The following is a 56,036-nucleotide window of genomic DNA, read 5'->3' as shown; positions in this document are numbered from 1 at the left end:
TGGTGGCTCACCGGGGCAAGCTTATCTATAACCGAGCGGCCGGCCTGGCCGACCGTGAAGCGCAATTGCCGATGCGCGAAGATGCCTTGTTTCTGCTGTCTTCGGTCTCCAAGCCAATCACTTCGGTGGCGGCGCTGGTACTGGTCGCCAAAGGTAAAATCAGACTGGACGATGACATCAGCCAGTGGTTGCCCTACTTCAAACCAACCCTGGGTGACGGCCAACCCGCGACCATCACCGTGCGCCAGTTACTGAGTCATACCGCCGGTTTGACGTATGGTTTTCTGGAAAGCGATCAAGGCGGCCCTTATCGCTATGCCGGGGTGTCCGACGGTCTGGATCGTAGCGACATTTCGCTGGAAGAAAACCTGCGCCGTCTGAGCCAAGCCCCCTTGCTGTACAAGCCCGGCAGCGGTTGGGGCTATTCGATCGCCACCGATGTGCTGGGCGCACTGATCGCCGCGGTCAACGGCACGTCCCTCGCCGAAGCGATTGACGAGTTGATTGCCCAGCCACTGACGTGGCGCGATACCAGCTTCAGTGTTTCCGAGGTCGGTCGTCTCAGTCTTGCGTACCTGAACGGTCTGCCACAGCCACGGCGCATGAATGAGCTGGAAGTGATTCCGGTGTTCGAAGGGACTGCCGGCATCCGGCTGCAACCGGCCCGGGCACTGGACCCACAGGCCTATAACTCCGGCGGTTCCGGCCTGGTCGGCACCGCGGGTGAGTTTCTTCAGTTGCTCGAAACCTTGCGCAAGGGCGGCGAGCCATTACTGCCCAAGGCACTGGTCGATGAAATGGGCAGCAACCAGACCGGCGAACGGGAGCTGGACAACTGGCCCGGCCGAGGCTTCGGTCTGGGTTTCACGGTACTCAAGGACCCGGCAGCGGCACAAACCGCCGAGTCGGCCGGCAGCTGGCGACTGGGCGGCGCCTATGGGCATTCGTGGTTCGTCGACCCGGCAGAGCAACTGACCGTGGTCGCCTTCACCAACACGGCCTTCGAAGGCATGTTCGGGCAATTCACCGTGGATCTTTGCAACGCTGTCTACGGGCTGGAGTCTGAGTCATGAAAATGCTCCATCCGATTTACTTCCTGGCGCTGGGGCTGTTCGGCGTTTACACCATCGAATTCGGTGTGGTCGGGATTCTTCCGGTGATCATCGAACGCTTTTCGATCAGTGCATCGCAGGCGGGCCAGCTGGTGGGGCTGTTTGCGCTGATCATTGCGGTATTCGGCCCGATCATGGTGTTGCTGTTGTCGCGCTTCAACCGCAAGAAGGTGCTCACGATTGCCCTGTTCGTTTTCGCCGGGACCAGCGTGCTGTCGGCCTATGCGCCCAACTTTGAATCGCTGATGGTGCTGCGCGTCATCCCGGCGTTGTTCCACCCCGTGTATTTTTCCCTGGCATTCGTCGCGGCTACTTCGCTTTACCCGCCAGGGGAATCGACCCGCGCCGCCGCCAAGGCTTTTGTCGGCACCAGCATGGGCATGGTGTTGGGCGTGCCGCTGACGACACTCATCGCGGCACAGTTCTCCTACGAAGCCTCGTTTCTATTCTGCGCCGTGGTCAACTGCATTGCGGGCCTGGGGATCATTGCCAGGCTGCCGGACGCTCCGGGCAAACTGGCCATTTCCTATAAAGAGCAGTTGGCCATCCTGCGTAAATTCCCGCTGTGGCTGAACATCACTGCTTCGACCCTGATCTTCGCCGCGATGTTTTCCGTGTACAGCTACTCGGCCGAGTACCTGGCCAAAGAAGCTGGCATGAGCGCGCAACTGATCAGTATTCTGCTGGTGGTCTTCGGCATCGGTGGCGTCGCCGGCAATCTGTATGCCGGTAAACTGATCGGTCAGAACATGGTCAGGACGACGATTTTGCATCCGATCCTGCTGGCCGCTTCTTATGGGTTGCTGTACCTGTTCGCTGGCCCGTCGCTGATGACCATGCTGGTGATCGTGGTGATCTGGGGCGCAACCCATACCAGCGGGTTGATCGTCACGCAAATCTGGCTGACGTCCGAAGCGCCGCAAGCGCCGGAGTTCGCCACCGGCATCTACATCTCGTTCATCAACCTGGGCGTGACCATTGGTTCTACCACCGGTGGCTGGTTCCTGGCGCGGATGGGATTGCAGGGCACCCTCTACACTGGTTTGCTGTTTGCGGCGCTGGCCGTGTTGGTCATCGTGGTAAAAGTTCTGTTTTTCAGTGCGGTACCGCGCAAGGGGGGCATGCAAATCGTCGCAGACTGAGTTGTACGATGCGCGATAGCCGGGATTATTCCGGGCATTAAAAAGCCGGCTTGTGGCCGGCTTCTCGGGGACTGGCTTGGTTTATTTTTGGTAAACCGCGCCAGCCTTCAAAACGTACACCCGGATCTTGCGTCCGGCTGTGGGACTTGGCGAGAAAGTGATCTGCCTTGTCGGTGCGATCTGAGCCTTGGAAAGGGTCGATGCGCAAATGTGGGGCGCAGCATACTGATTTTTTTGAGGAATTCCCAGCTTGGCGTGTGGGGTAGAGCTTTGCGCTGAGGCTACAGGGCTTCGTATTTACAGGAACGGTACGGACGGTCTGCGTTTGTTGAGCGTGGACCACCAGAACACCCACCCCAATACCCTGATGTTCTGCTTGTCGATCTGCTCGGCGTTGAAGATCTCATCCGGATACTCGGCACGATTGTGGCTGCGCAACCGCAGCGCATTTCCCGGCATTCGGTGCAGGTATTTGATCCGCAACATCCCGTCATGTTCGATCGCATAGATCTCGCCATCGATAATCTGCGTAAGCCCGCGATCAATGGCGAGGGTAGAACCGTCTTCAATCTTCTCCGCCATGCTGTTACCGATCATATGGGTGCAGATGGCATTGGCATGTTTGATTTCCAGGGAGTCGAGGTGGCTGTGGGGCAGGCGGATGGATTGACCCTTGTCCTCGACGACGTGGGTTTTATTGGAGCCTGGGGCGGTGGTGGTTTCTTTGAAGAAGGGCAGTTCGACGTCGATGGGCTCGATCACCGTGTAGATGCCACGGATGGCCTGGGCGTCGAAGGTGTTGCCGGACTCGTCGAGCACACGCAGGCGCGAGGACTCTTTCGGGCCTTCGCCGGTTTTCAGCCAGTCACTGTTTACAGACAGAAGTCGGGAGACTTCTTCCATGCGATAAGCGGGCACACCACGGGTGTACCAGTTATGGATGTTTTGCGCTTCCGTGTCGAAGAAAGCGGCAAATCCTGTCGTTGTAATGTTGGCTGCTTCGAGGAGCGCTCTGAACCGTGGGCCGCTAGTGTTCTTTTTCATAAACACGAGTCTACGGGCGCAGGATGGGGGTTTGAATAAACGACCCGTTCAAATTTCGAGGGAAATTTAAGACCGGATGTAAGACGCTTTTCGTAAAAAATAAACAGGCAAACACCCAGGCCGAAATGCTCAAAACTCATTGTTAAAAGCGTTCCAGGCAGGCACAAAAAACCCCGGATCAACCGGGGTTTTCCTTGAAGCGTGAGGCTAGAAACTAACCGTTGCTTCTCAGCCTTTGTAGGCGGCAACCGACTTGGTGATCGCGGCGCGGGCAGCGTCTGCGCTGTCCCAGCCTTCGATTTTCACCCATTTGCCTTTTTCGAGGTCTTTGTAGTTCGCGAAGAAGTGCTCGATCTGCTGGATCAGCAGGGCTGGCAGGTCGGTGTATTCCTTCACGTCCACGTACAGCTGGGACAGCTTGTCGTGTGGGACTGCGATGACTTTGGCATCGCCGCCGCCGTCGTCGGTCATGTTCAGGATGCCGACTGGACGCGCGCGGATCACCGAACCTGGAGCAACCGGGTAAGGGGTCACGACCAGCACGTCGAGGGGATCACCGTCGTCAGCCAGGGTGTTCGGGATGTAACCGTAGTTGGCCGGGTAGAACATTGGGGTGGCCATGAAACGGTCAACGAACAGGCAATCGCTGTCTTTGTCGATTTCGTATTTGATCGGCGCGTGGTTGGCCGGGATCTCGATCGCGACGTAGATGTCGTTCGGCAGGTCTTTGCCAGCCGGAATCTTGCTGTAGCTCATTGGGCGGTGCCCCCGTTAGTTGACCAAAAACACTTGGCCGGATTGACCAAAAAGTGGCGGCGATTATAGGCATATTCCGCCACCGTTGCTATGTGCCAGAGGTCGTGTAGACCTTAGTCGTGAGCTTGATAGACCGGATCATTGGCCTGAAGTTGCCTAAGCCTTGCCAAGGGATCCTGCCGGTAAAACAGCCTCAACTGCTCGTAGACCTGTGGATAAGCCTCGTGCAGCAAATCCGGGGCGCTGAAGAAGTATTCGCTGGTGACCGCGAAGAACTCGGCGGGGTTTTCCGCCGCGTACGGGTCGATGGCGGTTTCAGCGTCCGGGTTGCGCTCCAGTTGCCGGTCGAGGTCGTCGTAGGCTTCCTGCATGACCTTGGCCCAGTCGCTGACGCGCATGTCGGCGTGCAGCGGTGGCAGGCCATTGGCGTTGCCGTTGAGCATGTCGAGCTTGTGTGCGAGTTCGTGGATCACCAGGTTGTAGCCTTCCCAGCCACCGCTGGCCATCACGCCGGGCCAGGCGAGGATGATCGGGCCTTGCTGCCAGGCTTCGCCGCTGTGTTCGCCGTCCCATTCGTGTTCGACACCACTGGCATCGCGATGGCGCTGGGGGCTGAGGAAATCGTCGGGGTAGAGGATGACTTCGTGAAAGCCCTGATACCAGTTCAGATCACCCAAATGCATGAGCGGTAATTGGGCCTGGGCGGCGAGCAGCAGGCGCTGCTCCTGGTGGAGTTCGACGCCGGGCAGGGCGCTCAGGTGTTTGTCTTGCAGGAACAGCACGCTGGCTTCGCGCAGCCACTGGTCTTCGGCCGCGCTGATGCCGTCGAGGAAGCTCAGGTGATGGCGCACCCGTTGCCACATGTCGTCGGCAATCGGATGCCTGGCCAGGGTGCGCCGGCGTCGCCAGGCGCTAAGGGACCACATTGTCAGTCAGCGGGGTTCGGCTTTGGACGCGGCATTAGCGAGACGGCTGCGGATCACGCCAATGATCATCGGTAGCAGCGACACCAGGATGATACCCACCACCAGCAGCGACAGGTTTTTCTTGATGAACGGTACGTTGCCGAAGAAGTAACCGAGGGTTACCAGGCCACCCACCCAGAGGATGGTGCCGAAAACGCTGAAGGCAAAGAAACGCGGGTAAGGCATTTTGCCAACGCCGGCGACGAACGGGGCAAAGGTACGGATGATTGGCATGAAACGCGCCAGGGTCACGGTTTTGCCGCCATGTTTGTCGTAGAAATCGTGGGTTTGTTGCAGGTAATCGCGGCGGAAGATTTTCGAGTTCGGGTTACTGAACAGCCGTTCGCCGACGGTGCGGCCGATCACGTAGTTGGTGCTGTCGCCGAGGATCGCCGCCAGCATCAGCAGGCCGCCCAGCAGTACCGGATCCATGCCGCCACCGGCCGCCACGGCGCCCGCGATGAACAACAGGGAATCGCCCGGCAGGAACGGCATCACCACCAGCCCGGTTTCGCAGAAGATCACCATGAACAGGATGGCGTAGATCCATGCTCCGTAGTTGTTCACCAGCATCTCGAGGTAAACATCGAGATGCAGAATAACGTCGATCGGGTTGAAATCCATGGAAAGCACCTGTGGTGATGGCCCGACTCAGCAGGCCTGTGCGGATAGCTTCGCGTAAGACTACAGCGGGGTGTGATTTTTCTTACGAGTCGTGAGGTGTGGGCATTATACGGGGTGAAAAGTGAAAAACGCGTCGAGTTTGTAGCGAGGAATGTCGATGTGTTACAGGGTTTTTCGGAAAAGATCGCAGCCTTCAGTAGCGCCTACAGGTTCGAGGTCGCCCCGGTCAATGTAGAGCTGCCGAAGGCTGCGATCTTTTTGGTGACCTTAAAGTCCGTCACTGATAGGCAACACGTAGTTCTTGAACTCAGTGTCTTCCCTGAACCCGATGGATTCGTAGGTTTTCTGCGCGACTTCGTTGTTGCTGCTGGTGGAAACGCGCATGCGCACGGCATTGGTTTCCTTGGCCATTTTCTTCGCGGTGCGGATCAGGTTGTCGGCCACTAACTGGCGGCGGGCGTCTTCGGCGACGTAGATGTCGTTGAGGATCCATACGCGTTTGAGCGAAAGAGACGAGAAGCTCGGGTACAACTGACAGAAACCCAACAGTTTGTTGTTGTCGTCATCGGCCAGGGCTAGGTAGATCACCGACTCTTTGCGCCGCAGGCGCTTTTCGAGGAACGCTCGGGACGAGTCCGGATACGGCAGGGAACCGTAAAACTCGCGATATTTGACGAACAACGGGGTCAGCAGGTCCAGGTGTTCGAGGGTCGCTTGAATAATCCGCATGGTAGGTCTCGTCTTCAAGTGGCTGTCTTACATGGTGACGGCGATAGGAAACCCTTGGCGGCCGTGCATCGATCCTGCCTTAAACCAGAATAGAAACGCAATGCGGAAACGGTTCAGGCATCCGACGGGCTGAGTAGGAAATTACCTTTCAAGTCTGCTCCTGTGTCCGACTCCAGCGTCTGAACCTGGGCTTCGTCCTTCAGACTGACCCCCGATAACTGCCGCCGACAGGCTTCGCGCATCAAATACAGCAAACGGTGTGCCGCCATGCCGTAACTCAAGCCTTCGAGCCGGACGTTCGAGATGCAGTTGCGGTAGGCATCCGTCAGTCCGACCTTGGGATTATAGGTGAAGTACAGCCCCAGGCTGTCTGGCGAGCTTAATCCAGGACGTTCGCCGATCAGTATGACCACCATTTTCGCACCCAGCAGCTCGCCAATCTCGTCAGCCACCGCAACCCGGCCTTGTTCCACCAGAATAACCGGCGACAGGGACCAGCCTTCGATAGCCGTCTGTTCTTCCATGCGTGCCAGAAACGGCAAGGTGTGGCGATGAACGGCCAGTGCCGAGAGACCATCGGCCACCACCACGGCCAGATCCACCCCGCCTGGATGGGCTCGCGAGTAATCACGCAGAGTCTGCGCTGACTCATCACTCAACTTGCGCCCCAAATCGGGGCGCTGCAGATAGCTGTTCCGATCCGTGGCGGCACTGTGCAGCAGCAAACTCTCACGCCCACGCTCGGTCAGTTGCGAACTGAGCGCCGAGTGATCGAAAGGCAGGTGCACCGCATCCCGGGCCTGGGCATGGGCGTACTGGAAATCCAGTTGCGCGCTGGTCGGCATACTGGTACCGGTGCGACCCAGCGCAATGCGCGCCGGGGTCAGGCGACGCAGTTCCAGCAACGGATTTTGCGGATCGACGGGGGGCTTATCCATATAAACACTCATCCCAGTTGCGCCAATGCCTGGCGGAACGCCAGTGGCAGGCTGTTGCCGAAGTGAATTTTGCCGTCCGCCTGGGTGAAGATGCCCATGTTCGCCAGCCACTGTTCAAACTCCGGCGCCGGTTTCAGGCCCAGGGTTTGCCGGGCGTAGAGGGCGTCGTGGAACGAGGTGGTCTGATAGTTGAGCATGATGTCGTCGGAGCCGGGGATGCCCATGATGAAGTTGATCCCGGCCACGCCCAGCAAGGTCAGCAGAGTGTCCATGTCGTCCTGGTCGGCTTCGGCATGGTTGGTGTAACAGATATCGCAGCCCATGGGTACGCCCAGCAGCTTGCCGCAGAAGTGGTCTTCGAGGCCGGCGCGGATGATCTGTTTACCGTTATAGAGGTATTCCGGGCCGATGAAGCCTACGACGGTGTTCACCAGAAACGGTTTGAAATGCCGTGCCACGGCGTAGGCGCGGGTTTCACAGGTCTGTTGATCGATGCCGTGGTGGGCGTTGGCCGACAAGGCACTGCCTTGGCCGGTCTCGAAATACATCAGGTTTTGGCCCAATGTGCCGCGATTCAGGCTCAAGCCCGCGTCGTAGCCTTCCTGTAAAACGTTGAGGTTGATACCGAAACTGGCGTTGGCCGCTTCGGTGCCGGCAATTGACTGGAACACCAGGTCCAGCGGAACCCCGCGATTGACCGCCTCGATGGAGGTGGTGACGTGGGTCAGCACGCAGGCCTGTGTCGGAATGTCGTAGCGCTGGATGATCGCGTCGAGCATTTCCAGAATGGCGCAGATCGAAGCGATGCTGTCGGTGGCCGGGTTGATGCCGATCATCGCGTCACCGTTGCCGTACAGCAGGCCGTCGAGAATGCTGGCGGCGATGCCGGCCGGTTCGTCGGTGGGGTGATTGGGTTGCAGGCGTGTCGAGAGCCGGCCACGCAGGCCCAGAGTGCCGCGGAACTTGGTGACCACGCGGATTTTCTGCGCCACCAGCACCAGATCCTGCACGCGCATGATCTTCGACACGGCGGCGACCATTTCCGGGGTCAGGCCGGGGGCGAGGGCGCGCAGGCTTTGTTCATCGGCGGCTTCGCTGAGCAGCCAGTCGCGGAAACCGCCGACGGTGAGGTGGCTGACCGCTTTAAAAGCCTGTTTGTCGTGAGTGTCGATGATCAGTCGGGTGACCTCATCGGCCTCGTAAGGAATCAGCACTTCCTCCAGGAAGTGGGCCAGCGGGGTGTCGGCCAGGGCCATCTGCGCGGCCACCCGCTCGCCATCGTTGAGGGCGGCAACGCCGGCCAGAAAGTCCCCGGAGCGCGCCGGGCTGGCTTTGGCCATGACGTCCTTGAGGCTGTTGAAGCGGTAGGTCTGGGCGCCGACGGTATGGGCAAATACGGCCATGGGGCGGTGTCCTCCTGATTCAATGAATCTCTCAAATGCATCGCCGAACCCCTGTGGGACGGCGGTGCACTTCAATATGGCAGGCGCCGGGAATCAGCCCGGCGCCGGTGCAACTTAGACGCCTTCGAGCATCGCATCCGCCGGTGCATCGGCACGTTGCTTGGCGGTCAGTTGGAAGTACAGGTAGCCGGCCACCATGAAACCGAGGAACACACAGCCGATCAGCGCGTTGAACCAGGCCATCGCCACCAGGCACACCACCGCCAGAAACAGCGCAATGCCTGGCACGATCGGATAGCCCGGCGCACGGAAGGTGCGTTCCAGGTTTGGCTCGGTCTTACGCAGTTTGAACAGGCTCAGCATACTGATGATGTACATCACGATGGCGCCGAATACCGACATGGTGATCATCGCAGCCGTCAGCGTCATGCCTTGCAGGTTGACCAGGCCATCACTGTAGATCGCCGCGATGCCGATCACGCCGCCCGCCAGGATCGCCCGGTGCGGGGTCTGGAAGCGCGACAGTTTGGCCAGGGAGGCCGGCAGGTAACCGGCGCGAGCCAGGGCGAAGAACTGCCGCGAATAGCCCAGAATGATTCCGTGGAAGCTCGCCACCAGGCCGAACAGACCGATCCACACCAACATGTGCATCCAGCTCGAGTTGTTGCCGACCACGGCTTTCATCGCCTGAGGCAGCGGGTCGTTGATGTTCGACAGTTGGCGCCAGTCGCCGACACCGCCCGCCATGACCATCACGCCGATGGCGAGGAACACCAGGGTCAGAATGCCGCTGACGTAAGCCTTGGGAATCGTGCGTTTCGGGTCCTTGGCTTCTTCGGCGGCCATGGCTGCGCCTTCAATGGCGAGGAAAAACCAGATCGCGAACGGGATGGCCGCAAAGATGCCGGGAATCGAGGCCATGCTGAATTCATTGGCGCCCGACCAGCCGTTGAGCACGAAGTTACTGAAGCTGAAGCCCGGTGCGACCACACCCATGAACACCAGCAATTCGGCGACGGCGAGCACGGTGACCACCAGTTCGAAGGTGGCCGCGATGCTGACGCCGAGGATATTCAGGGTCATGAACACGAAATAGGCGCCAACAGCGGCGATCTTCGGGTCCAGTTCCGGGTATTGCACATTGAGGTAGGCGCCGATGGCCATGGCAATTGCCGGTGGCGCAAAGACGAATTCGATCAGGGTGGCGATGCCGGCGATCAGTCCGCCTCGCTCGCCGAAGGCTCGGCGGCTGTAGGCAAACGGCCCGCCAGCGTGGGGAATGGCGGTGGTCAATTCGGTGAAACTGAAGATGAAGCAGGTGTACATCGTGGCCACCATCAATGCGGTGACGAGAAAGCCCAGGGTACCTGCGGTGCCCCAGCCATAACTCCAGCCGAAATACTCGCCGGAAATCACCAGGCCGACGGCAATGCCCCATAGATGCAGGGTGCCGAGTGTGGGTTTGAGCTGTGTAGTAGAAGTCATAAGTCCTCTCTGTCTTTTTTATTGTTTGATCTGTTGGACTTTCGGGTATGGCGTTTTCAGGTGTAGAGCGGGCACGCAAAGCCCATGCCAGACCGGCAGGGCGCTGTGGGTGGTGTCAATGGAGGCGCCTTCGCTGGCAAGCCATGTTCCTGCAGGTAATGCGCGATCCTGTAGGAGCTGGCGAAGCCTGCGATCTTTTGAACCAGGCGATGGGAGCTACCGACAAGCGAAGATCAAAAGATCGCAGCCTGCGGCAGCTCCTACGCCAGATTCAGATCCGTCGCGTCAGAAGAAGCCCAACGGGTTGATGTCGTAGCTCACCAGCAGGTTTTTGGTCTGCTGATAGTGATCGAGCATCATTTTGTGGGTCTCACGGCCGACGCCGGACTTTTTGTAGCCACCGAACGCGGCGTGTGCCGGGTACAGGTGGTAGCAGTTGGTCCACACGCGACCGGCCTTGATGGCGCGGCCCATGCGGTAGGCGCGGTTGATGTCGCGGGTCCAGAGGCCGGCACCCAGGCCGAACTCGGTGTCGTTGGCGATGGCCAGGGCCTCGGCTTCGTCCTTGAAGGTGGTGATGCTCACCACCGGGCCGAAGATTTCTTCCTGGAACACGCGCATTTTGTTGGTGCCCTTGAGCAGGGTCGGCTGGATGTAATACCCGGTCGCCAGGCTGCCCTCGAGTTTTTCTACCTTGCCGCCGGTCAGCAGTTCGGCACCTTCGCCCTTGGCGATCTCCAGGTACGAAAGGATTTTGTCGAATTGCTGCTCGGACGCCTGGGCGCCGACCATGGTGTCGGTGTCCAGCGGGTCGCCACGCTTGATCTGCAGGACTTTTTTCATGACAACTTCCATGAACTCGTCGTAGATCGACTCCTGTACCAGGGCGCGGGACGGGCAGGTGCAAACTTCGCCCTGGTTGAAGAATGCCAGCACCAGACCTTCGGCGGCTTTCTCGATGAAGGACGGTTCGGCCTGCATGACGTCTTCGAAGAAGATGTTCGGCGACTTGCCTCCCAGCTCCACGGTGGACGGAATGATGTTTTCGGCGGCGCATTTCATGATGTGCGAGCCGACTGGAGTCGAACCGGTGAAGGCGATCTTGGCGATGCGTTTGCTGGTGGCCAGGGCTTCACCGGCTTCTTTGCCGAAGCCTTGCACCACGTTGAGCACGCCAGGTGGCAGCAGGTCGCCGATCAGCTCCATCAGCACAGTAATGCCCAGCGGGGTTTGCTCGGCAGGTTTGAGAACGATGCAGTTACCGGCAGCCAGGGCCGGAGCGAGTTTCCAGGCGGCCATCAGAATCGGGAAGTTCCACGGGATGATCTGCCCGACCACGCCCAGCGGTTCATGGATGTGATAGGCCACGGTATTGCCGTCGATCTCGGCGGCGCTGCCTTCCTGGGCGCGGATGCAACCGGCGAAGTAGCGGAAGTGGTCGGCGGCCAGCGGGATGTCGGCGTTGAGGGTTTCACGCACGGCCTTGCCGTTGTCCCAGGACTCGGTGATCGCCAGCAGTTCCAGGTTCTGTTCGATGCGATCGGCGATTTTCAGCAGCACCAGCGAGCGTGCCTGGGCGGACGTGGCGCCCCAGGCATCGGCGGCGGCATGGGCGGCGTCCAGGGCTTTTTCGATGTCTTCGGCAGTGGAGCGCGGGAATTCGGCAATAGGCTGGCCGTTGACCGGCGAAGTATTGGTGAAGTACTGACCTTTGACAGGCGCGACGAACTCGCCGCCGATGTAGTTACCGTATTTGCTCTTGAACGAAACGATAGCGCCTTCAGTACCGGGGTGAGCGTAACGCATGATGGGTTTCTCCTTGGCTTTTGTGCTTATAAGGGAGGACGCGCCAGAGCGCGGTAACAAGCGTAGAGCAAAGGTTGGGCCACCGCCTTGCAGGTCAGTTAAATCAAGGGCTTGTGTATTTTTTGTCGGACGGCTGGGCGGTGCTTGTGACGCTTGCGGTACAACCCGTGTGACACTTTGTACCGCTTGTGGCACAGCCTGTGACCGATGGGTCTTGCCAGCATTGCAATGCGTCGATGGCTGGAGGATGCTGGGCCTCAAATTGACACACAGGTGATCCTCTGTGGCGAGGGAGCTTGCGTGGCGAGGGGGCTTGCCCCCGTTGGGCAGCGAAGCAGCCCCCAAACCATTCACCTCGATTTACCAGATACACCGCATGCTCAGGATTTACGACTGCTGCGCAGCCGAACGGGGGCAAGCCCCCTCGCCACAGGAAGTGGTTATAGGTAGGCACTCACCTATCGGGGAGAATAATAAGAAATGCACGACAACCATTTGAGTCGCCATGCCCAGCAAGTGTTGACCGTGACTCAGGGTAAGTCCCACCTGCACGGTCCCGGCAGCGATCCGTCCATTGCCCGCTCCTGGCTGCGGTGCCTTGAGGACTATCACCTCGACCCGGCCCTGACCATGGCGCCGACGGTGCTGGAACATGGCCGCATCCTGGAAAGCCGCGAACGTTTGCAGCAAGTGCTGCAGATCGCCGGCAACGAAATGACCAGCCTCCACCAGCAACTCTCCGGCGCCGGCCACGCGGTGCTGCTGACCGACGCCCGTGGGGTGATCCTCAACTGCGTCACCGCGCCCGCCGAACGGAAGATTTTCGAACGCGCCGGCCTTTGGCTTGGCGCCGACTGGAGCGAAGCCTGCGAAGGTACCAACGGCATCGGCACCTGTCTGGTGGAGCGCCAGTCCCTGACCATTCACCAGGACGAACACTTTCGCGGCCGCCACACTGGCCTGACCTGCTCGGCAAGCCCGGTGTTCGACCCGCACGGCGAGTTGCTTGCGGTGCTCGACGTGTCGTCGGCGCGTCACGAGGTTTCGCGGCAGAGCCAGTTTCACACCATGGCCCTGGTCAATCTGTCGGCGAAGATGATCGAGAGCTGTTATTTCCTGCGTTACTTCGACAATCAATGGCTGCTGCGTTTTCACTTGCAAGCCGAATCCGTCGGACTGTTCAGCGAAGGGCTGCTGGCGTTCGACGGCGAAGGGCGGATCTGTGCGGTCAATCAGAGTGCGCTGAATTTGCTGGGGCATATTCGCGGCGGGCTGTTGGGCCAGCCGGTGGAGGCGTTCTTCGATTGCTCTCTGGACGAGTTGCTCGGCCGCGCGAGCGCCAATGCCAGCGCCAGTTGGCCGTTGCGCACCCGCGACGGGCGGCGGCTGTTTGCTGTATTGCGCGGGCAGCCGCGCAGCATTCCGGCACCCGTGGTGCAAAGCCCGGCAGTGGTCGAGCGTCCACGGCTGTCAGGTATTTGCCTGGGTGACGCCGCGCTGCAGGAAGACTTCCGCAAGGCCTTGCGGGTGTTCGAGCGGGATGTGCCGTTGCTGATCAACGGTGAAACCGGCTGTGGCAAGGAGGCTTTCGCCAAGGCCGTGCATCAGGCCAGTCAGCGGGCAGAAAAATCGTTCGTCGCCCTCAATTGCGCGGCGATCCCCGAAAGCCTGATCGAAAGCGAGCTGTTCGGCTATCGCGGCGGCAGTTTCACCGGTGCCCGCAAGGAAGGCATGCGCGGCAAGTTGCAGCAGGCCGATGGCGGGACATTATTCCTGGATGAAATCGGCGACATGCCGCTGAGCATGCAAACCCGGCTATTAAGGGTGCTGGAAGACCGTCAGGTGGTGCCGATTGGCGGCGAGCCGGAATCGGTCAATGTGCGGATCATCAGCGCCACTCACCGTAACCTGCTCGAAAGGGTGCAGGACGGCAGTTTCCGCGAGGATTTGTATTACCGGCTCAATGGGCTGGAAGTCGCATTGCCGGCGTTGCGCGAGCGCACGGATAAATCACAGTTGCTCGACTTTCTGCTGGCCGAAGAGGCGGGCGGGGAGACAGTGCTGATTGATGCTGCGGCGCGGCAGGCCTTGCTGGATTTTGCCTGGCCGGGGAACGTGCGGCAGTTGCGCAATGTGCTGCGGACTCTGGCGGCGTTGTGTGACGGCGGTCGGATCGGACTGGAAGATTTGCCGGCGATGATTCGTCAGGCCCGGCCGGTGACGGTGGCGACGATTGAAGAGCCGTCCGAATATCCGCTGGACGATGCCGAGCGGTTGGCGTTGCTCAACGTACTGGAACAGCAGCGCTGGCACATGACCCACACAGCCGAGCAGTTGGGCGTGAGCCGCAATACCCTCTACCGGAAGCTGCGCAAACACGGCATCGCCCGATAAGCGTTTTTGTGGCGAGGGAGCTTGTCGGATCGCCGCACCGTCCCGCTCGGCTGCGCAGCAGTCGTAAAGTTGGCAACCGTGATCCAGCTAGCACACCGCGTTGGCTGGTTTTGGGGCTGCTTCGCAACCCAGCGGGAGCAAGCTCCCTCGCCACAAAAAAACGCGCTCGATCAGCCAGGCGGTTGTGCCACGTTCAGCTAAAGAGTGCGATTTTCCCCTCCCTACGCTAACCTGCGGCCATGTTTTACGAGGTCGACTATGCACATTCATATTCTTGGTATTTGCGGCACTTTCATGGGTTCGATGGCGGTTCTGGCCAAAGAGCTGGGCCATCGCGTGACCGGCTCCGATGCCAACGTCTACCCGCCGATGAGCACTCAGCTGCAAGCCCAGGGCATTGAGTTGACCCAAGGTTACGACCCGGCGCAGCTCGATCCGGCCCCGGACCTGGTGGTGATCGGCAATGCCATGTCCCGCGGCAACCCGGCGGTCGAGTACGTGCTGAACAAAGGCCTGCCGTACGTCTCCGGCCCGCAGTGGCTGGCGGATCACGTACTGCAAGGCCGCTGGGTGCTGGCGGTTGCCGGCACGCATGGCAAAACCACCACCAGCAGCATGCTTGCCTGGGTCCTGGAACACGCCGGCATGAGCCCGGGTTTCCTGATCGGTGGCGTGCCGCAGAATTTCTCGGTGTCGGCGCGTCTGGGCGATACGCCGTTCTTCGTGATTGAAGCCGACGAATACGACAGCGCATTCTTCGACAAGCGCTCCAAGTTCGTTCACTACCGCCCGCGCACGGCGATCCTGAACAATCTGGAGTTCGATCACGCGGACATCTTCCCTGATCTGGCGGCCATCGAGCGACAGTTCCACCATTTGGTGCGGACCATTCCGAGCGAAGGCCTGGTGATCCATCCGACCACAGAGCCGGCCTTGCAGCGCGTGATCGAGATGGGCTGCTGGACCCCAGTGCAAACCACCGGCGCCGGCGGTCAATGGCAGGTCAAACTGCTCAGTGAAGATGGCTCGAAGTTCGAAGTGATGTTCGAAGGCGTCGCTCAAGGCGTGGTCGAGTGGGACATGACCGGTCAGCACAATGTCGCCAACGCCTTGGCCACCCTGGCCGCTGCGCGTCACGTCGGCGTCGTGCCGTCGATGGGCGTCGCGGCACTGAGCGCGTTCAAAAGCGTGAAGCGCCGGATGGAAAAAGTTGCGGAAGTCCGTGGCATCACCATCTACGACGACTTCGCCCACCACCCGACCGCCATCGCCACCACCCTCGACGGTTTGCGCAAGCGCATCGGTGATGCGCCGCTGATCGCGATCATCGAGCCGCGCTCCAACTCCATGAAGCTCGGTGCTCACCGCGATGGCTTGCCGGAAAGCGTGGTCGATGCCGATCAGGTGATCTGGTATTCGCCGGCCAACCTCGGTTGGGACCTGGGTGCCACGGCGGCATTGTGCACCGTGCCGTCGATTGTCAGCGATTCGCTGGAAGGCATCATCGAGCGCGTGAAGAGCCAGGCCCAGCCCGGCACTCACGTGGTGATCATGAGCAACGGCGGCTTCGGCGGCCTGCACGGCAAACTGGCCGAGGCGCTGCAATGAACAACGGGCCGGAACGCATCACGCTGGCGATGACCGGCGCTTCGGGCGCCCAGTACGGCTTGCGCCTGCTCGACTGCCTGGTGCGTGAAGACCGCGAGGTGCACTTCCTGATTTCCAAGGCCGCGCAGCTGGTGATGGCCACCGAGACCGATGTCTCGCTGCCGTCCAAGCCGCAGATGATGCAAGCCTTCCTTACTGAATACACCGGTGCCGCCGTCGGGCAGATTCGGGTGTACGGCAAGGAAGACTGGATGTCGCCGGTGGCATCGGGTTCCGGCTCGCCAGCGGCGATGGTGGTGGTGCCGTGTTCCACCGGAACCTTGTCGGCTATCGCGACCGGTGCCTGCAACAACTTGATCGAGCGGGCGGCCGACGTGACGTTGAAGGAGCGCCGCCAGCTGATTCTGGTACCGCGCGAGGCGCCGTATTCGAGCATCCATCTGGAGCACATGCTCAAGCTGTCGAACATGGGCGTGACGATTCTGCCGGCATCGCCAGGCTTCTATCATCAGCCGCAAACCATTGATGACTTGATCGACTTCGTCGTGGCGCGAATTCTCAATCTGCTGAACATTCCGCAAGACATGCTGCCGCGCTGGGGTGAACACCATTTGAGCAGTGATGAATAAGCTGCTGATCATTCTGCTGGCGGTGCAACTGACGGGCTGCGCCACGGCGCGCACCCTCGATGCCGCCAAGCCCGGGGCGCCGGTGGTGTATTCGGGGACGCGTCTGGATTTGTATGCAATGAACGGCGGGTGCTGCGCCATGGACAGATTTGGCGCAGAGGCGCCGAGTTATCCCGGCGTCGATCTGCCAGCCAGTGCGTTGCTCGACACACTGCTGTTGCCGTTGTCGTTGTTGACGGTTTTAGGCGTTGGGTTTCAGGCGACCGGCGGATTGTGAGGGTAGCTGCGCTCCCTGTGGCGAGGGGGCTTGTCCCCGTTGGGTCGCGTAGCGGCCCTCCGTTTCTTCAGTTGCACCAAATCGCCTGGATTTACGACTGCTTCGCAGCCGAACGGGGGCAAGCCCCCTCGCCACAGGTCCGATATCGATCTGAAATCACTTGCCTAACTTGCGCAACTCATCCGACTCGACAATCCGTACGCCATCCTGCTCTTCCAGCGCCAGGCGCCACATGGCGCGGGCCAGTTGGCAGGCTTCGATGCCGTGGTATTTGCCCGGAATCAATTTCGACAACGGACCGGCAACCCGTTCGGCCAGTCGCGGCTCGGCGCGATCGCCCAGCAACAGCGAAGGCCGGCAGATGGTCAGCTGCGGCCAATTCTGCGCGCGCAATGCGTGTTCCATCTCGCCTTTAACCCGGTTATAGAAAATCGGCGATCTGCGGTCGGCCCCCAAGGCACTGATCACGATCAGGTGCCGTGCGCCCATTTCCCGGGCACGTTTGGCGAAGGCCACGACCATGTCCAGGTCCACCGCGCGAAACGCTTCCTCGGAGCCGGCTTGCTTGATCGTGGTGCCGAGGCAGCAGTAGGCGACGTCGACGCGACCGTTCAATTGCGGCAGAAACACCGTCGGGTCACCAACCGGGTTTTCCAGGTGAGGGTGTTCGGCCAGTGGCCGGCGTGAGGGGGCTAATACGCGTGCAATCGTTGGCTCGTTGAGCAGACGGTCAAGCAAATGTTCACCGGTTAACCCGGTAGCTCCGGCAAGCAATACATGCTGAGGCGTCAAGTACATAAAAATTCCCCCTTGATACTGTTCAGCTTAGTTGCTCTTTTCATCCTTGCTGATAGAGACACTTTGCAATGCCTTTCGTGCCTGCTGCTTGCGTAACAATTGCCAATGGGCGAGCACGGCTTTCGGTGCCCATATCTGCGGTTCGGAAGCTTCGAAGCTGTCCGCCAGCTCACGCTCGGCCACGGTGGCGCTGGCCCGTTTGAAGGCTTGCTCCAGATCGTCGGTCTGGTTCAGCGCCTGGGCGAACAGTGCGTCGCCGAAATAGGTGAAGTTGGCTTCTTCCGAACACCCGAAGGACACCCGGTCGGCGCGCGAGGCGGTCATGATCAGGGTGTGTTCATCCTTGAGGGCAGGGATGAAGCCGCCGGAATAGCAAGACGAAATCACGATGATTTTGTCGCGCTTCTTCAGGGGCGCGAGGACGGCGGCGAGTTCGTCGGCCGGCAGGTCGGCCAGTTCCATGCGTGGCTGGTCGAGTACCAGCTCGTGTTCACTGGAGCCATGGCTGGTCAGGTAAATGAACAGCAAGTCCTCCGGGCCACTGCGTTCGGCCAGGGTCTGGGCGGCGCGGCGCAGGTTTTCCCGGGTGGCCATCGGCCGGTCGCCGAGGTGGTCGCGATGGTTGACCAGGCGAATCTGGCCGAAAGCGCCGAAACGGCTGGCGAGCATGTTGGCGACGTAGTCGGATTCGCGCAGGAACACGCTCTGCTTGCCGTCACCGCCCAGGGTCAAGGTGTACAGTTCGACCGCCGGAGTCGAGGCCGGCACGTTGGCCAGTGCTTCGTCGAGCAAGCGGCCCTGGGCCAGCAAGCCGAGTTCCAGGGTGTCGGGCAGCAGCTTGCCGTCGGCGTCGCGCACGCGCTGGCTGTTGATCCAGGTGCCGCTCAGCACCGTGCCATCGGTCAGCACCAACGTGCCTTTGCCCTGATAGTTGTCGCCGTCGAACTGGCCGATATAGAAACTGCCATCGGCCAGGTTCAGGCGGCCCTGGCCGGTGAAGCGCCAGTCGCTGAACTGACCGATGTAGTGACTGCCGTCGGCGCCGATCAACTCGCCCTTGCCGTTCAGCACGCCTTCCTTGAACTGACCGATCCAGACATCGCCATCGGCGTTTTCGTAGCGGCCCTTGCCATGCAATTGATTGTTCTTGAACCCACCGACGTAGATATCGCCATCGGCGCTGTTGAAAGTACCGTTGCCTTCCAGTTGGCCATCGACGAAATGCCCGGTGAACTGATTGCCGCTGCCATCGCTGCGCTGGCCTTCGCCGTTGGGTTTGCCGTGGGCGAACTGACCCTGGTACTGGCTGCCGTCTTCGAGTTCCAGACGACCGAGCCCTGAATATTGGTCGGCCTTGAATTCGCCGCGATAGGTCATGGCGTTTTCTTTGAGGGTGCCTTCTCCGTCCCGTCGACCGGCCTTGAAACCGCCGGTGTAGCTGCTGCCGGTGGTGGTCAGCGTGCCCTGGCCGTCGAACAGCCCCTGCTGGAACTGCCCACGATAGACCTCGCCGTTGCTGCCGTGCCATTCGCCCTGGCCATGCCATTGGCCTTTGTCGAAGTGACCGGCGTACCAGCTGCCGTTCGGGTAATCGATGCGACCCTCGCCTTGCAGCAAGCCGTTGACCAGATCACCACGATAGCGTCCGCCGTCCGGCAGGCGGGCGTCGGGGGGCAACAGCGATTCGCCATCGCCGCAAGCGGTGAGCATCAGGGTCAGGGCAAGGAGTGCAAGTGAGCGCATAGCGGGATCCGGGCAATTAGGCGACGGAGTATGCCGCAGCTATGTGTCGCATTTATAGAGACACGGCACAGACACCGCGCGAAACAGCATGAGCTGCTTCGCAATCAGGCATGTGTCAGACGAAGCAGAGGGACAATGGCTCGGCGATATAGGCCGGTTTGTCCGATCCTTCGATTTCAAGCGTAGCGGTGGCCTTGAGCAGCCATTGGCCGGGTTTCTTCTCGGTGACGTCGTTCATGTCGACCTTGAGTCGAACCCTGGAATTAACCTTCACAGGCTGGATGAAACGCACGCTGTCCAGGCCATAGTTGACCACCATCTTCGCGCCTTCGGGCAGGATGAGGATGTCTTCCATCAGTTTGGGGATCAGCGACAACGACAGGAAACCATGGGCGATGGTGCTGCCAAAAGGCGTTTGCGCGGCTTTGACCGGGTCGACATGGATGAACTGATAATCGCCTGTGGCTTCTGCGAACAGGTTGATGCGTTCCTGGTCGATGGTGAGCCATTGGGAACATCCGAGTTCCTTGCCGACATAATCTTTGAGCTCTGCAACTGGAACATAGGGCATTGAGACTCTCCTTGGTTCATCGGATTTATAGTTTTTCGAGTGGGGGACTTGACCTCCCTGCGAACCACTTTAGATCAACATGACAAATTGCTCCGGTCAACTGACCATGCTTTTGGCGAATGCCGATTCATAGCGTGGGCATGCTTATAATGTCCGGCCCCTGCTTGGTGGGGGAGAGCGCGGGAGAGGATGGATGTTGTTACGTGGCCTGACCTGGCTGGTGCTGTTTCAATTGCTCGGCACAGCCCTCAATCATCTGTTTTTGCCGGTGCTGCCGGGGCCGATCATTGGCCTGCTGTTGCTGCTGGGGTATCTGGTCAGCCGTGGTCAAGTCGGCGAGCCGCTGAACCTTGCGGCCAGCAGCCTGCTGCGCTACTTGCCGTTGCTGCTGGTGCCGCCGGCTGTGGGGGTGATGGTTTATGCCACTGACATTGCAGCGGATTTCTGGGCGATCACCGGTGCGCTGGTGTTGTCGCTGGTGCTGTCGATGGCCTTCGCCGGGGTGCTGATGCAGCGCATGGTCAAGCGTCACGCCCATTCCGAGGACAGCCAATGATGTTCGATTGGCACGGCGCCTGGGCGTCGGTGATTCATCATCCGCTGTTCGGCATCGGCATTACGCTGGGCGCGTATCAATTGGTGCTGGCGGCGTTCGAGAAAACCCGCTGGATTTTTCTGCAACCTGTGCTGGTCTCCATGCTGCTGGTCATCGGCGTGCTGGTTAGTTGCGGCCTGAGTTACGTTGAGTACCGCAAGAGCACCGAGATCCTCAGTATCTTGCTCGGGCCAGCCACTGTTGCGCTGGCGGTGCCGCTGTACCTCAACCTGCGGCGGATTCGACAGTTGTTCTGGCCGATATTTACTACGCTGGTGATAGGTGGCGTCGTCGCCACGGGCATGGGTGTGCTGCTGGGTTGGTGGTTCGGTGCCGAACACATGATCTTGATGACCATGGCCCCCAAGTCGGTCACCTCGCCGATTGCCATGCTGGTGGCGGAGCAGATTGGTGGCGTCGCGGCGCTGGCGGCGGTGTTCGTGTTGATTACCGGGGTGATCGGAGCGATCTTCGGGCCGAGTCTTTTGACCCGTCTCGGTGTCCACAGTCCGGAGGCTCGCGGTATGGCACTGGGCATGACCGCCCATGCGGTCGGCACCTCCGTGGCCTTGCAGGAAAGTGAAGAGTGCGGCGCCTTCGCGGCGCTGGCGATGAGTCTGATGGGCGTGGCCACGGCGGTATTCCTGCCGTTGGCGGTGTCGATGGTGGTGTAAGGAAATGTCTATGAGTTTGCCGCTTTTTCCGCTGAACACGGTGCTGTTTCCGGACTGCATCCTCGACTTGCAGATTTTCGAGGCGCGCTACCTGGACATGATCGGTCGTTGCATGAAACAGGGCAGTGGCTTCGGCGTGGTGTGCATTCTCGAGGGTGAAGAAGTCGGCATCGCTCCTGAAGGCTACGCTCGCGTGGGGTGCGAGGCGCTGATCACCGATTTCCATCAGCAGGACAACGGCCTGTTGGGCATTCGGGTAAAGGGCGGGCGGCGTTTCCACGTGGTGCGCACCGAGGTGCAGCGCGACCAGTTGATCGTCGCCGAAGTCGAGTGGCTCAAAGATGAGCCTGAACAACCGTTACAGGATGAAGACGCCGACCTGGTCGCGCTGCTCAAGGCCTTGGCGGAACACCCGATGGTCGAAGCGCTGAGCATGGGCACTGAAGCGACGGGGCAACAGTCGCTGGCCAATCAGTTGGCGTACCTGTTGCCGTTTTCCGAGGTGGACAAGATCGACTTGCTGCAACTCGATGATCCGCAGCAACGGCTGGATGCGATTCAGGCGTTGCTGGATGAGTTGCAGGGTGAGTTGTTTGCCTGACGTCCGCTTTTGATCTTCTAATACGCATACCGCAACAAAGCATGCGGCAAATGCCTCAACACAAAGAATCCGAACAACGCCACCAGCGACGGCAACACCAGCCACCAGACCTTGGGTGGCATGGTGTTGAGCGGCGTCTGGCGTTGCGTCAGCCACAGGCTCACCGCACACACGCATGCCGCCAGCATCGCTCCGGCCAGCACATCGGTAGGCCAATGCGCCCCCAGGTACACCCGCGACAGGGCAATCGCCAGCGCCGGCAAACAACCCAGCAGCAACCAGGTCAGGCGCATCCGCGGCGGCTGCCCGCGACCGGCCAGCACCGCGAGGGTTAGAAACAGCGCAAACGAGCCCGAGGCGTGGCCGCTGGGCATGCTGTAGCTGGTCAGTGGATCGCTCAGCACTTCCGGGCGAATGCGGGCGAAAAAGTGTTTGGTTGCAGTGTTGCCCAGCGCGGTGAAAAGCAATGTGCTGCCGGCAAAGATCGCGTGCCGCCATTGTCGCGTCAGCAACAGCAAGGCAATCAGCAGGGCGCTGAACATAAACATGTTGCGGAACTCGCCAATCAGCGTGAACACCACGGCTACTTCATCGAGCATCGGGCTGCGGTGTTCCTGCACCAGGGTCATCAACCCTTGGTCGAGGGCGGTCAGGTGCGGATAGCCGATGAACAGTCCCGCCAGAATTAGAAAACTCATGCCGGTGATCAGCATCGTCGCCTTGCGATGGCGGCGCATGCTGCTGGTAATGCTCAAGCCCACCATGACGGCGATGCTGCCGGCAACGATCCCGGCTTCGGGCCAGAACCCTTCGGGCAATGGCAAGCGAATCGCCGCGCCGGTGGCCCAGCCGGGCAGCAGATAGGCAACGCTCCAGCCCGCGGCGGCCAACAGGCTGACGGCGGCGAAGCGGGGGAAGGGCATGTCGAACATTCCGGCGACCATCGGCAGCATTGGTCGCAACGGGCCGATAAAGCGTCCGACCAACAGGCTGGCAATGCCATAACGCTGAAAATACGCTTCGGCCCCGGCGATCCATTCCGGATGATGGCGCAACCCCGGCAGGCGCCGGATGTTCTGGTGGAAATGTCGCCCCAGGAAATACGAAACGATGTCGCCCAGCACGCCGCCGAGGAAACCCAGCAGCAATGTTTCACCCAGCGACAGTGCGCCACTGCCGGCCAGTACTGCCACGGCAAACAACAACACCGTACCGGGTACGATCAGCCCGGCAATCGCCAGGCACTCCACACACGCCACTAGGAACACTGCCAAGGCCAGCCACTGCGGATTGACCGTCAGCCAACCGGTCACGCTATCGAGCCATGGGCCCATAAAAACAACTCCATCGAATGTTCACTTGGCCCCAAAGGGACGAATCTCCCAAATGCTGAAAGACCGCTTCCACTGGGATTCCCGTTTGCCCGGGCATGTTTCAAGTCAGCAAAAAATAATCGCGCCCTTCGACCTGACCCCGACGCATCGGATTGCGAGTGCAGTACGGCGCGTAAGCCGCATCGACGAAGCGGTACATTAAATGTTCGTCGCGCCCCTGGGGGATGCCCAGGCGGGTGGTCTGGATGATGTGGCCGGGCGCAGGCCCGATGTCTTCCACCAGCAGCACTTCATGGTCAAAGCGCTTGGCGTCCCAGACCGGCACCTTCAGCCCCAGCGCCTTGCACAGCAAGGTCTGCCCGGCGCACAGCTTTTGCGAGGGGCGAGGGCGGCCCTTGGCGTCGGGATTGTTCAACAGCATCTGCGCCAGGCTGGCTGGCCCGCTCAGTTCGTCGACCCATGGATAGGCGGATTTGATCAGCACCGCATTGCCCGGACCTTGGGCACTGAAGTTCAGGGAATCGCCGCCGCGGGCGTAATACATATAGATGTGGCCGCCATCCAGAAACAAAGCCTTACGCTTTTCTGTGTAGCCCAGGGAGGCGTGGCTACCCTTTTCTTCGCAGTAATAGGCTTCGGTCTCGATAATCCGGGCGCTGAGCCACAGGTCGTCGACCCGGTGGCGGATGATTTTGCCCAGTAGATCCCGGGCCAGCGTTTGGGCGTCGCGGTCGAAAAATGCATCCGGCAGCGCCTTTGGTGGGCGCGTTTCGGATGCACGAACAGTCAGGTTAGTCATGATGAACAGCGTTTATCAGGGCTGATTGAGTCGTGATGATAACAATATGCAACTTAATCACGGCTGAACGTCGGCAATTTGCCTTCCATTTCGACCATCCGCCCGTCACCGCTGTTAGTCCCGAGACGCGACAGCTATAATCTGCCGCTTTCCTCTTTACCAAGACCACAGCAGACCATGACTGAGTCCGTTCTTGACTACATGACCCGTTTGGGTCGCGCCGCCCGCGAAGCTTCCCGCGTGATCGGCCGTGCCAGCACCGCGCAGAAAAACCGCGCCTTGCAGGCGGCTGCCAATGCGCTGGACGCCTCCCGCACCGAGCTGACCGCAGCCAATGAACTGGATTTGGCCGCCGGCCGTGCCAATGGTCTTGAGCCGGCCCTGCTGGAACGCCTGGCGCTGACCCCGGCGCGCATCGACGGCATGATCGTCGGTTTGCGTCAGGTCGCGGCTCTGCCGGACCCGGTCGGCGCAATCCGTGACATGAGTTATCGGCCGTCGGGCATTCAGGTCGGCAAGATGCGCGTGCCGTTGGGCGTGATCGGGATCATCTACGAATCCCGGCCGAACGTGACCATCGATGCTGCCAGCCTGTGCCTGAAGTCCGGTAACGCGACCATCCTGCGTGGCGGCTCCGAAGCGATTCACTCCAACCGCGCCATTGCCGCCTGCATCCAGCGCGGCCTGGCCGAGGCCGATCTGCCGGCCGCGGTGGTGCAAGTGGTCGAAACCACCGACCGTGCCGCCGTCGGCGCGCTGATCACCATGCCCGAATACGTCGACGTCATCGTGCCCCGTGGCGGCCGTGGCCTGATCGAACGGGTCAGCCGCGATGCCCGCGTGCCCGTCATCAAGCACCTGGACGGCATCTGTCACGTCTACGTCAGTGCCCACGCCGATCTGCCGAAAGCCCGGCGCATCGCATTCAACGCCAAGACTTACCGTTACGGCATCTGCGGCGCGATGGAAACCCTGTTGGTCGATCAAGCCGTCGCCAAAGAGTTTCTGCCGGCGATGGCTGCCCAGTTCCGCGAAAAAGGCGTCGAACTGCGTGGTTGTGAGCGCACCCGGGCGATCATCGAGGCCGTCGCGGCCACCGAAGAAGACTGGACCACCGAATACCTGGCGCCGATCCTCTCGATTCGCGTGGTCGACGGGCTGGATCAGGCCATCGAGCACATCAACCAGTACGGCTCCCATCACACCGACTCGATCGTCAGCGAAAACCTGGCCGACACCCGGCGTTTCGTGGCTGAAGTCGATTCGTCCTCGGTGATGATCAACACCCCGACCTGCTTCGCCGATGGCTTCGAATACGGATTGGGTGCCGAGATTGGCATTTCTACTGATAAGCTGCACGCCCGCGGCCCGGTGGGCCTCGAAGGTCTGACCTGCGAGAAGTACATCGTGGTCGGTGATGGTCAGTTGCGCGGCCAGGAGTCGCTCTGACTTGGGCGACCTCGACCCGTCAGCCCCTGTGACCGCCAGCGAGCCCCGGCCTCGACGCATTGGCGTACTGGGCGGGACCTTCGACCCGGTGCACATCGGCCATTTGCGCGGTGCGCTGGAAGTCGCCGAATCGCTGGCGCTCGATGAGTTGCGTCTGACACCCAGTGCCAGGCCGCCCCATCGGGACAAGCCGCAGGTATCGGCGAAGGACCGTCTGGCGATGGTCAAGTGCGCGGTGGCCGGTGTGGCACCGTTGGTGGTGGATGCCCGCGAATTGCAGCGGGACAAGCCGTCCTACACCATCGACACCCTGGAACTGATGCGCGCCGAACTTGCCGCGTCAGACCAGGTTTTTCTACTTTTGGGCTGGGACGCATTTTGCGGCCTGCCCACTTGGCACCGCTGGGAAGAGTTGCTCCAGCATTGCCACATCCTGGTGCTGCAACGCCCGGATGCCGACAGCGAACCGCCGGATGCCTTGCGCAACCTGCTGGCAGCACGTTCGGTGAGCGACCCGCTGGCCCTCAAAGGGCCGAGCGGACAGATTGCATTCGTCTGGCAGACACCGCTCGCGGTATCCGCCACCCAGATCCGTCAACTGCTGGCCAGCGGTAAGTCGGTACGTTTCCTGGTGCCCGACGCGGTCCTGGCCTACATCGATGCGCACGGACTTTACCGTGCGTCGAACTGAAAAAGGGCGCGCTTCAAGGCACGTGAATGCGTGTATCGAAGCGCCCGAACATACGAGCAAAACGAGTTTTATATGACTGACAAAGACGTAAACAAAGTAAAGCGCAAGGGCACATTCAAGAGCGCACCGCTGCCAGTAGAAGCGCCAACTGGCGCACCACTGGCCGGCGAAGAGCTGGTCAAGGTTGCCGTAGCGGCCCTGGAAGACGTCAAGGCCCAGGACATTCAGGTGATCGACGTTCGTGAAAAGCAGAGCATCACTGACTACATGATCATCGCCACCGGTACGTCCAACCGCCAGATCGGCGCGATGCTGGACAAGGTCCGCGAAGCCGTCAAAGCCCAAGGCGTCAAGCCGCTGGGTGAAGAAGGCAAGGGCGACAGCGACTGGGTACTGCTGGATATGGACGACGTCATCGTGCACATGATGACTGCCTCGGCGCGCCAGTTCTATGACCTGGAACGCCTGTGGGCCGGTGCCGAGCAAAGCCGTTCTGCCAGCGCTGCACACCACAGCCCTGAGAACACCCATGAGCATTTCACCAAGCTCAACAAAGACCAGCAATAAGGGAACGCTGTGCGACTGCGACTGATCGCCGTCGGTTCACGCATGCCCAAGTGGGTGGAAGAAGGCTGGCATGAATATGCCAAGCGTCTTCCTTCCGAGCTGGCGCTGGAACTGGTGGAAATTCCGCTCAACACCCGCGGCAAGAACGCCGACGTGGCGCGCTTTATCCGTCAGGAAGGCGAAGCCATGCTGGCCAAGGTCGGGCCGAACGAGCGCGTTGTCACCCTCGAAGTCCACGGCAAGCCCTGGAGCACCGAGCAACTGGCGGCCGAACTCGATCGCTGGCGGCTGGACTCGCGCACGGTGAATTTCATGGTCGGCGGCCCCGAGGGGCTGGCGCCGGAAGTCTGTGCCCGGGCGGATCAACGTTGGTCGTTGTCGCCGTTGACGTTGCCGCACCCGCTGGTGCGGATTCTGATCGGCGAACAGCTGTATCGTGCCTGGACAGTGCTGTCCGGCCACCCTTACCACAAGTAGTTCTGCCCTCATGTCCCAGCCGATCCGCATCAAGGACCACGAAAAAGACGCCCGTCTGGTGCGTGGCCGCGTCGTGTTCGGGGCTATTGCGGTAGTGACGCTGATCGGCGTGCTGATCGCGCGGCTGTATTTCCTGCAGGTGATCCAGTACGAGTACCACTCGACCCTGTCGGAAAACAACCGCGTCCATGTGCAGCCGATTCCGCCGACTCGCGGGCTGATCTACGACCGCAATGGCGTGGTGGTGGCCGACAACCGGCCCAGCTTCAGCCTGAGCATGACCCGCGAACGCTCCGGCGACTGGCAGCAAGTGCTCGACGTAATCGTCGAAGTGCTGGAGCTGACGCCCGAGGACCGGGTGATCTTCGAGAAGCGTATGCGTCAGGGGCGTCGGCCGTTCGAGCCGGTGCCGATCCTGTTCGAGCTGACCGAAGAGCAGATCGCCCGCATCGCGGTGAACCAGTTCCGTCTGCCGGGCGTGGAAGTGGTCGCGCAACTGGTTCGTCACTATCCACAGGGCGCGCACTTTGCGCACTCGGTGGGTTACATGGGGCGGATCAACGAGAAAGAGCTCAAGACTCTGGACCCGGTGAGTTACAGCGGCACCCATCAAATTGGCAAAACCGGCATCGAGCGCTTCTACGAGCCCGAATTGCACGGTCAGGTCGGTTACGAAGAAGTCGAGACCAACGCCCGTGGCCGCGTGCTGCGGGTACTCAAACGTACCGAACCGATTTCCGGCAAGGACATCGTCCTGAGCCTGGACATCAAATTGCAGGAAGCCGCCGAAGCTGCACTCGGCGGTCGCCGTGGCGCGGTCGTGGCGCTGGATCCGGCGACCGGCGAAGTGCTGGCGATGGTCAGCCAGCCGAGTTTCGACCCGAACCTGTTCGTCACCGGCATCAGTTTCAAGGCCTACTCCGAGCTGCGTGACTCCATCGACCGGCCACTGTTCAACCGCGTGCTGCGCGGTCTGTACCCGCCTGGTTCGACCATCAAGCCAGCGGTGGCGATTGCCGGCCTGGATGCGGGCGTGGTCACGGCGTCGACCCGGGTGTTCGACCCGGGCTACTACATGCTGCCCAACTACGATCACAAGTACCGCAACTGGAACCGTACCGGTGACGGCTTCGTCGATCTCGACACGGCGATCATGCGCTCCAACGACACCTACTTCTATGACCTGGCGCACAAGCTGGGGATTGATCGGTTGTCGTCCTACCTGAGCAAATTCGGCATTGGCCAGAAGGTCTCCCTGGACATGTTCGAAGAGTCGCCGGGGCTGATGCCGACACGGGAATGGAAGCGCGTGACCCGTCGTCAGGCCTGGTTCCCGGGCGAGACGCTGATTCTGGGGATCGGGCAGGGCTACATGCAGTCCACTCCGTTGCAACTGGCGCAGGCCACGGCACTGGTGGCCAACAAGGGTGTCTGGAATCGTCCGCACCTGGCCAAGACCATCGAGGGCGAGAAGCCGAAGGATGAAAATCCGATGCCGGACATTATCCTGCGCGACCCGTCGGACTGGACCAAGGTCAATCACGGTATGCAGCAGGTAATGCACGGTGCCCGGGGTACGGCGCGCAAGGCATCGATCGGCGCGCAATACCGGATCGCCGGCAAAAGTGGTACGGCCCAGGTGGTCGCGATCAAGCAGGGCGAGAAGTACGACCGCTCCAAGGTGCAGGAGCGCCACCGCGACCACGCCTTGTTCGTCGGCTTCGCGCCGGCCGACAACCCGAAAATCGTGGTGTCGGTGATGGTCGAGAACGGCGAGTCCGGCTCCGGCGTCGCCGCGCCGGTGGTGCGCCAAGTGATGGACGCCTGGCTCCTCGACCAGGACGGCCGACTGAAAGCCGAATACGCCAGCCCTATCAGTGCGGAGGCTACGGCCCGTGAAGAATAATTTCGATCGCATGCTCTCAAGCGAGGATGTGATGCGTCGCCGTGCGACGCTGTTGCAACGCCTGCACATCGACGGCCCGCTGCTGATCCTGCTGCTGACCCTCGCCGCCGGCAGCCTGTTCGTGCTGTATTCGGCCAGCGGCAAGAGCTGGGATCTGTTGGCCAAGCAAGCCACTTCCTTCGGTATCGGCCTGATATCGATGATCGTCATCGCCCAATTCGAACCGCGCTTCATGGCCCGCTGGGTGCCGCTCGGCTATGTGGTCGGCGTGATCTTGCTGGTGGTGGTGGACGTCATGGGCCACAACGCCATGGGGGCCACCCGCTGGATCAATATCCCCGGGGTGATCCGCTTCCAGCCCTCGGAATTCATGAAGATCCTGATGCCGGCGACCATCGCCTGGTACCTGGCCAAGCGTTCCTTGCCGCCACAGCTCAAGCACGTGGGGATCAGTCTGGTGCTGATCGGTGTCCCGTTCATTCTGATCGTGCGTCAGCCCGATCTCGGTACTTCGTTGCTGATCCTCGCCGGTGGCGCATTCGTGCTGTTCATGGGCGGCCTGCGCTGGCGCTGGATCCTCAGCGTGATCGCCGCCGCCGTGCCGGTGGCCGTGGCGATGTGGTTCTTCATCATGCACGACTATCAAAAGCAGCGAATCCTGACCTTCCTCGACCCCGAAAGCGATCCGCTGGGCACGGGCTGGAACATCATTCAGTCGAAAGCGGCCATCGGTTCCGGTGGCGTGTTCGGCAAGGGCTGGTTGCTCGGTACCCAGTCGCACCTGGACTTCCTGCCAGAAAGCCACACCGACTTCATTATTGCGGTCCTTGGCGAAGAGTTCGGCCTGGTCGGTATCTGCGCGCTGTTGCTGATTTACCTGCTGTTGATCGGTCGCGGGCTGGTGATTACCGCCCAGGCCCAGACATTGTTTGGCAAATTGCTTGCGGGCAGCCTGACCATGACGTTTTTTGTTTACGTTTTCGTCAACATCGGTATGGTCAGTGGCCTGTTGCCGGTGGTGGGGGTGCCGTTGCCGTTCATTAGCTACGGAGGAACTTCGCTGGTGACGCTACTGTCAGCGTTTGGGGTTTTGATGTCGATCCATACCCATCGCAAGTGGATCGCGCAGGTTTGAATAAGGTGAAGATTTCAATGCAAGTAATGCGTGGCTGGGCGACTCGATACGCACCGTGGGTCGGCCTGGTGAGCATCCTTGGTTCCGTGCAGGAAGCATTGGCCGGCGATTACGAAGGTTCACCCCAGGTGGCCGAGTTCGTTGGTGAAATGACCCGTGACTACGGCTTTGCCGGTGAACAGCTGATGGGCGTGTTCCGCGAAGCCGAGCGCAAGCAGACGATTCTGGACGCGATCTCCAAACCCGCCGAACGTGTCAAGCAGTGGAAAGAATATCGCCCGATGTTCATCACCGACGCGCGCATCGCCCGTGGCGTGGACTTCTGGCGTCAGCACGAGGCGGTGCTGGCTCGCGCCGAGCAGGAATACGGTGTGCCGGCGCAGGTGATCGTCTCGATCATCGGTGTTGAGACCTTTTTTGGTCGCAATACCGGTAATTATCGGGTGATCGACGCCTTGTCGACCCTGGGTTTCGACTATCCTCCCCGTGCTGATTTCTTCCGCAAGGAATTGCGTGAGTTCCTGCTGCTGGCCCGAGAAGAACAGGTCGACCCGTTGACCCTCAAAGGCTCCTACGCCGGGGCCATGGGCTTGCCGCAATTCATGCCGAGCAGTTTTCGCGCCTATGCGGTGGATTTCGACGGTGACGGCCACATTAATATCTGGACCAACCCGGACGATGCCATCGGCAGCGTCGCCAGTTATTTCAAGCAACACGGCTGGGTCGCCGGCGAACCTGTGGTCAGCCGCGCCGATGTGCGCGGCGATCAGGTGGACGACGGGCTGACCGATGGCATCGAACCGACGAAAACCGTCGGGGAGTTGCGGGCGCTGGGCTGGTCGAGTCATGATGCGCTGCGCGATGATATGCCGGTCACGGCTTTCCGCCTGGAAGGTGACAATGGCCCCGAATACTGGATGGGCCTGACGAATTTTTACGCGATCACGCGTTATAACCGCAGCGTGATGTACGCCATGGCCGTACATCAACTGTCTGAACAGCTGGTCCAAGCACGGGGCGTCAAGTAATGCGGGCATTGCCTATGAATAAACCCCTGAAGCTCATGGCATTCGCCGCGTTGGCGGTGCTGGTCGCCAGTTGTTCGACCAGCCGCTCGCCGACTCAGAAGTCTTCCACCGCCGTTCGTTCGGCCCCCGGCCTGGATATCAACCGGGCGCACAAGGATGGCGCACCCTGGTGGGATGTCGACGTATCGCGCATCCCGGATGCCACGCCGACCCTGCACAGCGGTCCTTATAAAGCCAACCCGTACACCGTGCTGGGCAAGACCTACTTCCCGCTGCAGGAATCCAAGACCTACGTCGCGTCGGGCACGGCGTCCTGGTACGGCACCAAGTTCCACGGCCAGAACACCGCCAACGGCGAGGTGTATGACCTGTATGGCATGAGCGCCGCCCACAAGACCTTGCCACTGCCAAGTTACGTTCGGGTGACCAACCTGGACAACAACAAGACGGTGATTCTGCGGGTCAATGACCGTGGGCCGTTCTATTCAGACCGGATCATCGACTTGTCCTACGCGGCCGCCAAGAAGCTTGGCTACGCTGAAATCGGCACGGCGCGGGTCAAGGTCGAAGGCATCGATCCGCAAGAATGGTGGGCGCAGAAAGGTCGTCCGGCACCGTTGATGCTCAACGAGCCGCAAGTGGCGCAAAATGCCGCGCCGACCGTGACGGCTTCCACTGGCACCGTCGAGCAATGGACGCCACCGCCGCAGCAACACGCCGCGGCCGTTGTGCCTGTGCAGATCGATGCAAAAAAAAACGCTTCTGTACCAGCCTCTGGCCAGTATCTGCAGGTGGGCGCGTTCGCCAACCCGGACGCTGCAGAACTCCTGAGATCGAAGCTCAGCGGGATGGTGAGCGCTCCGGTGTTCATCAGCTCGATCGTGCGTAACCAGCAGACACTGCATCGGGTGCGCATGGGGCCGATCGGCTCTGCGGGTGAAATCCAGCAGGTGCAGAACAGCGTGCGGCTGGCCAATCTCGGTTCACCGAGCCTGGTCAGCGCCGAGTAACACGTAGTACTTGATTGACGGTTCGCTTGCGGTTTTGGGGGGCGAACCGGGTTGTTGGCTCGTTGAAGAACAAAAGCCCGGCAAGGGTTACAGAGTGAGCAACTGAACACGTGACAGCTTTTTGAAAAGTTGTCTGATTAGTTTTGCCTTAGGGCAGTTTCCATTAGCGATTTCGAGAGACGGATGAACATCACCACCTTTGCCAAACGCCTGTGCCTGCTAGTCCCGCTGCTCCTCTCACCCGCGGCTTTCGCGGTCGAGATGATGCCGTCGCCACCGCAATTGGCCGCCAAAGCCTACGTACTCATGGACGCCAGCAGCGGCAACGTGCTGGTAGAGAACAACGGTGACCAGCGTCTGCCGCCGGCCAGCCTGACCAAGCTGATGACCGCGTACATCGCGACCCTGGAAATCCGTCGTGGCCAGATCGGCGAAAACGATCCGGTGACCGTCAGCGAGAACGCTTGGCGTACCGGTGGTTCGCGGATGTTCATCAAGGTCGGCTCGCAAGTTACCGTCAGCGACCTGCTGCACGGCATCATCATTCAGTCGGGCAACGACGCCAGTGTTGCGCTCTCCGAGCACATCGCCGGCAGCGAAGACGCATTCGCCGACCTAATGAACAAAACCGTTGCTGATCTGGGCATGACCAACACCCACTTCATGAACCCGACCGGTCTGCCGAACCCTGAGCACTACTCGTCTGCTCACGACATGGCCGTGCTGGCTCGCGCGATCATCCACGAAGACCCGGCTCACTACGCGATCTACTCGCAGAAAGAGTTCTTCTGGAACGGCATCAAGCAGCCTAACCGCAACCTGCTGCTGTGGCGCGACAAGACTGTCGACGGTCTGAAAACCGGTCACACCGACGAAGCCGGCTACTGCATGGTGTCTTCGGCCGTACGTGATGGCATGCGCCTGATCGCCGTGGTGTTCGGCACCAACAGCGAAGTGGCTCGTGCTGCCGAAACCCAGAAGCTGCTGACTTACGGTTTCCGCTTCTTCGAAACCCAGACCTTCTATCAGAAAGGCGCCGAGCTGGCTCAGGCACCTGTCTGGAAAGGCACCACCAATCAAGTCAAGGCCGGCCTGGCTGAAGACCTGACCATGACCTTGCCCAAAGGCCAGCTGAAGAAGCTTGCTGCCAGCATGACCATGAACCCGCAACTGGTTGCGCCAATCGCCAAGGGCGACGTGATCGGTAAAGTCGAAGTGAAACTGGACGACAAAGTGGTGCACAGCGCCGACCTGATCGCTCTGGACGCGGTCGACGAGGGTGGTATCTTCCGCCGCATGTGGGATAGCATCCGTCTATTCTTCTACGGCTTGTTCAACTGATAGTGTGCACCTGCATGGCCCCGCGCTGATCCGGCGTGGGGCCTTGCTGTCGCCACGGCTTACGCTTACGAGGCCGTTACGCCATGACCGATACCGAAGTAAAGGCGCCTAAGATCGAATTCCCCAACATTGATTACCCGGTTAAGGTGATCAGCGATACGGGTGTAGGCAACAAAGACAAGATCATCGAGATCGTCAAGAAACACGCGACGATCAACCATGACCGCGTTGATGAGCGCCAAAGCACCAACGGCAAGTACACCACGATTCAGTTGCACATCGTCGCCACCGACCAGGACCAGCTGTACAACATCAACAGCGAACTGCGGGCTACCGGCTTCGTGCACATGGTGCTGTGATGCCTGGCACGCTGGGCTTTCGCGAACTCGGCCAGATGGCTTACGAGCCGGTCTGGCATGCCATGCAACGCTTCACCAACGAACGCGGCAGCGATGCCGCCGACGAGATCTGGCTGGTCGAGCACCCTCCGGTGTTCACCCAGGGCCAGGCCGGCAAGGCTGAGCACCTGTTGCTGCCGGGCGATATTCCGGTGGTGCAGGTCGATCGCGGTGGTCAGGTGACCTACCACGGTCCAGGCCAATTGGTAGCCTACCTGTTGCTGGATGTGCGCAAGCTGGGGTTCGGCGTGCGTGACCTGGTCAGCCGCATGGAGCAGTGCCTGATCGAGTTGCTGGCCAGTTACGGCGTGACCGCATCCGCCAAGCCGGATGCACCGGGTGTCTATGTCGATGGCGCGAAAATCGCGTCCTTGGGTCTGCGGATCCGCCACGGTTGTTCCTTTCATGGCCTAGCCCTGAACGTGGATATGAACCTGGAACCGTTTCGACGGATTAATCCCTGCGGCTATGCCGGGCTGGCGATGACCCAGCTGCGCGATCACGCAGGACCGATTGAATTTGCCGAGGTAAGTGCCCGGCTGCGCGCGCAGCTCGTCAAACACCTCGACTATGCTGAGCAGACGACCCTAACGGGCGGAATCGATTGATATGACTACTGATGCAGTGCAAACCATGATCCCGACGCTCGATGTCACCGAGCGTCCGGCCCCGCGTGCCAAGGTTGAAGCCGGCGTCAAGCTGCGCGGCGCCGAGAAGGTTGCACGCATCCCGGTGAAGATCATCCCGACCACCGAACTACCGAAGAAACCCGACTGGATTCGCGTGCGCATCCCGGTTTCCCCGGAGGTCGATCGCATCAAGGCCCTGCTGCGCAAGCACAAGCTGCACAGCGTTTGTGAAGAAGCATCCTGCCCTAACCTGGGCGAGTGCTTCTCCGGCGGCACCGCGACCTTCATGATCATGGGCGACATCTGCACCCGTCGTTGCCCGTTCTGCGACGTCGGCCACGGCCGTCCAAAGCCTCTGGACGTGAACGAGCCGGAAAGCCTGGCAATCGCCATCGCCGACCTGAAACTGAAATACGTGGTCATCACCTCGGTAGACCGCGACGACCTGCGTGACGGCGGTGCCCAGCACTTTGCCGACTGCATCCGCGAAATCCGCAAACTGTCGCCGAACGTACAGCTCGAAACCCTGGTTCCGGACTACCGTGGCCGTATGGACATCGCGCTGGAAATCACCGCCGCCGAGCCGCCGGATGTGTTCAACCACAACCTGGAAACCGTGCCGCGCCTGTACAAGGCTGCGCGTCCGGGGTCGGATTACCAGTGGTCGCTGACCCTGCTGCAACGCTTCAAGCAGATGATGCCGCACATTCCGACCAAGTCCGGCCTGATGCTGGGTCTGGGCGAAACCGACGAAGAAGTCATCGAAGTCATGAAACGCATGCGCGAACACGACATCGACATGCTGACCCTGGGCCAGTACCTGCAACCGTCCCGCAGCCACTTGCCGGTCCAGCGCTTCGTGCACCCGGACACCTTCGCCTGGTTTGCCGAGGAAGGTTACAAGATGGGCTTCAAGAACGTCGCTTCCGGCCCGCTGGTACGCTCCTCGTACCACGCCGACGAGCAGGCGAAGCTGGTCAAGGCCGAATTGATGTCGTCCTGATTCCGCGCTGAAAAAAGAGCACGCCCGCAAGGTTAGTCCTTGCGGGCGTTTTCATTGGCGGTGCCCACATCCTCTTCAGGCTTTTCCTGCAAGCCGTGGTGCGACTGACCCTCTTTTGTTTATTCCCGTTCCTGACTACTGTGTGCTGAAGCATTCACACAGGGAGAATCATGGATGACTGCTCGACCGACCCACACCCTTTGTCCTCACGTCCCTGTTCCGGCCTTGCCGCCTGCAGGGCTGATCGGCGTCATTGCGCCTGCCGGCCCCGCTGCCCTGGACACCGATAAAGCGATTGCCTGGATGCGCGCTCGCGGCTATTCGCTGCGAGTGTTCCCCGGCGTTTACGAGAAAGACGGCTACCTGGCCGGCAGCGACGATGTGCGGCTCAATGACTTGCACGCGGCATTTACCGACAGCGAGGTCGACGCCATCATCTGTTTGCGTGGCGGTTACGGTACGCCGCGTTTGCTCGATCGCATCGATTTCGAGTTACTGCGCAACAATGCCAAACCGTTCATCGGCTATAGCGATATTACTGCACTGCACCTGGCAATCAGCCGTTATGCGGGTTTCGTGACGTTTCACGGCCCGATGCTCAATGCTGACCTGCTGGGTGACAAGCAGAAACCCACCGAGTCCTCGTTTTTCAACATGTTGCGCGGGCAAGTGACGGCGGACAGCGTGCTGGCGCACCCGGTGGCCTATCCGTTGACGACCGTCTCGCCAGGCATCGCTCACGGGCGTTTGCTGGGGGGCAATCTGTCGATGATCGCCGCGACCATGGGCACGCCTTACGAGATCGACGCCGAGGGTGCCATCCTGTTCATCGAAGACATCAACGAGCCGCTTTATCGCATTGATCGGCTGCTGACCCATTTGCGTCTGGCCGGCACGCTGCACAAGTTGCGCGGGGTTCTGGTGGGGGATGTGGCGGGTGTGGACACAATCGCGCTGGAGGGCTTGCTCAAGCAGACCTTCGCGTCGTTGCGCATACCTGTGTTGGCCGGATGGCGTAGCGGGCATTGCGACCCGAACCTGACGTTACCGATGGGGGCGCTGGTCAGGCTGGATGCGGGGAGCAAGACGTTGGTGTTGGAGCAGGATGTGGTGATCAAGTAACAACACATCGCAAAAAAAGATCGCAGCCTTCGGCAGTTCCTGCAGGTGTACACAAAACCCTGTAGGAGCTGTCGAAGGCTGCGATCTTTTGCTTTTAGCGGTTACGCAAACCTTCGAGCAACTTGTGCGTAGGGTACCCATCCGCCGGCCAGCCAAACGACTGCTGCGCGCTGCGGATTGCTTTACGGGTATTGGCGCCGATGATGCCGTCGGGGGTGCCGGCGTCATAGTTCCGGGCGCTCAGCAGGGTTTGCAGCTCGATTCGCTCGGTACGGCTCAGCGGCAAGTCATCTTTTGGCCATAGACCGTTGATCAGGCCACCGCCATTGAAACGCTCAGACAACAGGCTCACGCCCAAGGCGTAGGACGAAGAGTTGTTGTACTTGAGGATTGCGCGGAAGTTATCGAAGATCAGGAATGCCGGGCCGCGATAGCCTGCCGGCAGGAGCAGGGCGGCCGACAGGTGTTCGGAACCGGCCGGAACCTGGACACCATTGGGCAGGGTGATCCCCAGTTGCTGCCACTCGGCGACGCTTTTGCGAATCGCGCCATCGGCCAGGACGTAATTGAAGCTGCTCGGCAGTTGGACTTCGAAGCCCCACGGCTGGCCTTTCTGCCAGCCAGAGCTTTGCAGGTAATGCGCAGTCGAGGCCAGTGCATCAGCGGCGCTGTTCCAGATGTCACGCCGGCCATCGCCGTCGAAGTCTACGGCGTGGGTGTTGTAGGTGGTCGGGATGAACTGGGTCTGGCCCATGGCGCCTGCCCAGGAGCCGAGCATTTTCTCCGGTTCAATATCGCCCTGTTGCAGGATTTGCAGGGCAGCGATCAGCTGCGCATGAGCAAAGCCTGGGCGTCGACCTTCATAGGCCAGGGTTGCCAGGGAGTTGATCACTGACTTGTTGCCCTGGAACTGACCGAAGTTACTCTCCATGCCCCACACCGCGACCAGTGCCTGACGGTCGACGCCATAGCGCTGTTCGATGCTTTGCAGGATATCGGCGTACTGGCTGACCAGTGCCTGACCTTTGCGCACCCGCAGCGGCGACAGCGCGCCATCGAGGTATTCCCACACCGGACGAGTAAACTCCGGCTGGCTGCGGTCGGCACGGATCACGCTGGCGTCCAGGCTGACATTGGCAAAGGCACGGTCGAACAGGTCGGCGCGAATGCCGGCGGCGAGGGCGTCTTTGCGAAAACCCGCCTGCCATTCGGCAAAGGTCTGGGTGGGTTGGATGTCGAGATTCTCACCGGTCGGAACCACCGGCGGAATGACCGCAGGGGCCGTGGCAACGGCTTGGGTCTGAAGCGGCTGGGCGTCGGCGGCGGTGGGTTTTTCCGCGCAGGCGACAAGCAGAACGAGGCTGGAGGCAGCTATCAATTGGCGAAGGTGCCAACGACGGGAAAGACAAAGGGGCATGCACAGGTCCAGAGGATACGAATCAGGTGCAGACCTTAACATGTTGAGCGATGGCTTGCCTTTCAGGCTGCCAGAAAGTAAGAAGCCTCCCAGCTATTAGACTGGAAGGCTTCGCGGCGGTAGCTGCCTTTGCCCTTGCCGGCTCGTTCCTGACGGCTGCGGAACAGTGGCTGGGCGATGATGGATTTGGCCTTGTTGGGGCCATGCCTGGATGGCTTTTTACTCATGATGATTTCTCGCAAGTGAGTGGATTTTGCGGGACAAATCATCGGCCGAAGTTGGGGTTCTGTCTAGTCCCGCATTGCGTAGGACCTTTCGCCGATCGCCCTGTAGCAGCTGGCGAAGCCTGCGTTCGGCTGCGCAGCAGTCGTAAACCCTGAGTCCGGAATCATCCTGACACACTGCGTCGTCTGACTTGGCGACTGCTTCGCAGCCGAACGCAGGCTTCGCCAGCTGCTACAGAGAGCGTGCTTACTCGGCAGGCAACGACAATCTCTGCCCGGCCATCAACAAGGTCAACCGGCTCAAACTCATCCACGGTGAACCCGCCGCCTGGCCTTTGATCTGCGCGTCGATGCGCTGTGCTTCGAGCAGCAACTGCGCCCAGCGTTGCGCCGAGTAGCGTTGCAGTGCCTTGCTCATCAGCGGTTTGCGCTTGTCCCAGACCGGCGGTCGGGCCTGGCTGAAGGCTTTGTCCAGCGGCACGCCCTGGCTGTATTGCAGCGACAGGTTGGCCAGCAGGCGCAGTTCACGGGCCAGCGCCCAGAGAATCACCGGCGGTTCGACGCCTTCGCCGCGCAGCCCTTCGAGCATGCGCAGGGCATGAGCGGCTTCGCCGTTGAGGATCGCGTCGGTCAGGCCGAAGACATCGAAGCGCGCACTGTCGGCCACCGCCGCTTGCACGGTTTCGACGGTGATCTGGCCACCTTCGGCCATCAGCTTGAGCTTTTCGATTTCCTGGGCGGCAGCCAGCAAGTTGCCTTCGACCCGAGCAGCGATCAGTTCGACGGCGTCCTGGCTGGCGGAAAGCCCGGCCTGGGACAGTCGTTGACGAATCCAGCTGGGCAACTGGTTGGTGTCCACGGGCCAGATCTGCACGAACTGGGTCTGCGGACCTTCGACCAGCGCCTTGCCCCACTTGGTTTTCTGCGCACTGCCATCAAGCTTGGGCAGGCTGATCAGCAGCAGCGTGTCTTCGGCCGGGCGCGAGCAGTATTCGATGAGCGCGGCGGCGCCTTTGTCACCAGGTTTGCCGGAGGGCAGGCGCAGTTCCAGAAGACGTTTTTCTGCAAACAGCGACATGCTTGCACCAGCCTGCAGCAGCGTACCCCAGTCGAAACTGGCGTCGGCGGCGAAGACCTGGCGTTCATCGAAACCTTGTTGGCGAGCAGCGGCGCGAATGGCGTCGGCGGCTTCCTGGCACAGCAGTGGGTCATCGCCACTGATGATGTAGACCGGCGCAAGAGCGCCTTGCAGGTGTTTGCCGAGTTGGGCGGGGGCGAGTTTCATAAGAAGAGGCGAACGGGGCGCCTGAGCGCCCCGTAAGTCTTACTGCTGCGGCAGTTCGACAGGCGACTGACGCGGAGTCTCCGCTTCAGCCTTCTGTGCCGCTTCCAGCGCGGCGGCTTCAGCCTTGGCCCGGGCGTCGGCGGTCTGTTGCAGCTGTTCCAACTGAGTCGGAGTCAGCTGTTGCAGACGCAGCATCATGCGTTGAATCAGTTCACGACGAATCTCGCGGCGGGCATCGTTGGCTTCCTGGTCGGAACCTACCAGGTTGTTGCCGTCGTGGATGAACACCTTCTGCACTTCAAGCTTGTCACTCAGCAGAGGCAGGTCACCCTGACCACGGATGTCGTAATTGAGCACGCTGTTCACCTGGTACTCGCCAGTACGGCCGGCACCGGCATAGCTGAGGATGCGTTGATTTTCCTGCTCATCGGTCAGCACCAGTTTGTAAGGTGCGCCGCTGTAGACCCTGACGCCGCTGCTTTCCAGCATCTGGCGCATTTGCGTCACGGTTTCGCCATAGGCGTTACGGGCGCTCAGATCGAGTTCCTTGATCGCCAGTTCGGTGGTGCCGGTGCCACGCAGGTGGAAACCGCAGGCGCTCAGCAGGACTGCAAGGCCCATCACCAGCAAATTGCGTTTGATCATCTTGTTGCTCCCCTTGAAACCATGTGGGCCGGTCAACCGGCCCGAAAGGTTTTACTCGGCGCCAGGCTCACCTGGCGCCCGATCCAATTTTTAGCTGGCGACGATATTGACCAGTTTCCCGGGCACTACGATCACTTTGCGAATAGTCAGGCCATCGACGAAGCGCAGGACGTTTTCGTTGGCCCGTGCGGCGGCTTCAACTTCTTCGCGGCTGGCGCTGGCTGGCATTTCGATGTGGCCGCGCAGCTTGCCATTCACTTGAATGACCAGTTGCAGGCTGTCCTGTACCAGGGCGCTTTCGTCCAGCACCGGCCAACCGGCGTCGATCACCGGGTCAGCGTGGCCCAGGCGATGCCACAGCTCGTGGCTGATGTGCGGGGTGATCGGGGCCAGTAGCAGAGTCACGGTTTCCAGACCTTCGTGAATCAGCGCGCGATCCTGCTCGGTGCCTTGCGGGGCTTTTTCCAGCACGTTCATCAGCGTCATCACCTGGGCGATGGCGGTGTTGAATTTGTGGTTCTGGCCGACGTCGTGGCTGGCCTGCTTGATGGCCTGGTGGATCGAACGGCGAATGGCTTTCTGCTCGTCGTTCAGGCTGGCGACATCCAGTTTGCCCGGCAGGCCCTGAGTGACGTGCGCTTGAGCCAGGCGCCAGACGCGCTTGAGGAAGCGGTGCGAACCTTCTACTCCGGAGTCGGACCATTCCGCGCTCATGTCAGGTGGCGAGGCGAACATCATGAACAGGCGGCAGGTGTCTGCGCCGAACTGGTCAATCATCGACTGTGGGTCGACGCCGTTGTTCTTCGACTTGGCCATCTTCTCGGTGCCGCCGATTTCCACCGGCAGACCGTCGGCGATCAGCTTGGCGCTAATGACCTTGGCCTTGCTGTCGCGTTCGAGTTCGACGTCCGCCGGGTTGAACCAGGTGTAGGCACCATTGGCTTCGCGACGGTAGTAAGTCTCGGCGATGACCATGCCCTGGGTCAGCAGGTTCTTGAACGGCTCGTTGGAGCTCACCAGGCCTTCATCGCGCATCAGCTTGTGGAAGAAGCGCGCATAGAGCAGGTGAAGAATCGCGTGTTCGATACCGCCGATGTACTGATCCACCGGCAACCAGTGGTCGGCCGCCGATTTTTCTACCAGGCCACCTTCAAAGTGCGGCGAGGCGTAACGAGCGTAGTACCACGAGGACTCGACGAAGGTGTCCATGGTGTCGGTTTCACGCTTGGCCGGTGCGCCGCATTTCGGGCAAGCGCATTCGTAGAACTCGGGCATGCGCGCCAGCGGCGAACCAGCGCCGTCCGGTACCACGTCTTCCGGCAGCACCACGGGCAGTTGATCTTCCGGGACCGGCACATCACCGCAAGTATCGCAGTGGATGATCGGGATCGGGCAGCCCCAGTAGCGTTGACGGCTGATGCCCCAGTCGCGCAGACGGAACTGGGTGCGCGAGGCGCCGAGGTTTTTCTTGATCAGTGCGACTTCGATGGCGTCGAAAGCGCCTGCGAAGTCGAGGCCGTCGAACTCACCGGAGTTGATCAGCGTGCCGTACTCGCCGTAAGCGTCCTGCCACGGGGCCGGGTTGGTGTCACCGGAGCTGGTGCGTACCACGGATTTGATCGGCAGGTTGTACTTGGTGGCGAACTCGAAATCACGCTCGTCGTGCGCCGGAACCGCCATGACCGCGCCATCGCCGTAGTGCATCAGCACGTAGTTGGCGACCCATACCGGGAGTTTCTCACCGGTCAGCGGGTGCTCGACGAACAGCGAGGTCGGCAGGCCTTTTTTCTCTTGAGTGGCGACGTCGGCTTCAGCAACGCTGCCGCCCTTGCATTCAGCGATGAACGCTTGCAGTTCAGGATTGTTCTGCGCCGCCAGGGCAGCCAGAGGGTGTTCGGCGGCCACGGCAACGTAGGTTGCGCCCATCAGGGTATCCGGACGGGTGGTGAAGACTTTCAACGCGCCGGCTTCACCGATGGAAGCGACGTCGTACGGGAACTGCACTTCCATGCCGCGGGATTTGCCGATCCAGTTGCGCTGCATGGTCTTGACCTGTTCAGGCCAGCCAGTCAGTTCGTCGAGGCTCTCCAGCAGCTCATCCGCGTAAGCGGTGATCTTGAAGTAGTACATCGGGATTTCGCGCTTTTCAATCAGCGCGCCGGAACGCCAGCCGCGACCGTCGATCACTTGCTCGTTGGCCAGAACGGTCTGGTCGACCGGGTCCCAGTTCACGGTGCCGCTTTTTTTGTAGATCACGCCTTTTTCGAACAGGCGAGTGAACAGCCATTGTTCCCAGCGGTAGTAATCAGGCTTGCAGGTGGTCACTTCGCGCGACCAGTCCACCGCCAGGCCCAGGCTGCGCAGCTGGCTTTTCATGTAGGCGATGTTTTCGTAGGTCCACTTGGCGGGCGCTACGTTGTTCTTCATCGCGGCGTTTTCCGCCGGCATGCCGAAGGCGTCCCAACCCATGGGTTGCAGGACGTTCTTGCCTTGCATGCGCTGGTAGCGGGAGATCACGTCGCCGATGGTGTAGTTGCGCACGTGCCCCATGTGTAGCTTGCCGCTGGGGTAAGGGAACATCGACAGGCAGTAGAAAGTCTCCTTGCCTGGCTGTTCACTGACTTCAAAGGACTTTTGCTCGTCCCAGAACGACTGGGCGGCGGCTTCGATTTCACGGGGCTGATATTGTTCGTGCATGGCTACTTTTGAACTGAATAGGGGTGGCCTAATCCTCTTCAATGCAACGCTGGACGGTGATGACGCCAAATCGGCGTTTCGCTGCCCAGCCGAGCTGGAAGTGGAGTTACAGGAAGCGCCGTAGCATACATGACGGCACTCTACCGAGGGAAACCCTGATTACACGCAAGGGCGCGGCCAATTCCCGCCCCAAGGGCCGTTGGTCGCGGCGCTCAGCCGGTTTTTTCAGCGAAGCTAAGCTCTAAAAGGGGAGTGAGTCTTATCTTCAATGAGGTGATGGATGGTTGATTCACAGCAAAAAGCTACAAAACCGGAGTTGTACGAAAGACTGATCGACCGTCTCGCAATGGCCTTGGACGCGGCCAAAACCGCTGGACGGCTTCGCGACGAGCGTCCCCTGGAGCTGGAACTGCGTGGTTTGACCCCCGCAGAGTTTGAACTGGTCAAGGCCTATCTGGACCGCAGTGAACGTGAAACGCACGGATGCTTGTCAGCAGCAATGAAGCAACTCGAGGCACCACGTACGGCCAAGATCCTCTGGCTCAAGGATAAGACACCCGGCGGAGGCGCGGTAAAGGTCCGGTCTCTGCAGTTCAAGTAAGGACACTTGAAACCATCGCATATGGTTTTTTGAAATAAAGTCCTTCCGCATTTGTTGTCGCATTGCGTTAACCCACTTAGGCTTCGGGCATCTATGGAGATGCCCGATGCCTTTTCGTTATTTCATTAAACAACTTCTATTGCCGCCCGGCGTTCTTTTGCTGTTGCTGGTACTCGCCTGGTGGTGGCGCCGCTCAAGGCCGAGGCTGGCGGGGGCGTGCTTCGTTATGGGTGTGGGCGGCTTCTGGTTGATGAGCCTGCCAGTCATGGTGGAGTGGACTGCCAGGGTTCTGGAGCGCGAGCCGCCGCTCGTACGCGAGGAATGGGCCACCCTGGGCCAGCGCGCCGACGCGATCGTGGTGCTGGGTTCCGGGCGTGAGCGTGGCGACCTGGCCTGGGGCGTCGACCAGCCCACCGGCGTAGGTCTTGGGCGCGAGCGTTATGCCGCACGTCTGGCCAAGGCTTCCGGCTTGCCGATTCTGACCAGTGGCGGCCTGCATTACGGGACACCGCCGACTGAAGCGCAGCTGATGGCAGATTCGTTGCTCGATGATTTTGGCGTGACCGTACGCTGGCAGGAAGGGCGCAGCCGCACAACCTGGGAAAACGCGCAGTTCAGCGCCCAGGTATTGTTGCCGCAGGGGATCAAACGGGTGGTGGTCGTGACTCAGGCGTGGCATATGCCGCGGGCGGTCTGGAGCTTTGAGCAGGCCGGATTTGAGGTGGTGCCGGCGCCGGTGGGGTTTTTAGGCGTGGACAATGCGCGGCCGCTGGGTGGCTGGATGCCGGAATTCAAATCGATCTGGCAATCGGGGCAGTTGATGAATGAGCTCGTGGGGCAGATCGGGTATTGGATGTTCTATCGAGGCGAGCCTGTTGAGGAGTGATCATTCCCACGCCAGTGCATGGGAATGATCACCAGGCCTGAGTTAAACGGTCTTCGCCATCCGGTTGGCCATCAACGCCCAGCCAAACAACAGCACGCAAATGATGATCAACGGCCACGAACGCCATTGCAGATACGGCGTCAGGTTATGCATTGGCACCACTTCGCCGTACAGAATACCGCGTTCGAACTGCGGGATCCGGGCAGTGATCTGACCAAACGGGTTGATCAGGCCGGTCACACCGTTATTGGTGGCGCGGATCATCCAGCGGCCGGCCTCAAGGGCGCGCATCTGCGCCATCTGCAAGTGTTGCAATGGGCCGATCGAGGTGCCGAACCAGGTGTCGTTGCTGATGGTCAGCAGCAAATCGCTGCGGGCAGCGAGGCCGGCGGCGAATTCCGGGTAGACCACTTCGTAGCAGATGTACGGCGCAATCTGATAGCCCTTGGCCTGTAGCAGCGGTTGATCGGCCGGTCCACGGGCAAAGTCGGACATCGGCAGGTCGAAGAACGCGATCAGGCCGCGCAAGACTTCCTGCAACGGAACGTATTCGCCGAATGGCACCAGTTTCTGCTTCAGGTACGTGCCATCACCTTCACCGACCACGGTAATGCCGTTGAAGTAACGTTTCTCGTGACGGACTTCCTGGCGAATCGGCACGCCGGTAATCAGCGCGGATTTACGCTCTGCTGCGAAGCTGCCCATCATGTTCAGGTAGCCCTCGGCGGACTCCTTGAGCACCGGGACCGCCGTTTCCGGCCAGATCAGCAGGTCGACGGGTTTGGAGCTGAAGCTCATGTCGCGGTACAGCGCCAGCTGCGCGTTGATCTGCGACGGGTCCCATTTCATGCTTTGTTCGATGTTGCCCTGAATCGCCGCGACGCTCAGCGGCGCACCCGAAGGGCTGGTCCAGGCGTGTTCCTTGAGCGCCATGCCGATCACCCAAGGGCCGGCCAGCAGTAATACGCCAGCGACAATAAAGCCCTTGCGAGCGGTGCGAATCAGGCGCGGTGCGTTGTAGATCAGCGCAGCGGTCAGGGCCAGCGCGAAGGAAATCAGCCACATCCCGCCGACCGGCGCGAGCCCGGCCAATGGGCCGTCGAGCTGGCTGTAACCGGAATAGAGCCATGGGAAACCGGTGAGGAACCAGCCGCGAAAGGCTTCCTGGCCCACCCACAACGCTGCAAACGCCAGGGCATCGGCCAGCGGTGCTTCGTTACGGCGCAGCCAGCGCGCCCAAATCCAGGCGGGCAGGGCGAAGAACCAGGCAATCGCTGCGGTGAAGAGCAGCATCAAGAACCCGGCCAGCAGTACAGATGCGCCGCCGAAGTTGTGAATGCTGTAGTAGATCCAGCTGGTTCCGCCGGCAAACAGGCCGAAACCGAAACACCAGCCACGGCCCAAGGCCTGACGGGGGCTCAGTTCGCGCAAACCGGCGTAAAAGAAACCGACCGCCAGCAATGCCAGCGGCCAGATATCGAATGGCGCCAAGGCCAGGGTGGTGAGTGCACCGGCCGCCACGGCCAGCAGGTTACCGGGCCAGCCGGGGCGGGTCATCCAGCGCATTTCTTTCCTTAATTTTTACCGGGCGATTGGTGTCAAGCGCAGCAAATGAATCCGACGGCTGTCGGCGTTCAGGATGCGGAAGCGATAGGCGCCGATTTCGGTGATTTCGTTGCGTTTTGGCAAGTGCCCGAACGCGCTCATCACCAGACCGCCGACGGTGTCGAATTCGTCGTCGGAGAATTCACTGTCGAAGAACTCATTGAAGTTCTCGATCGGCGTCAGGGCCTTGATCAGGAAGTCACCGCTGGGCAGCGGCTTGATGTAGCTGTCTTCTTCGACGTCATGCTCGTCTTCGATGTCGCCGACGATCTGTTCGAGCACGTCTTCGATGGTCACCAGACCGGCCACGCCGCCGTATTCGTCAATGACGATGGCCATGTGGTTATGGTTGGCGCGGAATTCGCGCAGCAGCACATTCAGGCGCTTGGACTCGGGCACGAAGGTGGCCGGGCGCAGCAGGTCCTTGATGTTGAAGCTGTCGCCGTTCTCCTTGAGGATCAACGGCAGCAAGTCCTTGGCCAGCAACACGCCCATCACGTCATCATGGCTTTCGCCGATCACCGGGTAGCGGGAGTGGGCCGAATCGACCACGGCAGGCAGGAACTCGCGAGGTGTCTGGGTCGCCTTGATGCTGATCATCTGCGAGCGCGGGACCATGATGTCCCGTACTTGCAGGTCTGCAACCTGGATGGCGCCTTCGACGATGGCCAGCGCTTCGCTGTCCAGCAACTTGTTTTGGTGTGCATCGCGCAGCAGCTCCAGCAGCTCCTGGCGGTTTTTCGGCTCGTGGGCAAAAGCCTGGGTGAGCTTACCCAGCCAAGACTTCTGCCCGTTGCTCGATCGATCTTCGCTCATAGCGATTACTCTGAATCCTTTGTTGTAACGATAGGGGATGTGTCTGTTTCGTCGTCCGCGTAAGGGTCCGGATGACCCAGTTCTGCTAGCAACGTTCGTTCCAGTGCTTCCATTTCTTCGGCTTCGTCGTCATCTATATGGTCGTAACCAAGCAGATGCAAGCAGCCGTGAATGACCAGATGCGCCCAATGGGCGTTGAGTGCCTTGCCTTGTTCGGCGGCTTCGCGCTCGACCACGGCCACGCAGATCACCAGATCTCCCAGTAACGGGATATCCAGCAACTCGTCCGGCACGTCGGCCGGGAATGACAGCACGTTGGTGGCGTAATCCTTCTGCCGCCAGGTGTGATTGAGTTCGCGGCCTTCTTCTTCGTCGACCAGACGAATGGTCAGCTCGGAGTCGGCGGTGCGCTGGCGCAGGGCCAGTTCGCACCATTGACGAAACTCGGCTTCACTCGGGGCAGGTGCGTCGCTCGCCAGTTGCAGATCAAGCTCAAGCATCGCGTGGGGTGTCCTTTGGCGCGGCATCGGCAGCGCGATTTTCGAAGCGCTCGTACGCCTCGACAATGCGTTGCACCAGCGGATGGCGCACCACGTCCTTGGGCTGGAAGTGGGTGAAGCTGATGCCCGGAACGTCCTTGAGCACTTCGATCACATGATGCAACCCGGACTTGGTGCCGCGTGGCAGGTCGACCTGGGTGATGTCACCGGTGATGACCGCCGTAGAGCCAAAGCCGATCCGGGTCAGGAACATCTTCATCTGTTCGACGGTGGTGTTCTGGCTTTCGTCGAGGATGATGAAGCTATTGTTCAGCGTGCGGCCGCGCATGTAGGCCAGTGGCGCGACTTCAATGACCTGACGCTCGATTAGCTTGGCGACATATTCGAAGCCGAGCATTTCGTAGAGCGCGTCGTAGAGCGGGCGCAGGTACGGGTCGATTTTTTGCGACAGGTCGCCGGGCAGGAAGCCGAGTTTTTCACCCGCTTCAACCGCCGGACGCACCAACAGAATGCGACGAATCTGCTCGCGTTCCAGTGCGTCTACCGCACAGGCAACAGCCAGATAGGTCTTGCCGGTACCGGCAGGGCCGATGCCGAAATTGATGTCGTTACCGAGGATTTCCTTCACGTAGCGCAGTTGATTCAAGCCGCGAGGGCGAATCATGCCTTTTTTGGTGCGCAAGGCGACGGACGGTTCGGCGGGGGAGTGGTTGTCCAGTTCCTCGACGGCCGATTCCTGCAGGAACAGGTGAACCATGTCCGGCGACAGCTCGGTACCCTTGGTTTCCCGGTACAAGCGACGCAGGAGGTTTTCCGCGGAGGTGGTGTGCTTGGGCTCGCCGATCAGTTCGAACTGGTTTCCGCGGTTGCGGATCTCGATGGTCAGGCGCTGTTCGATCAAGCGCAGATGCTCGTCGAATTGCCCGCACAGATTGGCGAAGCGGCGAGCTTCAAAAGGCTCGAGGATGAAGCGATGTGGTTCTATGGGTGCGTTCAAGGTCGTATTTAGCCGCCCTGGGGCAATATTGATGAAATAAAGGATAACGCCAGTCGCCTGGGTGCGAAAGCTCTTAAAGCAGTCTCACTGGATAACTGTGGCGAGGGAGCTTGCTCCCGCTGGAGTGCGAAACGCTCCCAAATCATCCAGCCTCAATCTTTCAGGATGATCGAGGTGTCTGGTTTGCGGCTGCTTCGCAACCGAGCGGGAGCAAGCTCCCTCGCCACAAAGCCTCTCTGGCCTGCTGTTATTGGATCAACGAGCCCCGCAGCGAGTGCGGTTGCGCGGCGTCGATGTGCACGTCGGCGAACTGGCCGATCAGGGTCGGATTGTCGCAGCGGAAGTTGACGATACGGTTATTCTCGGTGCGACCCTGCAGTTCGCCAGGGTCTTTTTTCGAATAATCGGTGACCAGAATCCGCTGAATGGAGCCCACCATTTGTCGGCTGATCTCGAACCCTTGCTGGTTCAGGCGATGTTGCAGGGCGTTCAGGCGTTCTTTTTTCAGTTCTTCCGGCGTTTCGTCGGCCAGGTCGGCGGCGGGGGTACCCGGGCGCTGGCTGTAGACGAACGAGTAGGAGAAGTCGAAACCGACGTCTTCGATCAGCTTCATGGTCTGTTCAAAGTCTTTCTCGGTCTCACCCGGGAAGCCGACGATGAAGTCCGAGCTGATGCAGATCCCTGGCACGGCGGCCCGCAATTTGCGCAGTTTGGACTTGTACTCCAGCGCAGTGTGGTTGCGCTTCATCGCCGCGAGGATCCGGTCGGAGCCCGATTGCACCGGCAAGTGCAGGTGTTTTACCAGTTCCGGCACGTCGGCGTGGGCCTGGATCAGGCTGTCGGAGAACTCCAGCGGATGCGAAGTGGTGTAGCGAATCCGGTCGATGCCATCGACAGCGGCGACCACCCGGATCAATTCCGCCAGGTCGGCCAGGCGACCATCGTGAGTGGTCCCGCGATAACCGTTGACGTTTTGCCCCAGCAGGGTCACTTCGCGCACGCCGTTTTCGGCCAGGTGGATGATCTCGGCAATCACGTCGTCGAACGGCCGGCTGACTTCTTCACCGCGGGTATAAGGCACCACGCAGAAGGTGCAGTACTTGCTGCAGCCTTCCATGACCGACACGTAAGCGCTCGGCCCATCGATGCGCGGTTCGGGCAAGTGGTCGAATTTTTCGATTTCCGGGAACGAGACGTCGACTTGCGGCAGTTTGGTAGCGCGCGCGGCGTCGATCATTTCCGGCAGGCGGTGCAGGGTCTGCGGGCCGAACACCACGTCGACATACGGAGCGCGATCACGGATGGCCGCGCCTTCCTGGCTGGCCACGCAACCGCCGACGGCGATGACCATTTCCGGATTGGCCAGTTTCAGTTCGCGCCAGCGGCCGAGCTGGGAATACACCCGGTCCTGGGCGCGTTCACGGATCGAGCAGGTATTGAGCAGGATCACGTCGGCGTCTTCAGCGCGGGCAGTGACTTCCAGGGCCTGATGTTCACCCAACAGATCGACCATGCGCGAGCTGTCGTACTCGTTCATCTGGCAACCGTGGGTTTCGATGTAAAGCTTCTTGGCCATGGAAAGATTCATCACGTGATTCAAAGAACCGCGCATTATAGGGAACATGTCCCAAGGTTCCTACCGCTGCGCGTCCGGTGGCTATGCTATAGTTCGCGCCCTCATTTTTATCCCCGATGTGTTACCCGCCCACCATGACCAAACGTGAAGCTCCAATCTACAAGGTGATTTTCCTCAATCAGGGCCAGGTGTTCGAAATGTACGCCAAGCAGATCTATCAAAGTGATCTGTGGGGCTTTCTGGAAGTGGAAGAGTTCGTCTTTGGCGAGCGCACACAAGTGGTCGTCGATCCGAGCGAGGAAAAGCTCAAGGCTCAGTTCGAAGGCGTTGTGCGCAGTTTTGTGCCGATGCATTCGATCGTGCGCATCGACGAGGTCGAGCGCCTCGGCACGCCGAAAATCAGCGAAGCCCGCGGAGCGGTCGGTAATGTCATGCCGTTTCCGATGCCGATGCCTGAGAAGTAAGCAGCAGGTTGATTGGCTGAAGGAGCTTGTTGTGGCGAGGGGGCTTGCTCCCGCTGGGGCGCGAAGCGGCCCCGAGATCTGCAATCACGATAAGTCTGGCACACCGCGTTCTTGGGTTTTACGACTGCTGCGCAGCCGAGCGGGAGCAAGCTCCCTCGCCACAGGGGGCTCTGTCGATTCAGGGAAGTGGCGAAAACGGCGTACGCCCGTCGGCGCTCTGCAATTCCATCAGGTATTTACGGAAAATTTGCCCCAGCACCTGGGTAGCAACCTCCAGGTCTTCGCGGGGCATTTTTTCGGCGACTTCGTCGGCGGTGTCCAGCGCGTCTTCGGCGCCGTTGACCGCGGCCATTTTCAGCACGATATACGCCTGAATGTTATTGGCCGGTACACCTTCGCCATGGAAGAACATGGTGCCGAGTTTGAATTGCGCCTGGGCATGACCTTGCAGCGAGGCCTTTTCGAAGTAGCTCAGGGCTTTATTGAGGTCGCGCGGCGCGTTTTTGCCTTCGTAGTAGAACTCACCCAACTCGTATTGCGCTTGCGCATCCCCTTCATCCGACGCTTTCTGGCAGGCGGCGAGCGCTTGCGTCAGGTCTTGCGGCTGAGTATTGAGGGTGCAGCGACCCATCGCCGGGATCAACAACGAGTTGCCGCCTGCTTGTGCGAGCGCGAGCAGGGGCTGAAGGAGCAACAGGCAGCCCAATGCAAGGGTGCGGCCGGTGCGGTTCATGGGAATCGACTTACCTCTGAGGGGCGCGCGGACCCGTCGAGGGATCCAATAAGCGCGCATTATGAAATAAGCAGGGCCAACCTTACAAAGTCTTTACTCGTTTTTCTGCTGCGCGGGGACTATATCACCCACTTTGCGGGGGATTATTGGCAGCTGAGCAGGAAAAAGGCTGCGGATGTAGGTGAAAGCTGACGCTGGCAATCGCCAACGTCAGCGTCGCAGATTTACTTCAGTGCGGCGAAGGCACGTTCGGCGGCGTCCAGCGTCAGTTTCAACTCGGTTTCGCCGTGGGCGATCGAGGTGAAGCCGGCTTCGAAGGCGCTCGGCGCCAGGTACACGCCGCCCTCGAGCATCAGGTGGAAGAAGCGCCCGAACAGGTTCGCATCGCTGGCCATGACGTCATCGAAGGTGACGATGTCGTCGGCGCCGCTGAAGTACAGACCGAACATGCCGCCGGCCTGAGTGGTCACGAACGGAATGCCGGCGGCATCGGCGCGCTGTTGCAGGCCATCGAGCAGGCGGCTGGTGTAGTCGCTCAGCTCGGCGTGGAAACCCGGACGACTGATCAGACGAAGCGTGGTCAGGCCAGCCGCCATCGCCAGCGGGTTACCCGACAACGTACCGGCCTGGTAGACCGGGCCCAGTGGCGCGATGTGTTCCATGATTTTGCGTTTGCCGCCGAAGCAGCCCACGGGCATGCCGCCACCGATGATCTTGCCGAAGGTGCTCAGGTCCGGTGTTACGCCGTAATAGGCTTGGGCACCGCCGAGGGCGACACGGAAACCGGTCATCACTTCGTCGAAAATCAGCACCACGCCGTGCTTGTCGCACAGGGTCCGCAGGCCTTCGAGGAAACCCGGTGCCGGCGGTACGCAGTTCATGTTGCCGGCCACCGGTTCGACGATGATGCACGCCACGTCCTGGCCGACTTCGGCGAGCATGGTTTCGACCGCGTCGATGTCGTTGAACGGCAGGGTCAGGGTGTGTTTGGCGAACGCCGCCGGTACACCGGCCGAGCTCGGTACGCCTTGGGTCAGGGCGCCGGAGCCGGCCTTGACCAGCAGGCTGTCGGAGTGGCCGTGGTAGCAGCCTTCGAATTTGATGATGCTGTCGCGACCGGTGAAACCACGGGCCAGACGGATCGCACTCATGGTCGCTTCGGTGCCGGAGCTGACCATGCGCACCATTTCCATCGACGGCACGATCGAGCAGACCAGATCGGCCATCTCGGTTTCCATCGCGGTCGGGGCGCCGTAGGACAAGCCGTGCTCCAACTGTTTGCGTACCGCGTCCAGCACGTCCGGGTGGCTGTGGCCGAGAATCATCGGGCCCCAGGAACCGACGTAATCCACATAACGCTTGTCGTCTTCGTCGGTGACGTAGGCGCCTTCGGCGTGTTTGAAGAACAACGGCGTGCCGCCAACGCTCTTGAACGCACGAACCGGCGAGTTCACGCCTCCGGGGATGTGTTTCTGGGCATTGGCAAACAGGGTTTCGGAACGAGACATTATTTGGCTCTCAAAATCAGGATTTGAACAATTCGTTAAAGGCGCGGGCGCGACGCGTCACTTCAGCCGTGCTCTCGGCGCCGAACAGGCCATGCACCACCGCCAACAGATCGACGCCGTGGGCCACCAGCGGGGCGGCGTTGTCCAGGGTGATGCCGCCGATCGCACAGATCGGCAGGTGCAGTTTGCTGCGGGCCTGGTCAAGCAAGTCGAGGCTGCACGTCGGTGCGCCAGGCTTGGTGTTGGAATTGAAGAAGCGGCCGAAGGCGACGTAACTGGCGCCTTCTTTGGCGGCTTGTTCGGCGAGTTCGAGTTGCGCGTGGCAGGTCGAGCCGATGATCGCCTGACGCCCGAGCAGTGCTCGCACCGGCATCAGTGGGCCATCAGTCTGGCCCAGGTGCACGCCGACATTCAGGCGCGCGGCCAGTTCGGCGTCGTCATTGATGATCAGCTGGGTCTTGTAGCGATCGCACAGATCACGCAGGGCTTCGGCCTCGCGCAGGCGGCGGGCCTCGTCGCTGCTTTTGTCGCGGTATTGCAGCAGGGTGACGCCGCCTTCGAGCGCCGCCTCCACGTACGAAAGAAATTTACCGGCCAGTAGCTGGCTGTCGGTAATGGCGTACAGGCCACGTAGTTTCATCGGACAAGCCTCTGCGCTTTACGCATCGAAAGTTACGAACAGAAATCCAGCGGCAGACGGCGGGGCACGAACTGGCCTTTGCCCAGCTGTTCCGCATCTCGCAGGGTGCGCCAAGTGTAGTCAAGCGCGCTCTGTACGGCACTGGCGAGGTGTTCACCCTGGGCCAGGCGACCGGCGAGGGCGCTGGCCAGCGTGCAACCGGAACCGTGATAACTGCCGGGCAGGCGCTGGCAGGTAAAGGTTTCGCGGCGACCGTCGCGGCTGTACAGGCGGTTGTGGATTTCGTGTTCGTCGCCATGGCCGCCGGTGATCAGCAGGTGTTTGACGAATGGCAGGAGTTTTTCCGCGCACTCGTCGGCGGTGCCTTCGGGCAGTTCGGCGAGGATGCGGGCTTCGGGAAGGTTAGGGGTGGCGATGATCGACAACGGCAGCAAGCGTTCGCGCATGGCGTAGCCGACTTCGTCCTTGCCCAGTCGTCCGCCACCGCCGGCGCGCAGCACCGGGTCGCAGACCACTGGCAAATGCGGGTGCGCTGAAAGCAGTTCGACCACGGTGTCGACCATTTCCAGGGAACCGAGCATACCCAGTTTGACGGCGGCGACTTCGGAGTCGTTGAGCACGGCATTGGCCTGGGCCAGTACCCACTCGCGATCGAGCACGCGGAAGTCAGTGACGTTGACCGTGTCTTGCACGGTCAGGGCGGTGACGGCCGGAGCCGCATGGCAACCCTGGGCGAGCAGGGCTTCGATATCTGCCTGCAAGCCGGCGCCACCACTAGGGTCGTGGCCGGAGAGACAGAGGACAACGGGGCGAGAGCTGTAGATATTCATGGTGCGCGAGCTTACCACCAAACATGTTTTTCGGGTGTTGCGACGTCCAGTCCGGCCGATACATTGTGGCGAGGGAGCTTGCTCCCGTTCGGCTGCGAAGCAGTCGTAAATCTGCCGACGCGGTGTTCCGGGCAGAAGGCAAAGGGGGCCGCTTCGCACCCCAACGGGGGCAAGCCCCCTCGCCACAGGGTTCATCACCCACCGGGACAATGTCGCGGCCTGATCAAGCCAACCGCTCTAACTCAATGCGTGGCGCTGGAACGCCCGTTCTAGAGCCTTTGTAGGAAAAATTTCAATGGTGTTCAATGGCCACTAACGGCTATGCTAGAGTGGATCCAAACCAATAACAGGTAATACCGGTTTTACGTCTACTCAAAAGGAATGGGGGGCTTCCTGACAGAACCGGACAGGCCACGCTGGGGCTTAAATGCGCTATTTGTTGATGTTGCTGTTGTGCTTGCCCCTCCTGGCGAGCGCCGTCGAGTTCGACGAGTTCACCCAGAGCCTTCCCCTGGGCCGAACGATGCAGGTTTATGAAGACGCGGGCGGTCAAGCGACCATTGCCGATGTCCGTGCGCAAGCAGCGGCCGGGCACTTCAAACCCCACGATAAAGCCACCCTCAACGCCGGCTATTCGCGTTCGGCGTTCTGGCTGAAAATCGACCTGCAATACCGTCCGACCAATCCGACGGCGCAACGAACCTGGCTGTTGGAACTGGCCTATCCGCCCCTCGATCACCTTGATTTGTACTTGCCCGATGCTGGCGGCGACTATCAATTGGTCCGACAGACGGGCGATGCGTTGCCGTTCGCCACTCGCGAAATTCGTCAGAACAACTATCTGTTCGGTCTGAGCTTTGCGCCCGGGCAGGCGCAAACCGTGTACCTGCGTCTGCAAAGCGAAGGCTCGATCCAGGCGCCCGTCACCTTGTGGTCGAGCACTGCTTACCTTGAAGAGCAGCCGGTGCGGCTTTATGTGCTGGGGCTGATTTACGGCGTGTTGCTGGGGATGCTGGTCTACAACCTGTTCATCTTCCTCAGTGTGCGCGATACCAGTTACCTCTATTACATCGTCTACATCGCCTCGTTCGGCTTGTATCAGCTGTCGGTGAACGGCGCGGCCGTGGAGTATTTCTGGCCGAACAATCCGTGGTGGGCCAATGCCGCGACGCCGTTTTTCATCGGCTGTTCGGGGTTGTTCGGCAGCCAGTTTGCCCGCAGCTTCCTGCGGACGGCCACCCACAGCCGCTGGCTGGACCGTGTGCTATTGGCGCTGATCGCGTTCAGCGGGCTGGTGGTCGGGTTGTCTTTGATGACCAGTTACGCCCTGGCCCTGCGTCTGGCGACGGCGTTGGCACTGGTCTTTACCGTGGTGATTTTCGCTGCCGGGATTTTCGCCTGGTGGCGTGGCTTGAGGGTGGCGCGCTACTTCATCATTGCCTGGTCGGCATTTTTGCTCGGAGGCGTCGTCAACACGATGATGGTGTTGGGGTATTTGCCCAACGTGTTCCTCACCATGTACGCCAGCCAGATCGGCTCGGCGATTGAAGTGGCATTGCTGTCCCTGGCCCTGGCCGATCGTATCAACGCCATGCGCGAGCAACAGGCACAGACGTTGTTCGACGCCGGCCAGAAACTTGAGGTGCTGAACCAGCAACTGGCTCACAGCAACAGGCTCAAGGACGAATTCCTCGCCACGTTGACCCACGAACTGCGCACGCCCATGAACGGTGTGATCGGTTCGCTGGAGCTGATGCAGACCGTCGAGATGAACCCAGAGCTGGAGCAGTATCAGCAAACGGCGGCAGGTTCGGCGCGGGACATGATGC

The 56,036-nt window shown here is 60.5% G+C and carries 54 protein-coding genes (2 of these 54 cut by a window edge); 26 read left to right on the top strand and 28 right to left on the bottom strand.

The window, feature by feature from the left end; all coding sequences use genetic code 11:
• Both LOY36_RS25140 and LOY36_RS25135 read left to right on the top strand, forming a co-directional pair.
• Nucleotides 1-1,073: the 3' portion of a serine hydrolase gene (locus LOY36_RS25140; protein WP_258671261.1), read on the top strand. Its footprint begins 130 nt before the window's first position; the window shows 1,073 of its 1,203 coding nt (coding positions 131-1,203); its start codon lies beyond the left edge, outside the window; its stop codon occupies nt 1,071-1,073.
• Entirely contained in the window at nt 1,070-2,254 is a 1,185-nt protein-coding gene (locus tag LOY36_RS25135) for an MFS transporter (RefSeq protein WP_258671260.1), read from the top strand. The genes LOY36_RS25140 and LOY36_RS25135 overlap by 4 nt, the downstream gene beginning before the upstream one ends.
• Nucleotides 2,255-2,551: 297 nt before the next feature.
• On the opposite strand, the gene LOY36_RS25130 is transcribed toward LOY36_RS25135, so the two are convergent.
• The 9 genes from LOY36_RS25130 to LOY36_RS25090 all read right to left on the bottom strand — a co-directional run bounded on the left by LOY36_RS25130 (nt 2,552) and on the right by LOY36_RS25090 (nt 12,004).
• The gene (locus tag LOY36_RS25130; RefSeq protein ID WP_026345994.1) at nt 2,552-3,298 is read right to left on the bottom strand and encodes a S24 family peptidase; all 747 of its coding nucleotides are present in this window, start codon (nt 3,296-3,298) and stop codon (nt 2,552-2,554) included.
• 228 nt (nt 3,299-3,526) lie between these two features.
• Nucleotides 3,527-4,054 (bottom strand): inorganic diphosphatase, encoded by a 528-nt coding sequence (gene ppa / locus LOY36_RS25125; protein ID WP_258671259.1) that lies wholly within the window; start codon nt 4,052-4,054, stop codon nt 3,527-3,529.
• 113 nt (nt 4,055-4,167) lie between these two features.
• Nucleotides 4,168-4,980: a zinc-dependent peptidase gene (locus LOY36_RS25120; protein WP_019650876.1), complete on the bottom strand. Its 813-nt coding sequence runs from the start codon at nt 4,978-4,980 to the stop codon at nt 4,168-4,170.
• A 6-nt stretch (nt 4,981-4,986) separates the two neighbouring features.
• Nucleotides 4,987-5,643 carry a DedA family protein gene (locus tag LOY36_RS25115; RefSeq protein WP_019650877.1) on the bottom strand — a complete coding sequence of 219 codons (657 nt, stop codon included), beginning with the start codon at nt 5,641-5,643 and terminating at the stop codon, nt 4,987-4,989.
• A gap of 267 nt (nt 5,644-5,910) precedes the next feature.
• Nucleotides 5,911-6,372, bottom strand: coding sequence for an N-acetyltransferase (locus LOY36_RS25110; RefSeq protein WP_007933573.1), 462 nt, complete (start codon nt 6,370-6,372; stop codon nt 5,911-5,913).
• A 113-nt stretch (nt 6,373-6,485) separates the two neighbouring features.
• Nucleotides 6,486-7,310, bottom strand: a complete 825-nt coding sequence (eutC, locus tag LOY36_RS25105) for an ethanolamine ammonia-lyase subunit EutC (RefSeq protein WP_258671258.1) — start codon at nt 7,308-7,310, stop codon at nt 6,486-6,488.
• An 8-nt stretch (nt 7,311-7,318) separates the two neighbouring features.
• Nucleotides 7,319-8,713 (bottom strand): ethanolamine ammonia-lyase subunit EutB, encoded by a 1,395-nt coding sequence (locus LOY36_RS25100; protein WP_258671257.1) that lies wholly within the window; start codon nt 8,711-8,713, stop codon nt 7,319-7,321.
• 114 nt (nt 8,714-8,827) lie between these two features.
• A complete protein-coding gene (gene eat / locus LOY36_RS25095; protein ID WP_019581359.1) occupies nt 8,828-10,198 on the bottom strand; it encodes an ethanolamine permease in 1,371 nt (456 codons plus the stop codon).
• Nucleotides 10,199-10,483: 285 nt separating this feature from the next.
• Complete coding sequence (locus tag LOY36_RS25090) at nt 10,484-12,004, bottom strand: aldehyde dehydrogenase family protein (RefSeq protein WP_258671256.1); 1,521 nt, start codon at nt 12,002-12,004, stop codon at nt 10,484-10,486.
• A gap of 480 nt (nt 12,005-12,484) precedes the next feature.
• Between LOY36_RS25090 and LOY36_RS25085 the strand changes: the two genes are divergently transcribed.
• The 4 genes from LOY36_RS25085 to LOY36_RS25070 all read left to right on the top strand — a co-directional run bounded on the left by LOY36_RS25085 (nt 12,485) and on the right by LOY36_RS25070 (nt 16,912).
• Nucleotides 12,485-14,398, top strand: a complete 1,914-nt coding sequence (locus LOY36_RS25085; RefSeq protein WP_258671255.1) for a sigma-54-dependent Fis family transcriptional regulator — start codon at nt 12,485-12,487, stop codon at nt 14,396-14,398.
• A 258-nt stretch (nt 14,399-14,656) separates the two neighbouring features.
• Nucleotides 14,657-16,006, top strand: a complete 1,350-nt coding sequence (gene mpl / locus LOY36_RS25080; RefSeq protein ID WP_258671254.1) for a UDP-N-acetylmuramate:L-alanyl-gamma-D-glutamyl-meso-diaminopimelate ligase — start codon at nt 14,657-14,659, stop codon at nt 16,004-16,006.
• Nucleotides 16,003-16,635 (top strand): flavin prenyltransferase UbiX, encoded by a 633-nt coding sequence (gene ubiX, locus LOY36_RS25075; protein ID WP_258671253.1) that lies wholly within the window; start codon nt 16,003-16,005, stop codon nt 16,633-16,635. The genes mpl and ubiX overlap by 4 nt, the downstream gene beginning before the upstream one ends.
• On the top strand, nt 16,628-16,912 hold the full coding sequence (locus tag LOY36_RS25070) for a YceK/YidQ family lipoprotein (protein WP_019650882.1): 285 nt from the start codon (nt 16,628-16,630) through the stop codon (nt 16,910-16,912). The genes ubiX and LOY36_RS25070 overlap by 8 nt, the downstream gene beginning before the upstream one ends.
• A 156-nt stretch (nt 16,913-17,068) precedes the next feature.
• On the opposite strand, the gene LOY36_RS25065 is transcribed toward LOY36_RS25070, so the two are convergent.
• From LOY36_RS25065 to LOY36_RS25055, 3 genes are all read right to left on the bottom strand, one after another.
• A complete protein-coding gene (locus tag LOY36_RS25065; RefSeq protein WP_019650883.1) occupies nt 17,069-17,710 on the bottom strand; it encodes an oxidoreductase in 642 nt (213 codons plus the stop codon).
• Between the two features lie 27 nt (nt 17,711-17,737).
• On the bottom strand, nt 17,738-19,453 hold the full coding sequence (locus LOY36_RS25060; protein ID WP_258671252.1) for a C13 family peptidase: 1,716 nt from the start codon (nt 19,451-19,453) through the stop codon (nt 17,738-17,740).
• A 115-nt stretch (nt 19,454-19,568) separates the two neighbouring features.
• Nucleotides 19,569-20,024: a MaoC family dehydratase gene (locus LOY36_RS25055; protein ID WP_018925744.1), complete on the bottom strand. Its 456-nt coding sequence runs from the start codon at nt 20,022-20,024 to the stop codon at nt 19,569-19,571.
• 193 nt (nt 20,025-20,217) lie between these two features.
• On the opposite strand from LOY36_RS25055, the gene LOY36_RS25050 reads away from it, so the two are divergent.
• From LOY36_RS25050 to LOY36_RS25040, 3 genes are read left to right on the top strand one after another with little or no spacing between them, the layout of a single operon-like run.
• The gene (locus LOY36_RS25050) at nt 20,218-20,580 is read left to right on the top strand and encodes a CidA/LrgA family protein (protein ID WP_258671251.1); all 363 of its coding nucleotides are present in this window, start codon (nt 20,218-20,220) and stop codon (nt 20,578-20,580) included.
• Nucleotides 20,577-21,293: an LrgB family protein gene (locus LOY36_RS25045; RefSeq protein ID WP_007937459.1), complete on the top strand. Its 717-nt coding sequence runs from the start codon at nt 20,577-20,579 to the stop codon at nt 21,291-21,293. Before LOY36_RS25050 ends, LOY36_RS25045 begins: the two co-directional genes overlap by 4 nt.
• A 10-nt stretch (nt 21,294-21,303) precedes the next feature.
• Nucleotides 21,304-21,894, top strand: coding sequence for an LON peptidase substrate-binding domain-containing protein (locus LOY36_RS25040; protein WP_018925747.1), 591 nt, complete (start codon nt 21,304-21,306; stop codon nt 21,892-21,894).
• 17 nt (nt 21,895-21,911) lie between these two features.
• On the opposite strand, the gene LOY36_RS25035 is transcribed toward LOY36_RS25040, so the two are convergent.
• Together LOY36_RS25035 and LOY36_RS25030 are read right to left on the bottom strand one after the other, a co-directional pair.
• A complete protein-coding gene (locus LOY36_RS25035) occupies nt 21,912-23,228 on the bottom strand; it encodes a bifunctional DedA family/phosphatase PAP2 family protein (RefSeq protein WP_258671250.1) in 1,317 nt (438 codons plus the stop codon).
• Nucleotides 23,229-23,328: 100 nt separating this feature from the next.
• Nucleotides 23,329-24,027 (bottom strand): DNA-3-methyladenine glycosylase, encoded by a 699-nt coding sequence (locus LOY36_RS25030; RefSeq protein WP_258671249.1) that lies wholly within the window; start codon nt 24,025-24,027, stop codon nt 23,329-23,331.
• 177 nt (nt 24,028-24,204) lie between these two features.
• Between LOY36_RS25030 and LOY36_RS25025 the strand changes: the two genes are divergently transcribed.
• From LOY36_RS25025 to LOY36_RS24965, 13 genes are all read left to right on the top strand, one after another.
• On the top strand, nt 24,205-25,476 hold the full coding sequence (locus LOY36_RS25025; protein WP_258671248.1) for a glutamate-5-semialdehyde dehydrogenase: 1,272 nt from the start codon (nt 24,205-24,207) through the stop codon (nt 25,474-25,476).
• Nucleotide 25,477: 1 nt separating this feature from the next.
• Complete coding sequence (gene nadD, locus LOY36_RS25020) at nt 25,478-26,167, top strand: nicotinate-nucleotide adenylyltransferase (RefSeq protein ID WP_018925751.1); 690 nt, start codon at nt 25,478-25,480, stop codon at nt 26,165-26,167.
• Between the two features lie 72 nt (nt 26,168-26,239).
• The gene (gene rsfS, locus LOY36_RS25015; protein ID WP_019581345.1) at nt 26,240-26,734 is read left to right on the top strand and encodes a ribosome silencing factor; all 495 of its coding nucleotides are present in this window, start codon (nt 26,240-26,242) and stop codon (nt 26,732-26,734) included.
• 9 nt (nt 26,735-26,743) lie between these two features.
• Nucleotides 26,744-27,211: a 23S rRNA (pseudouridine(1915)-N(3))-methyltransferase RlmH gene (gene rlmH / locus LOY36_RS25010; RefSeq protein ID WP_258671247.1), complete on the top strand. Its 468-nt coding sequence runs from the start codon at nt 26,744-26,746 to the stop codon at nt 27,209-27,211.
• A 10-nt stretch (nt 27,212-27,221) separates the two neighbouring features.
• Nucleotides 27,222-29,117, top strand: a complete 1,896-nt coding sequence (mrdA, locus tag LOY36_RS25005; protein WP_258671246.1) for a penicillin-binding protein 2 — start codon at nt 27,222-27,224, stop codon at nt 29,115-29,117.
• Nucleotides 29,118-29,148: 31 nt separating this feature from the next.
• Entirely contained in the window at nt 29,149-30,252 is a 1,104-nt protein-coding gene (rodA, locus tag LOY36_RS25000; RefSeq protein WP_019650887.1) for a rod shape-determining protein RodA, read from the top strand.
• A 17-nt stretch (nt 30,253-30,269) separates the two neighbouring features.
• A complete protein-coding gene (gene mltB, locus LOY36_RS24995; RefSeq protein ID WP_258671245.1) occupies nt 30,270-31,280 on the top strand; it encodes a lytic murein transglycosylase B in 1,011 nt (336 codons plus the stop codon).
• Complete coding sequence (locus LOY36_RS24990; RefSeq protein WP_026286382.1) at nt 31,280-32,290, top strand: septal ring lytic transglycosylase RlpA family protein; 1,011 nt, start codon at nt 31,280-31,282, stop codon at nt 32,288-32,290. Before mltB ends, LOY36_RS24990 begins: the two co-directional genes overlap by 1 nt.
• Nucleotides 32,291-32,473: 183 nt before the next feature.
• Nucleotides 32,474-33,631: a D-alanyl-D-alanine carboxypeptidase family protein gene (locus tag LOY36_RS24985; protein ID WP_018925757.1), complete on the top strand. Its 1,158-nt coding sequence runs from the start codon at nt 32,474-32,476 to the stop codon at nt 33,629-33,631.
• 83 nt (nt 33,632-33,714) lie between these two features.
• The gene (locus LOY36_RS24980) at nt 33,715-33,990 is read left to right on the top strand and encodes a DUF493 domain-containing protein (protein WP_258671244.1); all 276 of its coding nucleotides are present in this window, start codon (nt 33,715-33,717) and stop codon (nt 33,988-33,990) included.
• Nucleotides 33,990-34,637, top strand: coding sequence for a lipoyl(octanoyl) transferase LipB (gene lipB, locus LOY36_RS24975; protein ID WP_007937425.1), 648 nt, complete (start codon nt 33,990-33,992; stop codon nt 34,635-34,637). The genes LOY36_RS24980 and lipB overlap by 1 nt, the downstream gene beginning before the upstream one ends.
• A gap of 1 nt (nt 34,638) precedes the next feature.
• A complete protein-coding gene (lipA, locus tag LOY36_RS24970) occupies nt 34,639-35,661 on the top strand; it encodes a lipoyl synthase (protein ID WP_007937422.1) in 1,023 nt (340 codons plus the stop codon).
• A 174-nt stretch (nt 35,662-35,835) separates the two neighbouring features.
• Complete coding sequence (locus LOY36_RS24965) at nt 35,836-36,783, top strand: LD-carboxypeptidase (RefSeq protein WP_018925758.1); 948 nt, start codon at nt 35,836-35,838, stop codon at nt 36,781-36,783.
• 94 nt (nt 36,784-36,877) lie between these two features.
• Here LOY36_RS24965 and LOY36_RS24960 read toward each other — a convergent pair whose 3' ends face one another.
• The 5 genes from LOY36_RS24960 to leuS form a co-directional block, all read right to left on the bottom strand.
• Nucleotides 36,878-38,200: a lytic murein transglycosylase gene (locus tag LOY36_RS24960; RefSeq protein WP_258671243.1), complete on the bottom strand. Its 1,323-nt coding sequence runs from the start codon at nt 38,198-38,200 to the stop codon at nt 36,878-36,880.
• A gap of 62 nt (nt 38,201-38,262) precedes the next feature.
• On the bottom strand, nt 38,263-38,427 hold the full coding sequence (arfA, locus tag LOY36_RS24955) for an alternative ribosome rescue factor ArfA (protein WP_065908951.1): 165 nt from the start codon (nt 38,425-38,427) through the stop codon (nt 38,263-38,265).
• A gap of 244 nt (nt 38,428-38,671) precedes the next feature.
• Nucleotides 38,672-39,709, bottom strand: a complete 1,038-nt coding sequence (gene holA, locus LOY36_RS24950) for a DNA polymerase III subunit delta (RefSeq protein ID WP_007937416.1) — start codon at nt 39,707-39,709, stop codon at nt 38,672-38,674.
• Between the two features lie 39 nt (nt 39,710-39,748).
• On the bottom strand, nt 39,749-40,354 hold the full coding sequence (lptE, locus tag LOY36_RS24945) for an LPS assembly lipoprotein LptE (protein ID WP_019650892.1): 606 nt from the start codon (nt 40,352-40,354) through the stop codon (nt 39,749-39,751).
• Between the two features lie 90 nt (nt 40,355-40,444).
• Complete coding sequence (gene leuS, locus LOY36_RS24940; protein ID WP_258671242.1) at nt 40,445-43,051, bottom strand: leucine--tRNA ligase; 2,607 nt, start codon at nt 43,049-43,051, stop codon at nt 40,445-40,447.
• A gap of 280 nt (nt 43,052-43,331) precedes the next feature.
• Here leuS and LOY36_RS24935 point away from each other — a divergent pair, with 280 nt between their 5' ends.
• Both LOY36_RS24935 and LOY36_RS24930 read left to right on the top strand, forming a co-directional pair.
• Complete coding sequence (locus tag LOY36_RS24935; RefSeq protein WP_019650894.1) at nt 43,332-43,652, top strand: hypothetical protein; 321 nt, start codon at nt 43,332-43,334, stop codon at nt 43,650-43,652.
• Between the two features lie 106 nt (nt 43,653-43,758).
• Nucleotides 43,759-44,538 (top strand): YdcF family protein, encoded by a 780-nt coding sequence (locus LOY36_RS24930; protein ID WP_258671241.1) that lies wholly within the window; start codon nt 43,759-43,761, stop codon nt 44,536-44,538.
• Between the two features lie 42 nt (nt 44,539-44,580).
• Here LOY36_RS24930 and lnt read toward each other — a convergent pair whose 3' ends face one another.
• The 5 genes from lnt to miaB form a co-directional block, all read right to left on the bottom strand.
• Nucleotides 44,581-46,104: an apolipoprotein N-acyltransferase gene (gene lnt, locus LOY36_RS24925; protein WP_258671240.1), complete on the bottom strand. Its 1,524-nt coding sequence runs from the start codon at nt 46,102-46,104 to the stop codon at nt 44,581-44,583.
• Between the two features lie 15 nt (nt 46,105-46,119).
• Nucleotides 46,120-46,959 (bottom strand): HlyC/CorC family transporter, encoded by an 840-nt coding sequence (locus LOY36_RS24920; RefSeq protein WP_007909641.1) that lies wholly within the window; start codon nt 46,957-46,959, stop codon nt 46,120-46,122.
• A 5-nt stretch (nt 46,960-46,964) separates the two neighbouring features.
• Nucleotides 46,965-47,459: an rRNA maturation RNase YbeY gene (ybeY, locus tag LOY36_RS24915; RefSeq protein WP_007937400.1), complete on the bottom strand. Its 495-nt coding sequence runs from the start codon at nt 47,457-47,459 to the stop codon at nt 46,965-46,967.
• The gene (locus LOY36_RS24910; RefSeq protein ID WP_019650896.1) at nt 47,452-48,456 is read right to left on the bottom strand and encodes a PhoH family protein; all 1,005 of its coding nucleotides are present in this window, start codon (nt 48,454-48,456) and stop codon (nt 47,452-47,454) included. The genes ybeY and LOY36_RS24910 overlap by 8 nt, the downstream gene beginning before the upstream one ends.
• 247 nt (nt 48,457-48,703) lie before the next feature.
• Nucleotides 48,704-50,032 carry a tRNA (N6-isopentenyl adenosine(37)-C2)-methylthiotransferase MiaB gene (gene miaB, locus LOY36_RS24905; RefSeq protein WP_018925767.1) on the bottom strand — a complete coding sequence of 443 codons (1,329 nt, stop codon included), beginning with the start codon at nt 50,030-50,032 and terminating at the stop codon, nt 48,704-48,706.
• 134 nt (nt 50,033-50,166) lie between these two features.
• Here miaB and LOY36_RS24900 point away from each other — a divergent pair, with 134 nt between their 5' ends.
• The gene (locus LOY36_RS24900) at nt 50,167-50,496 is read left to right on the top strand and encodes a DUF1820 family protein (RefSeq protein WP_003185742.1); all 330 of its coding nucleotides are present in this window, start codon (nt 50,167-50,169) and stop codon (nt 50,494-50,496) included.
• A 178-nt stretch (nt 50,497-50,674) separates the two neighbouring features.
• On the opposite strand, the gene LOY36_RS24895 is transcribed toward LOY36_RS24900, so the two are convergent.
• From LOY36_RS24895 to LOY36_RS24880, 4 genes are all read right to left on the bottom strand, one after another.
• Complete coding sequence (locus LOY36_RS24895) at nt 50,675-51,229, bottom strand: tetratricopeptide repeat protein (protein ID WP_258671239.1); 555 nt, start codon at nt 51,227-51,229, stop codon at nt 50,675-50,677.
• Nucleotides 51,230-51,453: 224 nt separating this feature from the next.
• The gene (hemL, locus tag LOY36_RS24890) at nt 51,454-52,737 is read right to left on the bottom strand and encodes a glutamate-1-semialdehyde 2,1-aminomutase (RefSeq protein ID WP_258671238.1); all 1,284 of its coding nucleotides are present in this window, start codon (nt 52,735-52,737) and stop codon (nt 51,454-51,456) included.
• A 16-nt stretch (nt 52,738-52,753) separates the two neighbouring features.
• Nucleotides 52,754-53,377 (bottom strand): thiamine phosphate synthase, encoded by a 624-nt coding sequence (gene thiE / locus LOY36_RS24885; RefSeq protein WP_018925770.1) that lies wholly within the window; start codon nt 53,375-53,377, stop codon nt 52,754-52,756.
• A 32-nt stretch (nt 53,378-53,409) separates the two neighbouring features.
• The gene (locus tag LOY36_RS24880) at nt 53,410-54,207 is read right to left on the bottom strand and encodes a hydroxymethylpyrimidine/phosphomethylpyrimidine kinase (protein ID WP_019581334.1); all 798 of its coding nucleotides are present in this window, start codon (nt 54,205-54,207) and stop codon (nt 53,410-53,412) included.
• A gap of 427 nt (nt 54,208-54,634) precedes the next feature.
• Between LOY36_RS24880 and LOY36_RS24875 the strand changes: the two genes are divergently transcribed.
• Nucleotides 54,635-56,036, top strand: the 5' portion of a protein-coding gene (locus LOY36_RS24875) for a hybrid sensor histidine kinase/response regulator (RefSeq protein ID WP_258671237.1). It continues 980 nt past the right edge of the window; only the first 1,402 of its 2,382 coding nucleotides appear in the window; the start codon lies at nt 54,635-54,637; its stop codon lies beyond the right edge, outside the window.

Origin of the sequence: Pseudomonas sp. B21-019 (genome assembly GCF_024749225.1) — a bacterium.
GTDB lineage: Bacteria > Pseudomonadota > Gammaproteobacteria > Pseudomonadales > Pseudomonadaceae > Aquipseudomonas.
This window is presented reverse-complemented; position numbering and strand designations above follow the sequence as displayed.

What these genes read in the sequence shown, in the direction of transcription:
- LOY36_RS25135 (WP_258671260.1), top strand. Translation starts at nt 1,070, where the DNA reads ATGAAAATGCTCCATCCGATTTACTTCCTGGCGCTGGGGCTGTTCGGC.
- LOY36_RS25130 (WP_026345994.1), bottom strand. Translation starts at nt 3,298, where the DNA reads ATGAAAAAGAACACTAGCGGCCCACGGTTCAGAGCGCTCCTCGAAGCA.
- ppa (WP_258671259.1), bottom strand. Translation starts at nt 4,054, where the DNA reads ATGAGCTACAGCAAGATTCCGGCTGGCAAAGACCTGCCGAACGACATC.
- LOY36_RS25120 (WP_019650876.1), bottom strand. Translation starts at nt 4,980, where the DNA reads ATGTGGTCCCTTAGCGCCTGGCGACGCCGGCGCACCCTGGCCAGGCAT.
- LOY36_RS25115 (WP_019650877.1), bottom strand. Translation starts at nt 5,643, where the DNA reads ATGGATTTCAACCCGATCGACGTTATTCTGCATCTCGATGTTTACCTC.
- LOY36_RS25110 (WP_007933573.1), bottom strand. Translation starts at nt 6,372, where the DNA reads ATGCGGATTATTCAAGCGACCCTCGAACACCTGGACCTGCTGACCCCG.
- eutC (WP_258671258.1), bottom strand. Translation starts at nt 7,310, where the DNA reads ATGGATAAGCCCCCCGTCGATCCGCAAAATCCGTTGCTGGAACTGCGT.
- LOY36_RS25100 (WP_258671257.1), bottom strand. Translation starts at nt 8,713, where the DNA reads ATGGCCGTATTTGCCCATACCGTCGGCGCCCAGACCTACCGCTTCAAC.
- eat (WP_019581359.1), bottom strand. Translation starts at nt 10,198, where the DNA reads ATGACTTCTACTACACAGCTCAAACCCACACTCGGCACCCTGCATCTA.
- LOY36_RS25090 (WP_258671256.1), bottom strand. Translation starts at nt 12,004, where the DNA reads ATGCGTTACGCTCACCCCGGTACTGAAGGCGCTATCGTTTCGTTCAAG.
- LOY36_RS25085 (WP_258671255.1), top strand. Translation starts at nt 12,485, where the DNA reads ATGCACGACAACCATTTGAGTCGCCATGCCCAGCAAGTGTTGACCGTG.
- mpl (WP_258671254.1), top strand. Translation starts at nt 14,657, where the DNA reads ATGCACATTCATATTCTTGGTATTTGCGGCACTTTCATGGGTTCGATG.
- ubiX (WP_258671253.1), top strand. Translation starts at nt 16,003, where the DNA reads ATGAACAACGGGCCGGAACGCATCACGCTGGCGATGACCGGCGCTTCG.
- LOY36_RS25070 (WP_019650882.1), top strand. Translation starts at nt 16,628, where the DNA reads ATGAATAAGCTGCTGATCATTCTGCTGGCGGTGCAACTGACGGGCTGC.
- LOY36_RS25065 (WP_019650883.1), bottom strand. Translation starts at nt 17,710, where the DNA reads ATGTACTTGACGCCTCAGCATGTATTGCTTGCCGGAGCTACCGGGTTA.
- LOY36_RS25060 (WP_258671252.1), bottom strand. Translation starts at nt 19,453, where the DNA reads ATGCGCTCACTTGCACTCCTTGCCCTGACCCTGATGCTCACCGCTTGC.
- LOY36_RS25055 (WP_018925744.1), bottom strand. Translation starts at nt 20,024, where the DNA reads ATGCCCTATGTTCCAGTTGCAGAGCTCAAAGATTATGTCGGCAAGGAA.
- LOY36_RS25050 (WP_258671251.1), top strand. Translation starts at nt 20,218, where the DNA reads ATGTTGTTACGTGGCCTGACCTGGCTGGTGCTGTTTCAATTGCTCGGC.
- LOY36_RS25045 (WP_007937459.1), top strand. Translation starts at nt 20,577, where the DNA reads ATGATGTTCGATTGGCACGGCGCCTGGGCGTCGGTGATTCATCATCCG.
- LOY36_RS25040 (WP_018925747.1), top strand. Translation starts at nt 21,304, where the DNA reads ATGAGTTTGCCGCTTTTTCCGCTGAACACGGTGCTGTTTCCGGACTGC.
- LOY36_RS25035 (WP_258671250.1), bottom strand. Translation starts at nt 23,228, where the DNA reads ATGGGCCCATGGCTCGATAGCGTGACCGGTTGGCTGACGGTCAATCCG.
- LOY36_RS25030 (WP_258671249.1), bottom strand. Translation starts at nt 24,027, where the DNA reads ATGACTAACCTGACTGTTCGTGCATCCGAAACGCGCCCACCAAAGGCG.
- LOY36_RS25025 (WP_258671248.1), top strand. Translation starts at nt 24,205, where the DNA reads ATGACTGAGTCCGTTCTTGACTACATGACCCGTTTGGGTCGCGCCGCC.
- rsfS (WP_019581345.1), top strand. Translation starts at nt 26,240, where the DNA reads ATGACTGACAAAGACGTAAACAAAGTAAAGCGCAAGGGCACATTCAAG.
- mrdA (WP_258671246.1), top strand. Translation starts at nt 27,222, where the DNA reads ATGTCCCAGCCGATCCGCATCAAGGACCACGAAAAAGACGCCCGTCTG.
- rodA (WP_019650887.1), top strand. Translation starts at nt 29,149, where the DNA reads ATGCGTCGCCGTGCGACGCTGTTGCAACGCCTGCACATCGACGGCCCG.
- mltB (WP_258671245.1), top strand. Translation starts at nt 30,270, where the DNA reads ATGCAAGTAATGCGTGGCTGGGCGACTCGATACGCACCGTGGGTCGGC.
- LOY36_RS24990 (WP_026286382.1), top strand. Translation starts at nt 31,280, where the DNA reads ATGCGGGCATTGCCTATGAATAAACCCCTGAAGCTCATGGCATTCGCC.
- LOY36_RS24985 (WP_018925757.1), top strand. Translation starts at nt 32,474, where the DNA reads ATGAACATCACCACCTTTGCCAAACGCCTGTGCCTGCTAGTCCCGCTG.
- LOY36_RS24980 (WP_258671244.1), top strand. Translation starts at nt 33,715, where the DNA reads ATGACCGATACCGAAGTAAAGGCGCCTAAGATCGAATTCCCCAACATT.
- lipB (WP_007937425.1), top strand. Translation starts at nt 33,990, where the DNA reads ATGCCTGGCACGCTGGGCTTTCGCGAACTCGGCCAGATGGCTTACGAG.
- lipA (WP_007937422.1), top strand. Translation starts at nt 34,639, where the DNA reads ATGACTACTGATGCAGTGCAAACCATGATCCCGACGCTCGATGTCACC.
- LOY36_RS24965 (WP_018925758.1), top strand. Translation starts at nt 35,836, where the DNA reads ATGACTGCTCGACCGACCCACACCCTTTGTCCTCACGTCCCTGTTCCG.
- LOY36_RS24960 (WP_258671243.1), bottom strand. Translation starts at nt 38,200, where the DNA reads ATGCCCCTTTGTCTTTCCCGTCGTTGGCACCTTCGCCAATTGATAGCT.
- arfA (WP_065908951.1), bottom strand. Translation starts at nt 38,427, where the DNA reads ATGAGTAAAAAGCCATCCAGGCATGGCCCCAACAAGGCCAAATCCATC.
- holA (WP_007937416.1), bottom strand. Translation starts at nt 39,709, where the DNA reads ATGAAACTCGCCCCCGCCCAACTCGGCAAACACCTGCAAGGCGCTCTT.
- lptE (WP_019650892.1), bottom strand. Translation starts at nt 40,354, where the DNA reads ATGATCAAACGCAATTTGCTGGTGATGGGCCTTGCAGTCCTGCTGAGC.
- leuS (WP_258671242.1), bottom strand. Translation starts at nt 43,051, where the DNA reads ATGCACGAACAATATCAGCCCCGTGAAATCGAAGCCGCCGCCCAGTCG.
- LOY36_RS24935 (WP_019650894.1), top strand. Translation starts at nt 43,332, where the DNA reads ATGGTTGATTCACAGCAAAAAGCTACAAAACCGGAGTTGTACGAAAGA.
- LOY36_RS24930 (WP_258671241.1), top strand. Translation starts at nt 43,759, where the DNA reads ATGCCTTTTCGTTATTTCATTAAACAACTTCTATTGCCGCCCGGCGTT.
- lnt (WP_258671240.1), bottom strand. Translation starts at nt 46,104, where the DNA reads ATGCGCTGGATGACCCGCCCCGGCTGGCCCGGTAACCTGCTGGCCGTG.
- LOY36_RS24920 (WP_007909641.1), bottom strand. Translation starts at nt 46,959, where the DNA reads ATGAGCGAAGATCGATCGAGCAACGGGCAGAAGTCTTGGCTGGGTAAG.
- ybeY (WP_007937400.1), bottom strand. Translation starts at nt 47,459, where the DNA reads ATGCTTGAGCTTGATCTGCAACTGGCGAGCGACGCACCTGCCCCGAGT.
- miaB (WP_018925767.1), bottom strand. Translation starts at nt 50,032, where the DNA reads ATGGCCAAGAAGCTTTACATCGAAACCCACGGTTGCCAGATGAACGAG.
- LOY36_RS24900 (WP_003185742.1), top strand. Translation starts at nt 50,167, where the DNA reads ATGACCAAACGTGAAGCTCCAATCTACAAGGTGATTTTCCTCAATCAG.
- LOY36_RS24895 (WP_258671239.1), bottom strand. Translation starts at nt 51,229, where the DNA reads ATGAACCGCACCGGCCGCACCCTTGCATTGGGCTGCCTGTTGCTCCTT.
- hemL (WP_258671238.1), bottom strand. Translation starts at nt 52,737, where the DNA reads ATGTCTCGTTCCGAAACCCTGTTTGCCAATGCCCAGAAACACATCCCC.
- thiE (WP_018925770.1), bottom strand. Translation starts at nt 53,377, where the DNA reads ATGAAACTACGTGGCCTGTACGCCATTACCGACAGCCAGCTACTGGCC.
- LOY36_RS24880 (WP_019581334.1), bottom strand. Translation starts at nt 54,207, where the DNA reads ATGAATATCTACAGCTCTCGCCCCGTTGTCCTCTGTCTCTCCGGCCAC.